Genomic DNA, 56,610 nt, shown 5'->3' on the forward strand with positions numbered 1-56,610 from the left:
TGTCGTCCGCGCCGTCTGGCGTCCCGTTGTGCGCCTCAGCGCCGCCGGTGAAGTGGGTTCTAAGGTTATCACCCACTACCCGCAACCCCTTTTTTCTCAAAAATACAGATTTTTGCGATGTTTTTAAAAAATCACATAATATCAATGATTTGCGATGGTTAAACATTGCCTAATTTCGCCTATCAATTTGGAAAGACGACCTTAGCGCCGTCAAAATGCCCCCATAGGATGTGCTTTGCCCCCGACTCTCGGGGTTTCATCGTTTGATTCATGCAGGAGAACCCGAAATTTGGGCGAGTCAGCATCCGATTCACCCCTGATTTTTCCAAAATAAAGTTCCGGGTGATTCATTTTTCGGGAATCTGTCATGAGATTCGACCGAAAAACCTGCGACCGTAGAGAATCTCGTCAAGATTCTATCGTGGAGTCGACAAAGCCCCGCCCAAATCACTTAGGCGGGGCTTTTTCATGTCTTATGCACGCTTCCAGGCACGCAACATTGGGAAGGTGTAGATCACCAGTGCCAGCCAGATCAGAGGAAAGGCGTAAACGCGCATTCCGCCGAACGGTTCGTTAAAGACGAAGACCGCAATCAAGAAGATCATCGAGGGGGCGATATACTGTAAGATGCCCACCGTGCTCATCCGCACGCCCTTCGCCCCATTTGCATAGAGCATGAGGGGAACCGAGGTGACCACACCCGCGCAAAGCAACAAGACGGTGGTGCCCGGCATTGTCAGAAAGACAGCCTGCCCAGTGACAGACAGATACACCATATAGGCCAAGGCAAATGGCGACAGGATCAGGACCTCTAGCAGGAACCCCTGATTGGGGCCGATGGGCAGTGACTTTTTGAAGTACGCGTAAAAGCCCCAGGTGAACATCAACGCCAGCGCAACCAGTGGAAGGCGCCCGGCGTCAAAGGTCAGGATGACCACGGCGGCGGCGGCAAATCCGATTGCAAGCATCTGGGTGCGGTTCAAACGCTCGCCCAGCAACACCGCCCCCAACGCAATTGAGAAGAGCGGGTTGATGTAATAGCCCAATGCGGCCTCAAGCGCCTGACCATTGCCGATGGCCCAGATATAGATGCCCCAGTTGACCGAGATCAGCGCAGCGGTCAGGCCCGCCTGCGCCAGCATCCGCGGATTGCCCAGCGCCTCGCGCAGTTCTTTGGTGCGCTTCAGCGCAATCAACACCAAAGCGGCGACCGGCACGGACCATACCACCCGGTGCGCCACCACCTCGGCGGCGGGAACATGGGACAAGGCTTTCATATAAAGCGGCAGGAACCCCCACAGAAAATAGGCGGCGATCACAAATGCCAATCCTTGGGGGGTGTCGATGTTGTCGGGTTTTTGGGTCATAGCGCGCTCCTTACTGAACATGTATGGCAAATCAATTGCCCGCACGCGATGGGATAAATGTGCGACGGTTCATCACGATCTTTGATGAGACCCGATCCTTGTTTTCCACGCCCCCTCCCCCAGCCGCCACACATATATATGTCATCAGTTTTTGGCGCCGGTCCCGCACTGGTCGCGCGGCTGGGAATAGGCTATTTCGGTGTGGAACTTTTCGGAACCCAACATGACACAGACCCCCACCGTAAGCGTGATCATCCCCACCTATAACGCCGAAGCCTTTCTGCGTGACACGGTGGCCTCGGTTCAGGCGCAAAGCTTTACCGATTGGGAGCTGATCTTGTCTGATGATGCATCACAAGATGGGACCCTTCCGTTGGCGCAGGAATTGGCGCGACAAGACCCACGGATCAAGATCGTACAGGCCGCGCAAAACGGTGGGGCGGCAAAGGCCCGCAACCGCGCCCTTCAGGCAGCAACCGGGCGCTATATGGCCTTTTTGGATGCGGATGATAAATGGCGCCCTGAAAAGCTGTCTCGGCAACTTGCCTTTATGGCCCAAACCGGCGCCGCGCTCAGCTATACCGAGTTTATGCGCCATTTTGAAAGCGAAACTCGTCACGTAGCCTTACCAGCCACCGTGGATCGCAAGACCCTGCTGCGCGGCAACCTGATTGCCTGCTCGACCGCCATCTATGACCGTGCGCAATTGGGGCTGGTGGAAATGCCCGACGTGCGGATGCGGCAGGACTTTGGATTGTGGCTGCGTATTTTGGATCAGATACCCATGGCGCATGGGCTGCAAGAACCGCTGATGGATTACACAGTGCGCAGCGATTCACTCTCGTCCAATAAGGTCAAAGCCCTCGCCGCGACCTGGCGGTTGTTTCATCAGGTCGAAGGGTTTGGCGTGCTGAAATCGACCTGGCTGCTGGCCCATGTGATCGCGGGTCGATTGCGGCGCGGATGAAAAAGGCGCACCCCGGATGGGATGCGCCGACTTTATGTTTAGCTCACACTATATATAGCTCGCGTTTGAAGCACCCCTTTTGGGGTCAAACCTTCACCCGTTCTGACTTCGGATCATACATGGGTTTCAACGATGCTTCGGCCTTTACCTTCACGCCGCACACGTCAATTTCATAGGATGAGGCCAGAACATCCGCGGGTTTCTCACCCTCGCAAGGCACATAGCCCAGACCGACGGCCGCGCCCAACGTGTGACCATAGTTGCCCGACGACAGATACCCCACATATTCGCCGTCCCGGATGATCGGTTCATTGTGAAAGAGCAGCGGTTCCGCATCGGTCAGCTTAAACTGAACCATGCGCATCTTGGGACCCGTTTCTTTGCGGGCAATCACCGCCTCGCGACCGATGAAATCACAACCTTTGTCGACTTTGACGGCAAAGCCCAGCCCGGCATCCACAACGTGATCTTCGCAGGTGATGTCATGGCCAAAATGGCGATAGCCTTTTTCGATCCGACAGCTGTCCATCATATGCATGCCGCAAAGCTTTAACCCCATGTCCTGCCCTGCTTCGTGCAGCGTCTCAAACACATGGCCCGCCATGTCGGTGCTGGCATAGATCTCCCATCCGAGCTCACCCACATAGGTGACGCGGTGCGCGCGGGCGAGGCCCATGCCCAACTCGATCTCTTGCGCGGTGCCAAACGGATTGGTCGCATTTGAGAAATCATTGGGCGACACTTTTTCAAGCAGCGCACGCGCATTTGGACCCATGATCGCCAGCACACCTTCGCCCGCGGTCACATCGGTGATCACCACGTTGAACGCGCCCTTATGTCGCATCATCCACGTTTGATCCGCCAAACGGGTCGCCGCCGGGGTCACCACCAGATATGCGGTCTCAGACAGCCGGGTCACGGTCACATCCGCCTCAATCCCACCTGTCCGGTTGAGAAATTGCGTATAGACGATCTTGCCGTTGGGCACGGAATAATCGCCGCCACCCACATAGTTCAAAAACGCCTCGGCGTCCGGGCCTTCAACACGGATTTTCCCAAAAGACGACATGTCATACATGCCAACATTTTCCCGCACCGCGCGATGTTCTGCGGCTGAGTTTTCAAACCAGTTCTGGCGCTTCCACGTATAGTGATAGTCCCGTTCCTGGCCTTCATTGGCAAACCAGTTGGCGCGCTCCCAACCAGCGATTTCCCCCATGACCGCCCCTTGTTCCAGCAGGTGATGGTGGAACGGTGTGCGCCGCACGCCCCGTGCGGTGGCCTTTTGGCGATAGGGGTAGTGGTCGGCATAAAGCAGGCCCAGCGTTTCTTTCGACCGCTGAAAGAGATATTCCTTGTTGCCCTGAAACGGTTGCATCCGGGATACGTCAACATCCCCCAGATCAAACGGTTTTTCCCCGCTGTCCATCCATTCGGCCAAGGCCATGCCCGCGCCGCCCGCAGATTGAATGCCGATCGAGTTAAAGCCCGCCGCGACCCAGACATTGTCCATTTCAGGCGCAAGCCCCAGATGATAGGCATCATCCGGCGTGAAGCTTTCCGGCCCATTAAAGAACGTATGGATGCCCGCCTCTGCCAACATCGGCATCCGGTCACAGGCTTGTTCCAAGATCGGTTCAAAGTGGTCAAAATCTTCGGGCAGCTGATCAAATTCAAACGTGTCGGGGATGCCCTTCATCGCCCAGGGTTTTGCGTTGGGTTCAAACGCACCGAGCAACATCTTGCCCGCATCTTCTTTGTAATAGGCGCATTCGTCCGGTACGCGCAGCACCGGCAATTGCTTCAGCCCTTCGATGGCCTCGGTCACGATATAGAAATGCTCACAGGCATGCAGCGGCACATTCACCCCCGCCATGCGGCCAACTTCGTGCCCCCACATACCGGCGCAGTTCACCACCATGTCACATTCGATATGACCACTGTCGGACCCATCATCCGCCACCCAATCCACACCCGTGACCTTGCGACCCTCTTTGACGATTTCGGTGACTTTGATGCGCTCTTTGACGATGCCGCCACGTTGGCGCGCGCCTTTGGCCAAAGCCAGCGCAATATTGGCCGGATCGCCCTGTCCGTCGAGCGGCAGATGCACGGCACCGACCACGCCTTCAAGGTTGATATGCGGGTAAAGCTCTTGCACGCGTTCGTTGGAAATCTCTTCGACCTCCACCCCAAACGCGCGGGCCATCGCCGCCTGACGGTAAATCTCTTCGCGACGCTCTTCGGTCAGCGCCACGGTGATCGACCCACAGCGTTTAAACCCGGTGGCAACCCCGGTTTCTTCCTCAAGCGCGCCGTAGAGTTCTTGAGAGTATTTCGCGAGCTTGGTCATATTGGCGGTGGCGCGCAATTGCGCAATCAGCCCAGCCGCATGCCAAGTCGTGCCGGATGTCAGTTGTTTGCGTTCCAGCAACACAACATCGTTCCAGCCTTTTTTCGTCAGGTGATAGGCCACGGAACAGCCGATGACACCGCCACCAATGATGACCACACGCGCGCGCTTAGGAAGGCTCATCATCATACTCCTTGTTGGATTTGCTCTGGTTTTGACTCTTTCATTCGCATGGCATCGCGCGCAGAGATGTATCATAATCGCCATAATTGGCGTGTTTCACACATCGCCGACCGATCTGGTTCTTATCATGCTTGCGCAGATCCGTTGGCGTGACCCCGAAATGACGGCGGAACAGTGACGAAAACCCATTTGGAAAACCGCACGCCAGACCAACATCCCGCACGCTAAGCTTGGTTCTTAACAGCAACGTGTTGGCTTGGTTCAGGCGCAGCTCGCGATAGTACCCATTTGGGGTCACATCAAAATGCGACCGGAAATGACGCTCAAGCGAGCGTTCGGAAATTCCAAGAAACCCGACCAATTCGGAAATCAGCAGCGGTTCTTCCAGGTTGGCCTGCATCAATTCAATGCATTGATCCAACGCCCGGTTGCCCGTCACGGACAGTTCTTTGCCACCAAAAGGTTGCAAGCTGGACAACGCGCGGATGTTTTCATGAAGCATAATGTCGCCAACTGTCGCAACAGACGCCGCCGAAATATGCGCACCCAGCAAGGACAACATCAGATCATAGGTGGCCGCCATGCCAGCGCTGGTCGTGATCCGACCGTCATCCACCGCCAAAGCATAAGACCCTGCGCCCGGCGTGCCGCGTTCGTTCAAAACCGCACGATTTTCCCAATGCGTCGTATGACCCGGCCCTTGTTCACCGCTTTCCGCAATAAACCGACTGGCTGCTTCGGACAGCAACACCACCTTTGCCCCATGCCACATATAGGCGGAAGCAATTGGTTTTACCGATAACTCTGGGTGCTCTGGATTGGAATTCCCCAAGACAAAAAGATAGTCGGCTTTGGGGCGTTCGGGGATCGGACTTGTCGCAACCATCGCTTCGGACCGGCATCCAATTGGGCCCCCGGATTTCGAGCGAAACGCCCAATCAAACACCCTTCGAGCCGTGACACGATTGGCGATGCGCAGGATTTCCACAACGGCAGAAAACTCTGTCAGAACAAATCCTTCAGCGACATACAGATCGACCGTTACAGGTGTATTTTTTGCTGGATCAGACATGTACAAACCTCCTGATGGAGCGCCCCTTCCACATACATTCACGCGGAAGGGGCCGTTTTATCAAGCCCGGATACGGGCGTTTTCCGGATCCCAAAGCGGCTGATCTTCCTGCACCACCGCACGGAAGCTTTCGCCGTAGATGTCGATGGACACTTCGGTACCCGGCACCGCCAGATCCGACCGGATCATGCCATAGGCGATCGACTTGTTCACGCGATAGCCCCAGCCACCAGACGTGGTTTCCCCAACAACCTCGCCGCCATGTGAAACGCAGGACATATAAGGCGCATCACAGTCGCCGGCATCCACGACCATGGTCACAAAACGCTTGGCAATGCCCCGCTGTTTTTCGACCAAAAGGGCGGCTTTGCCTGGGAAATCCTGCGGTTTATCAAGTTTGACAAAACGCTCAAGCCCCCCCTCAAGCACCGAATAATCGGTGGACAATTCGCCTTTCCAGGTGCGGTATCCTTTTTCAAGACGCAGCGAATCCAGCGCATACATGCCAAACGGCACGGCGCCCGCTTTGGTGATCGCGTCATAAAGCGCGGGTTGGTTGGCATTGGTGCAATGCACCTCCCAGCCCAATTCGCCGGCAAAGCTGACACGGACCAGACGGCAGGGGGTGCCGGCCACGGTGGCGTCCTGATGGGTCAACCACCCGGTCGACAAATCAGCCTCGGTGCCCAAGCTTTCAAACAAGGCACGCGTTTTGGGGCCGGTCACGATCATGGTGCCAAATTCGGTGGAGTGGTCGGTCAGGGAAATCCCCGCGGGCAGATCCTTTTTCAGCACTTCGAAATCATGCCATTGTGCCGCCGCCGCGGTGATCATGGTGAAATGATCCTCGGCGTGACGCATACAGGACATTTCGGTCAGGATCCGGCCGCGATCATCAGCGAAATACACAAGGTTCATCCGACCCGCTTTGGGCAGACCCCCGGTGACTTTTCCGCGCAGATATTCCGCGGCACCCTCGCCTTCCAGATTGAACCGCGTGAACCCCGGCAAATCCAGCACGCCAACACCGTCACGCACCGCTTCGCATTCTTCCTGAACACGCACCTGCCACGGACCAGAGCGGCCCCAGGTGTGGGTGGCCTCAAGCGATGTATCATCGCCGTCTTTGGCGAACCAATTGGCGCGCTCCCATCCATTATAGGCACCCATTACGCCACCTTTGGCGATCACGGCATCATGGGCCGGCGACAGTTTCTTGCCGCGCCCGGCGGGCCATTCGTGATGCGGGAAATGCATGGCATATTCGTTGCCATAGGTTTCCATGCCTTTTTGCACGCAATAATCGTGATCGGTGTAATCGGTATAGCGGCGCGGATCGACGGCCCACATGTCCCATTCGGTGGCCCCATCGACAATCCACTCGGCCATCACCTTGCCGGCGCCACCACCCTGAGCAATACCAAAGGTAAAGACGCAGGCCTCAAAGGCGTTTTTCACGCCGGGCATTGGGCCGATCAGCGGCAGACCATCCGGCGCATAGGGAATCGGCCCGTTGATCACACGCGACACACCCGAGGTTTGCATCAGCGGCACCCGTTCCATCGCGTCAGTCACGATCTCTTCGATCCGGTCAAGGTCGTCATTCCAAAGCTGGAAGCTGAAATCCTCTGGCATCGGGTCTGCGTCGTCTTCCCAATGCGCCTTACAGTTGGGTTCATAGGGCCCAAGGTTATAGCCGTGTTTTTCCTGACGCAGGTAATAAGAGACATCCACATCGCGGATCAAAGGCAGTTTTTTGCCGCCATTTGCCTTGGACCAGGCCTCAACTTCGGGGATTTCATCCGTCAGCAAATATTGGTGGCTCATCACCATCATCGGCACGCTGCGACCGCCGTAGGGTTTGAACCATTCGCCCACGCGCTGCGCATAATATCCAGCGGCATTGACCACTTTCTCACAGGCGATGTCACCCTTTTCGGTGTGCACCGTCCATGTGCCATCCTCATGTTGGGTCACGCCGGTGGCGGGGCAAAAGCGGATGATCTTTTGACCCATGTCGCGTGCGCCTTTCGCGAGAGCCTGGGTCAGCTGCGCGGGGTCGATATCGCCATCTGTAGGGTCATACAACACCCCTTCCAGATCATGGGTTTCAAGGAACGGGTAATGTTCTTTGGTCTCTTCCGGCGTCCACATCTCCATCTCGATGCCCTGATAATGCCCCATGGATTTGGCACGCTCAAATTCCTGCATACGCTCTTTGGTGTGGGCCAGACGGATCGAACCCGACTGGTGGTAATTCATCGGGTAATCAACCTCTTCACCCAAACGCGCATAAAGCTCGGTTGAATAGCGTTGCATGTTCATGATCGCCCAAGAGGTCGAAAAGGTCGGCACATTCCCGGCCGCATGCCATGTCGACCCTGCGGTCAGTTCGTTCTTTTCAAGCAGAACACAATCGGTCCAGCCTTTCTTGGCCAGATGATACAGCGTTGAGGTGCCAATAACGCCGCCGCCAATAATGACAACGCGGGCTTTGGTGGGGAAATCAGACATTTGGGGCTCCCAGTGAGTAGATGTTCAGTTTAGGTGTTCAATTCCAGGCCAGACGCGCGGCAAGAGCGCCAAAAATCACGGCTGCGACCTTATTCATAATGTGTGTAGACCGACGCACACGGTCGGCAGCCAAACCGGCAAAGGTGCCAATCAAAGCATCCGAGATGAAGCCGCCAAACGCCAGCAATCCCCCAAGAAGGACAATTTGGTGCCATTCTGGTCCAACCTCTGGCCGAATGAACTGCGGCAGGAATGCAAGGATAAACAGGATGACTTTGGCGTTCAGGATGTTGGTCAAAAAACCGCGCCGAAACGCGCGCCACAGGTCTGCGCGCCCTTCACGTTCGTCGGTTCGGCTTTCGGCGCGCCAGGAATGCCAGGCAAGCCACGCCAGGTAAGCCGCCCCCGCATAACGGATCACATCCAGCGCAACCGGCGTCGATGCGATCAACACCGCCAGTCCTGCCGCCGCCAACGTCACATGGCACAGCACCCCCAGAATGATGCCAGCGGTGGCTGCAACGCCCGCTTTCGGTCCACCTTTTACGCCCGAGGCGATGACAAACATCATGTCGGCACCGGGGGTCAGATAAAGGACAACTGATGCGCCGACAAAGGTGGTGATCAGCCAAGGGTCCATATTCAGTAGCGTTTCGATCATACTATTGCTCCTTTTGCGGAAGGCCGTCGGCGATTTGATAGTAATCGCCCTTGTCAGCCACAAAGATATGTTTTTCGAGCGTCAAGCCCGTGGGCCCGTCGATGGCCCCCAGAGAGAAGCTGATTGTGTCCTCAGCATGTGCTTTCCAAAACAGGAAGGATCCGCATGTGGGGCAACTGCCGCGCTTGGCAATGGGGCTGGCCTCGTACCACGCGACCGGGCCAGTTACGGTCAGATCTGTTTCAGCGACAAAGGCAGACGACCAGATGCCGCCTGATTGTTTACGGCACTGACCGCAATGGCACATCGAGACCCCTTTGGGGGTCGCATCCGTTTCAAACGTGATCCTTTTGCACAGGCAACTTCCACGCAACATGCTGTTATCCTTAATAAACTGGAGGGGCGATAACCCAGATGGCCACCGCGGGTTCATCGTAGGGGTTGGCCCATTCATAAACGGCGTATTTGATGCGAAAGCTGTCGCCCGGGCCCACGGTAAATGCCCGCCCGTTGATGATCAGATCCAGCTTTCCCGACACCAGATACCCGACCTCTTGTGTGGGCCGATCGGCGGGTCTTTCCATTCTGGAGCGTGGCGCAAACGTGGAATGCACCATTTCAAAATCATCGGTAAGATCAGGCGATAGAAGCTCTTCTCGTAACCCTTCTTCCCCCGATCCCATTGGTCGGCGCGCGCCAGAACGCACCACAAAACCGTTTTCTTCGACGGGGGCTGAGGAATGGGCAAACAACAGCGACATTGGCACATCCAGCGCTTTTGCAATGGCGCGCAGATCGGAAATCGACGGTTCTGACATGTCACGCTCGACCTGGCTTAACCAGCCAACGGACCGGCCCAGCGCCTCGGCGAGATCAGACAAAGTCAACCCGCGGGACTTACGCAACGCACGAAGGTCTGCCCCTAGGCTTTGGGATTTTGTCGGGTCTATTTGCAGCACGCTTGGCTCTCCCTGCTGACCAGATTCGGTCTTATGACAGGTTGATCATGAACTAATTCATGAAATTTTCACGTCTTTTTTCACGAAGAATGCAAGAAATCTGCAAAACCGTTTAATAACAACCGGTTATATCAAAAGCCCATTCACCGGACACATCTCTCTCGGCAAGGTGCGCTGCCCCTCGCGCGAAAAGCCCCCCAGGCTTTTCAAAATTACCCTCGACCCCCGAGGTATTTTTGGCAAGAAAAAGAGCGCGCGGTCAGCGGGCGAAGGTGGTGTCGAGAATTTGCGTCAATTCGGTTGCGTCCTCTTGGGTAAACGCATCGGGCAAATCACTGTCGATGTCAAAAACAGCGATGACCTGTCCAGTCGCGTTCTTGACCGGCAGAACCAGTTCAGACCGGGTGGAGCTGGCACAGGCGATGTGGCCGGGAAAGGCATCAACATCCGCCACCAATTGCACCGCCCCCGTGCGCGCGGCCGCCCCACAAACGCCCCGAGAAAACGGAATTTTCAGACAGCCATGCCCGCCCTGATAGGGGCCGATCTTCAACAGCTCTGGTTCGGTGACGCGGTAAAACCCGGTCCAGTGAAAGCGGTCATCGGAATGATGCACTTCGCAGGTCACGGTGGCCATCAAAGCGACCTCATCCGTCTCGCCCTCGGTCAGGGACGCGATGGTTTTTGATAGATCCAAGTAATTGACGCGCATGACATCCCCAAACGAAAAAGGGCGCAGGTGATCCGCGCCCTTCCCCCTATTTAATCGCGATTGTTACGCGCGTTCAATCGCAATGGCTGTACCTTCGCCACCACCAATGCAAATCGCCGCCACGCCGCGTTTCAAGCCACGCTTTTCAAGCGCGTTCAGCAGCGTCACGATGATCCGCGCACCAGAGGCGCCAATCGGATGGCCCAGCGCGCAGGCGCCGCCATTTACGTTCACCTTGTCGCGCGCAATGCCCATTTCATGCATGAACACCATGGGAACCACGGCAAATGCCTCGTTCACCTCCCACAGGTCCACGTCATCCACAGCCCAGCCCAAACGGTCGAGCAGTTTTTGCGCCGCGGGCACAGGTGCCGTGGTGAACCAATTGGGTTCTTGGGCGTGGCTGGCGTGGCCCATAATGCGCGCGCGCACCTTAAGACCGGCGGCCTCAGCGGCCTCTTCCGACGCAACAACCAAGGCGGCCGCCCCGTCCGAGATGGACGACGCATTGGCCGCCGTCACGGTGCCGTCTTTTTTGAACGCAGGCTTCAGGCTTGGGATTTTTTCCGGGCGGGCGTTGCCGGGCTGTTCATCTTCGCCAACCACAACATCCCCTTTGCGGGTCTTGATGGTGACGGCGGCAATCTCGCCTTCGAACGCGCCCGTTTTCTGGGCTTCAAGCGCGTTGGACAAAGATTTCAGCGCGTATTCATCCTGGGCTTCGCGGGTGAACTGAAATTTCTCGGCGCATTCCTCGGCAAAAGCGCCCATCAGGCGGCCTTTGTCATAGGCATCTTCCAGACCATCCAGAAACATGTGATCCACAACGGTGCCATGGCCAATCCGCGCACCGCCGCGCATTTTGGGCAAGAGATAGGGCGCTTCCGTCATGCTTTCCATGCCGCCGGCAACCATGATATCCGCACCGCCCAGCGCCACTTGGTCATAGGCAACCATAGTGGTTTTCATGCCTGATCCACACATTTTGTTCAGCGTGGTCGCGGGAACCTCTTGGCCTAAACCCGCTGCAAACCCTGATTGACGCGCCGGGGCCTGACCTTGGCCTGCGGGCAATACACAGCCCATCAACAGCTCTTCGATCTGCGAAGGCTTGGCGCCTGCATCGTCCAAAGCCGCCTTGATCGCAGCCCCGCCGAGTTCTGACGCAGTCACACCAGAAAACGTTCCTTGAAATCCACCCATAGGCGTGCGTGCCGCACCTGCAATCACAACGTTCTTCATATCAGGCTCCATCATCTGTAATTTTCTACCTTCCGCTTACCGAATGGTAACGATCGCCGTCTAGTCTCATTCCAAAGTGACCCACCGTAACACCGCAAACTCAACGGTTTTCGGGGTGGGAACCGGGGAAATTGCTGCGAGGAGAACCATTGTGCAACTGAGTTTTGAAGATATCGACGCCGTCCGTGTTATCACCATCGGCGAAAGCCGGATTGATGCGGCCATCGCCATTAGCTTTAAAGATAACATGCGGGAACTGACCGATACCGGCCCGGATCGCGTGGTCTTAGACATGACAACTGTCGACTTTATCGACTCCAGTGGCCTTGGTGCCGTTGTTGCCGCGATGAAACAAGTTGATGCCGGGAAAAAGCTTGAATTGGCTTGCTTGTCACCAACCGTTGCCAAAGTGTTTCGGTTGACCCGGATGGACACCGTCTTCGCCATCCACGCGAATATGCAAGCTGCCCTAGGTGGCGGTTTGGCCAACGCATCCTGAGATCACTGGATCTATGGGCGAAGCACATAATCATATATCAGAGATGGCATCCGCCAATCGGAACGGCATCCACATTGTCTTTCCCGGCGACAATCTTGCTGTACGCAAAGCTCTTCGGTCTGTCTTGGATGGGTTAAAACATCTTGAGCTTCCGGGCGAGGTTTTGTCCGTCGTTGAGATTGTCGTCGCTGAATGTCTGAACAATGTTGTCGAACACGCCTATGCTGATGACACCCAAGGCATGATCGAAATCAACGCCCGGCTGCGTGAAAATGCGCTGTGGTTCAGAATTGTGGACGACGGTTTCCCCATGCCAGCTGAAACCTTGCCAGACGGACACCCACATGATCTGGACGCGATGCAAGATGATCTTCCTGAAGGCGGGTTTGGATGGTTCCTCATCAGACAACTGACAAATGATCTGCAATATGTCCGCGATGAAGACCAAAACCGCCTGACATTTTCAATCTCAACGGTTGAACATAAGCCTCACTAGATTATTTCTACGCATGAAAATTCAGCATGATCGGGCGACGTCCTAGATCATCAATAGCCATGCATTGTGCACTGACAGATACCCATCATCCAGCCCCCATCATCGGGCTTACAATCCCTCCCTTACCTTACGTCACCAAATGGCCCAACTTCCTCCCTGATACGGCCCTAAATCATTGTCAGGTTAGGGGAGTAGCGTAAAGCTTGCCCTGATGCCGTATTGAACAGCCCCCACCCAGTTTGCGGCATCAGGGATAATTTCTCTTCCACCAAACCTCTCCGCAGTCTCTTGTACAATTGTCCCCTGCAAAAACTTGTCCTAATGTTCATTTGACAACAAATAGGTGGGCAATGCGTAACTTTCATCTTCCTGGCCGCTCCCCGGCATTTGCCACCAATGGAATGTGCGCCACATCTCATCCGCTCGCCGCGCAAACGGCTCTGGAAATTCTCAAATCTGGCGGGAACGCCGTGGACGCCGCCCTTTCTGCCGCCGTTTTGCTGGGGTTTTGCGAACCGCAAATGACGGGTCTTGGCGGTGATTGCTTCGTGTTGCTCTCCCCGCCCGGAACCGAAGACGTCATTGCTCTGAATGGGTCAGGTCGTGCGCCCGCCGCATTGAATCCCGACCGATTGCGCGCCTCGGGGCATTCAATAATGCCACTGCATGACGCCGTTTCGGTTACCACCCCCGGGGCCATAGATGCCTTTTGCCGTTTGGCAAAAGACTGGGGCCGGCTAAGCCTTGCGGAGATTTTGGCTCCGGCGATCCACTATGCCGAGGACGGAATACCCGTTGCACCGCGCACGGCGTTTGACTGGAAAATTGCGGCACGAGCCGGTGTGTTATCTGGCGTTTCCACGGGGTACTACTTGCGCAACGGTCAAGCCCCATTACCGGGGGACTTGTTTCGGGCGCCTAAACAAGCAGAGGTCTTGCGGCGCATTGCTCTTGCCGGGCGCGACGGGTTTTATCTGGGCGACGTCGCGGAAGATATGGTCACGAGCTTGCAGGCTGCGGGCGGATGCCACAGTTTACGCGATTTCGCCGAGACAGAAAGCTTCTACACCAAACCCATCGCTGGCCATTACAAAGGAATTGAGCTGGTTGAGCATCCACCAAACGGACAAGGAGCAACGGCGATTCTATTGGCTAAGATGCTGGAATGTTTTAATCTTCCTGAACTTCGCCCAAACGGCGCCGCGCGGGCCCATATTGAAGCCGAAGCCACCAAGCTGGCCTATGACGCGAGAAACCGATTTATTGCTGACCCCGATTCAACCAAACGGCTCGACCATATGTTATCGCCGGAAACGGCCGAACGGCTGGCCGCGCGTATTCATCCGACCCGCGCCATGGTCAATCCTGTGGAAATCAGCGAGTCCGTACATAAAGACACTGTCTACATCACCGTTGTTGACCGCGACCGCATGTCGGTGTCGTTGATTTACTCGATTTTCCACGCCTTTGGGTCAGGGATTTCCTCAAACAAGTTTGGCATTCTGTTTCAAAACCGCGGCGCTGGATTTAACCTGACACCGGGTCATCCGAATGAAGCGGGTGGGGGCAAGCGCCCGATGCACACCATCATTCCGGGGATGATTCGGGAACGTGGAAAAGTGATTTTGCCGTTTGGTGTGATGGGCGGCGCCTATCAACCCTGTGGGCATGCGCGTTTTCTCACCAATCTTGTGGATTATGGCATGGATATCCAGACCGCCATCGACGCCCCCCGCAGTTTTGCCGATGGGGGGCTGTTGAAGGTTGAACAGGGCTATGAGGACAGCGTGTTGGCGAGACTCGCTGAAATCGGTCACACATTGAACACCCCCGAAGGGCCGATTGGTGGTGCGCAGGCCATTCGTATTGACCATGATCGGGGCGTGCTGATGGGCGGGTCTGATCCACGCAAGGACGGATGCGCGATCGGTTACTAATTGAATTTAAACGATTTTTAGTTCAGCTGAAAATGCAGCGGGTACAGGCCATCTTCGAATTCACCAAACAGATCCGGCAAATCTGGGTGGCTGACCGGCTCGCCTGAATAATCCGCAATCAGGTTTTGCTCGGACACATAGGCCACGTAGTAGCTTTGGTCATTTTCAGCGAGCAGGTGGTAAAAGGGCTGTTCTTTAGATGGGCGACTTTCCTCGGGAATAGCCTCGTACCAATCTTCAGTGTTCGAAAACATAGCATCCACGTCAAAAACCACACCCCGAAAAGGGTGTTTGCGGTGGCGCACAATTTGGCCAAGGTGGTACTTTGCGTGTGTCTTCAACATGATTTCAGCCCTTAGAACTTGTTACTACCTTGTTCGTTTCAGGCTTGTCCATGCAGTCAGGGTGATTTTCTAGGAAACAAATTGTCACTCGTTGACTGAAGGAACCAATCATACCCCGCGTCGGCGCAGATGTGATCATGTTCGACATTTTCAAATGCGCCAAAAGCCGGTATAATTAGCGCAATAACGTATAACAATGCGAGTGAGGCACATGAGCAGGTTTCTTCGCGCAGCCATTATTCTGATGTTCGTCGCGTCTTGCGGGGGGGGATCCTCCAAGGCGCCGCGAAACTTGGACAATGCCTGTAGCATCATTAAGCAGCGGCCCAAGATTTATCGGGCCATGAAAAAAACCCAACGAAAATGGGGGGTTCCGGTACATGTGCAAATGGCCGTGATCCATCAGGAATCAAAATTTATCCCCGACGCGCGCACCCCTGTGCAATATGTTTTGGGTGTTTTACCGATGGGTCGTCAAAGCTCGGCCTATGGGTATGCCCAAGCCCTTGATGCCACATGGAAAGAATACCAACGCGCCGAGGGCGGACGCAGCGCCAAACGCACGGATATCAAAGATGCCACCGACTTTATGGGTTGGTATATGAATGGAACCCGCGACGTCACCGGAATCCCATTGTCGGATGCGCGCGGACAGTATCTGGCCTATCATGAGGGGCGCACCGGCTATCTTCGCGGCACCTATAAAGGCAAGTCCTGGTTGATGCGCGTTTCTAGTGAAGTCGCTTCAAGATCAAATACTTATCGGTCTCAACTTGCAAGTTGCCGACGCTAATCGTCTGATTTTGGATCACCTGAATCGCCTGGTGCAGCCGAACATCAATAACTGTGATGCATAGAAAGGCCGCCTAAAAAGGTGGCCTTTTTTATATGGTCTACTGCCCTCGGTTGCGCTTTCTGAGTTCGACATTTATCGAAAACAATCCAGAACCCAATGCGCCGCCGGTTTTCAATTCCCCCAAAATCACCGTTGTTTCGCCACCCGCATTGTCCGTGATCACCCATTGGCGCAGCTCGGTCGGGTTTGATGTGAACATCATTTTGATGCTGCCATATTCCGGGTGTGTCGGGTCCTGCGCCACCACGGACGTCGACGTTCCATCATAGCTGTGGCCCACCACCATCCGTTCCTGACCAAGATTCACATTCTTCGCCAAAATCACCGAAAGTGGCGTTTTCTTCAGCGGATATTGCGTAGGGCCAGCGTTAGATTTTCCATCAAAAATAGCAACTTGCGAGCCGCCAACCACCACAAGCGCGTCTTGGGGTGGGTTATACTCAAACCGCGCGCGCCCCGGGCGTTTGATGTAAATCGTGCCGGTCGAAATCGTCCCATCATCGTTGAGCTGCGTAAATTGCGCCTGTGCGGTTTTCAGCCCGTTCAGATATTTTGAAATCTCATTAAGAGATAATTTTTCGGCCCATGCAGGCCCTGCTGCGACCACAGCAACAGCGGCCAAGGTCATACGAATGACGTTCATAAATCCTACCTCATACTTCCGGGCCAGTTTGCCCGTTTTATGCGGTTGATTTAACCCCAAACCTGCAGTGATAGGCGATAACACGCCAGAAACGGATGAGATGGGCAGCGGCGAAAAAACTGTAAACTCTTTAAAGTTTCAAAACCGAAATCTTTAAACTCTTTACAGGTCACATGGGCAAAACTTTAAACTTTTGCACCCTGCCGCCGCCCAATCTTTAAACATTTTACACCCCGAAAAACCGGGTTATTCGCTGCACGCCGCCGTCACGATGATCTCAACCTTTAGGTCAGGGCTGGCCAAATGGGCCGAACCTGTGGCTCGGGCGGGGGCATGGCCTTTCGGCACCCAATTGTCCCAGACCTCATTCATCTCGGCGAAGTCTTTCATGTCATCCAACCAAATCACAGCCTGCAACATCTGTTCGGATGAAGAGCCAACCTCCAGCAACAGCTTTTCGATCCGCGCCAGACATTCGCGGGTCTGTTCTGCAACCGAAGTGCCGGGATTGCCGACTTGACCAGACAGGTAAACAACACCTTTGTGGGTCACGCTTTGGCTCATGCGGTCATTTGTGTAACGTCTTTGAATCATACTCTGCCTCGTGAGTAATGGCGCGGGGTCTCTTTGGACCCCCACGCTCGGTTCTTATGGTTAATTTTTGGTTGTTATTGCTGTTCAGGAATGAGAATTTCGCGCTTGCCCACATGGTTCGAGGCTGAAACCAAACCTTCATCCTCCATCTGCTCCACAAGACGGGCGGCTTTGTTGTAACCAATCGCCAGCTTGCGCTGAATGTAAGAGGTCGAACATTTGCGATCCTTGATCACAATCGCCACCGCCTGATCGTAAAGCGCATCTTCGCCATTGGTGTTGCCACCGGTGTTCAGACCAAGAACGGCATCGATATTGTCGACCTTGTCCTCATCCGGCCCCTCGACCACGCCGCCGATATAAGATGGGGGGCCATAGGATTTCAGATAGGTCACGATTTCCTCAACCTCTTCATCCGATACAAACGGCCCATGTACACGGGTGATGCGCGCACCGCCCGCCATGTAAAGCATGTCACCCATGCCCAACAATTGCTCGGCGCCCTGCTCGCCCAAAATGGTGCGGCTGTCGATTTTTGAGGTCACCTGGAACGAAATCCGCGTTGGGAAGTTCGCCTTGATGGTGCCGGTAATCACATCCACCGATGGGCGTTGTGTGGCCATGATGATGTGAATACCAGACGCCCGCGCCATTTGCGCAAGACGTTGAATACACGCCTCAATTTCCTTGCCCGCAACCATCATCAGGTCGGCCATTTCATCAACCACCACCACGATATAGGGGAGTTTTTCGGGGGTGATTTCTTCCGATTCGAAAATCGGCTCGCCGGTGTCATCGTCAAATCCGGTCTGAACCGTGCGTTCAAACATTTCGCCTTTGGCCAGCGTGTCTTTGACCCGACCGTTATAGCCCTCGATATTCCGCACGCCCATTTTGGACATTTTCCGGTAACGGTCTTCCATTTCACCCACCACCCATTTCAGGGCAACAACCGCCTTTTTCGGGTCGGTCACAACGGGCGACAGAAGGTGCGGGATGCCGTCATAAACCGACAGTTCCAACATCTTTGGGTCGATCATAATCATCCGGCAATCTTCTGGTGTCAGACGATACAAAAGCGACATGATCATCGTGTTGATGGCCACGGATTTACCGGACCCGGTGGTCCCCGCGATCAACAGGTGAGGCATCTTGGCAAGGTTTGCGACGATGGGATCACCCCCGATATCTTTGCCCAGCGCCAACGGCAGCCCGTGGTTGCCATCGCCAAAGTCGCGGGTCGAAAGGATTTCGCGGAACGAGACCATTTCGCGCTTTTCATTGGGCAGTTCGATGCCAATCACGCTGCGGCCCGGCACGGTGGACACACGGGCGGACAATGCGGACATGGAACGCGCGATATCATCCGCCAATCCGATCACACGGCTGGCTTTCAAACCCGGCGCGGGTTCAAGTTCGTACATGGTGACAACGGGGCCGGGGCGCACGGATACGATCTCGCCTTTTACGCCGTAATCATCGAGCACGGTTTCCAACATGCGCGCATTTTCCTCAAGCGCTTCATCCGACAGGTGGTGACGTTCGATGGTCGCCGGATCCGCAAGCAGGCCGAGCGGGGGCAGTTCAAATTTTGGGGCGTTTTCGTCGAACTTCAGGCTTGGTTGCGCCTCTGAACGGGCTTGGGTCGACGTCTGGACAGGCTTGCGGACTTTGTGTTCCACAACCTTTTTGGTCGACGGCACAAACCCTGCAGAGGGGGGCGTAAATACGCGCGGTGCTGTGGCCGTGGCGGGCGTGGCCATCAGGTCTTCGACCACCAGTTCGCCTTCGTCCATGCCCATGGCGGTGGCGAAATCGGGCGACATTTCATCTGGTTCATAGCCCGCATAGACGCTGTCATCAAAATCGGTGGCTTCGGCAAACGGGGCGACCACATCATTTGGCACGGCGGCTTCCAGGATCATCGGATCCGGGCTGCGGCGATGGCGTGCCACGGCCCGCGCCATTGGGGGTTCATCGCGCATTGCGCCTGGCGCAGGGGCGGTGGCCATGGTGCGCGAGCGGTTGCGAAGGGCCGTTGCCACTTTGGCTTTGATCCGGTCTTCGCCGCCTTCCGTTTCAGGGATCTCCCCTTCAAACGCGGGTTGTTCCACCAATTCAGGCTGCGGCGTTGCCCGACGCATCAGCGACGCCAAAAGGCCCTGTTTTTGAACGGGTTCTGGTTCCACATAAGCGCCGAAGTCATCATCGTAAACGGGGTGATCTTGTGCACTCACAGGGGGTTCCATGTGATAGTCCCGTGCGGTTGCGCCACGTTTGATCGCGGCGGTGCGAAGGGGGGGCGGTGATGAGAACACTTCATCCTCAAGCACATTTTCGGCGGCCTCTTCAGCCAAACGCAGCTCTTCTTCGCGCGCTTCGGCACGGGCCTCAGACCGGGCAGCGCGGCGTGCGCTGATGCCTTTGGCGGCCACAACAGTTCCAACAGCCGCACCCTTGGCGGCGCCCTTAACGCTTTTGCCCAAAAGCGCCATGATGCCCGCGTAGGTCATGATCAGACCGACCAGCAGGAAATGCCCAATGCGTTTCAGTTCAGCCATATTCAGGCCAAGTACAAAGCCCAGCGCCACGACGGTCGCAGCGCCCGCCACAACGGACATCAGCTTTAGGGAAAATGCGATGCCAAACGGAAGGGCGGCCAGAAATGCGCCCAAAACGGTGTCACCAAACAGCCCCCCCATGCCAAAGGAATGGGTCCAGGTCACGCTTGTCACCAGGGTCGAGGCATAGACCGCGGCAAGCGCCACGGCGATGGGCGCAAAGATCACCCGCGACACGGCACGCTCGCCGCCCATGTGAAAGGTAAACCGCAGGCCCCAGATGACCAGAATAAGCGGCAAGGCCCAGCTTCCGAGCCCCGAAATCACCGACAAAGGCGAGGCGATAAAGGCGCCGATGCGCCCCAATGCGTTTTGTGCGGGCGCTTCTGTGGCCGACATCCAACCGGGATCTTCTGGTGAGTAACTGCCCAAAATCAGCGCGATAACGATGCCGACGACAATCAAGCCGATGCCAATCAGCTCTTTCCCGCGCCGTTCAATCACCGCTTGGGTGCCACTGTCAAAGATCGGATCTCGTTGCTTCGCCTGAAACGCCATTCCGCCTACCCTCACGTATAGAGACAGTCACGGAGCTTGATCAGCCCGCGCTGCATTTCTTGTTTTGGGGCCACCATGGCGGCCCGAATATACCCCTTGCCGGGGTTAAAACCATCAACGTCCCGCGACAGATACGCGCCGGGCAACACCCGCACGCCGGTCTCGGTCCATAGCTTCACGGCCGCCGCTTCGCCGTCTTCCACCGGAAGCCACAGGAAAAACCCGGCCTCTGGCGACATGTATCCCGGCACGCCGGCAAACACCTCGTCCGCGATCTCGAATTTTTCCTGATACAGCGCACGGTTCTCGGCCACATGCACATCATCCGCCCAAGCGCGTTCTGAAACACGTTGCAGCGGCAGGGGGATCGGCGACCCCGCGTAATTTCGCAAACGCCGGATGCGCGCGATGCTTTCGGGGCCGGACGCCACAAAGCCCGACCGCAGCCCCGGCAGATTTGATCGTTTTGACAGCGAGTGGAAAATGGTCACACGCTCAGGATCTGCGCCGCCCTCATGCGCCACTTCCATTGCGCCCACGGGGGGCGTGTCGCGGTAAATCTCGCCGTAGCATTCATCAGCGAAGATTTTGAAATCAAACTTTTCCGCCAGCTGGATCAGATTGGCCCAGTAATCGCGGTCCGCCACAGCGCCCTGCGGGTTGGCGGGCGAACAGATATATGCCACTTCGACCCGGTTCAAAACCTTGGGCGACAGCGACATATAGTCGGGCAAATGACCGGTTTCGGCAGTGGCTGGCACAAACATCGGTTCGGCCCCAATGGTGCGCGCGGCCACGGCGTAAACTTGGTAAAACGGGTTTGGGATCAAAACGATAGGCTGTTCACCACGCGAGGTTTCCTCAGGACACAGCGCCAAAAGCGCGTTGTGCAACCCTTCGCGGGTGCCGTTTAGGGCCATGATCTGATCAACGGGCATATCCACCGAATAACGGCGTTTCAGATAGCCTGAAATCGCCGCCAGCAATTCGGGCGTGCCTTCATTGGTGGGATAGCGCCCAAATTCATGGGAATGCGCGGCGATGACATCCATCACCCAGTCCGGAAAGGCGTGTTTCGGTTCGCCGATTGTCATATGCACAGGATCGCCGCCCGGATCCAAATGATCCAGGAGCGCGCGCAAACGCGGAAATGCATAGGCTGGTAAGCCGGAATACCGCTCGGGAAACGTCATAGAACGTCTCTACCTCTATATCTGCCTCAGGTTTTATCGGGATCATGTCGCCCCGTATTCGTTCACAATAGACAGCGATTTTCGGTTGGTCCAGAAAAACCCCGATATTTTCGTACGTTGTGGATTGGGGGTGTGGTTTTTGGGTCATGTGGGGGGGTATAACTTTGGCGCAATGACGGCTGTGCGGACAATATTGCCGTTGATATGCGGTCAACGAATGTAAACTTCATGGATTGGCGGAACGCCTATGCTTGCCGCTCAAACATGTAGCTCGACGAGCTGAATGAGGTTTCCGCAGGTGTCATCAAAGACAGCCATCGTCGCACCGCCAGCCTTCACAGGGGGTTGTGTGAACTCGACACCGATTTTCTCTAGTCTGGCAACCTCCGCCTCGATGTCGTCAACGCTGAATGCTGAAACGGGAATACCGTCAGCCATAAGCGCTTCCTGATAGGCACGCGATGCTGGATGCGCGTTCGGTTCCAGACCCAATTCCACGCCTTCGGTCTCTTCCTTCGAAACCACTGTCAGCCAACGGTGTTCGCCTAGTGGGATATCGTGCTTGACGACAAACCCAAGTTTACTCGTGTAGAAATCGAGTGCTTTAGATTGATCATCGACAGCGATGTTCTTCATGTACATTTTCATATGGTGTCTCCTTGAGAATATAGTTCCACCCAGGGGTTGATCGCATCCGAAATTGGCGCAGAGAGCAGGGTGTGAATCTTTGTGCGCCCTCGCCAAGTCGTGGTGATCAGACCAGCCTGCTCCAATGTATTCAGATGCCTTGTGATGCCTTGTCTGGATATTGTGATTGAATGCTCTTCGAACAATCTTGCGCAAAGTTCGAAAAGCGTCTGGTGTTCACGTTTTCTCAACTCATCAAGGATCAACAACCGCGTTGTGTCACCAAGGGCGCTGAAAAGAGTGCTTAGCTGTGGGTCAAATTGAATGCTCATGCCTCATAATGCAACAATATTGTTGCATGTCAAATTGAACCTGCCATTCGTGAAATTTGCAGCATTCGGCAATAATGGGCTCACAGCCGACATTTACGCCAGCACCTTTTCCGCCGCTGCGCCCAGCCGCAACAACCGCTCCTCTGCCATCGGCGCGCCCAGCATCATGAGGCCAGTCGACGGCAATCCCGTTGGTAAAGACAGCCCACAGCTGCCCATCAAATTGCCCATGCGCGTGTTTCTCAGCGCCCAGAGGTTTTCCTCGACGTAATAGTCATGGTCGGACATGAGCCGTTCGACATTGGGCGGCATGATGGTGGAAGTCGGCAGGATCACCGCGTCAAATCCTGCGGTTTGGGCGTGGAAACTGGCGCGCATCTGAGCCAAAGCTTGCCACGCGCGGACAAATTCGACGCCGGTGAACTGCCCCCCGGCCCTGAAACGCTCTAGGATTTCGGGGAACATCAGGTCAGGCTGGGCCTCGATCTCGTCATACCATGTGGCGTAGGCCTCGGTGGTGAACAGCACGCCAGACAGCGCCAGCGCATCCTCAATCACCGGCAATGTGGCGCGGGTCACCTCGGCCCCATTGTCCATCAACCGCCCCACCGCGCTTTCAAATCCGGCGCGTGGTTCATCGCGCGCATCATTCACGCCGTTTTCCAACACCAAAAGCCGGGTGCCTTTCAGGGTGGCACCCCGCAGATCAGCGGCGGTTCCACCCTCAAGCACCGCAAGCATCAGGGCGGCATCTTCCACCGTGCGACAGAGCGGCCCGACGGTATCAAAGCTCGCGACCAAGGGCACAACGCCTTTGGCGGACACGCGGCCCGCGGTGGTTTTCAGCCCAACCAAATCGTTCCACGCGGAGGGAATGCGCACCGAGCCACCGGTGTCCGACCCAATGCCACAAGGGGCCAGATCGAAGGCAACGGACGTGGCCGCACCAGATGATGACCCCCCCGACACCGCATCATGATCGTTCACGCAAGGGGGCGTGGCGGTCACGGGGTTAAGGCCGAGACCAGAAAAGGCAAGCTCGCTCATATGGGTTTTGCCAAGGCAAATCATCCCTTGGGCGGTGGCGTTTTTCAGCACTTCGGCGTCTTCATCCGGCACACGGTCTTTCAGCAAAGCAGACCCCGCCTCGGTCGCCACCCCCGCCGTATCAAACAGGTCTTTCCAGGACGCTGGCACCCCGTCGACCAGCCCCAAACGCTGTCCTGATTTGGCGCGGATGCTGGCGGCTTTCGCCTCGGCCATCGCGCGATCTTCGGTCAGGCGGGCATAAATGCGGTCCGCAAACGGGTGGGCTTTGATCGCGTCAAAAAACGCGGTGGTCAGATCCACCGGGTCAATCTTTCCCGCGCCAATACCGCGCCCCAAATCCCCCACACTCATCTTCAACCACTCATTTGCCATGACGCCCTCCGGTACACTCTTTGGTGACGGTAGCGGCAGGATCGCACATGGACAATCCCCCCCGTTTCGCGCAACAAAGAGCGTATGAAACTGGACGCTGATATTCTGATTGTGGGCGGCGGGCTGAATGGTCCGGCGCTGGGGCTGGCGCTTGCGGACACGGGCTTTGACGTCACGATTGTGGACGCGATGCCGAAGGGCGCGCGCGGAACCGATGGGTTTGACGGGCGCGGCTATGCGCTGGCGCTTGCCTCGACCCGGTTGTTGGGCGCCATTGGTGTGTGGCCCAAAGTGGCCCCCAATGCGCAGGCTTTACTGGACATTCGCATTTCCGACGGGCGGGCCGGCGAAGGGCCGGGGCCGTTTGTGTTGGAGTTTGATCACGCGGAAATTGACGAAGGCCCGATGGGGTTCATGGTCGAAGACCGGTTCCTGTCGCGCGCGTTTCTGGACGCGGTAGAGGCGCACCCGCGCATCACATTGATCGATCAGGAAACCGTGGTCGCGCAAGAGGTGGATACCGCCAGTGTCACGCTGACGCTTGGGTCGGGCAAGGTCCTTACCGGCCGGATGGTTGTGGGCTGTGATGGGCGCCGCTCTGGCACCTGCGAACGCGCAGGCATCACCCGGCGCGGCCATGATTACGGGCAGACCTCTTTGGTCTGCGCGGTGGATCACGAGCTTCCACATCAAGGCGCTGCGCATCAGTTTTTCATGCCCCCCGGCCCGCTGGCGATCTTGCCGCTTCCGGGCAATCAAAGTTCAATTGTCTGGACCGAAAGCCACGCAGAGGCCGCGCGCATTCAGGCGCTGGAGGACGACGGATATCTGGCCGAATTGCGCCCGCGCTTTGGGTCGTTTCTGGGTGAAATCAGCCTTGCGGGCAAACGGTTCACCTATCCTTTGAACCTGACCGTGGCAGAGCATTATGTCACCGACCGCGTGGCGTTGGTGGGCGATGCGGCCCACGGGATGCACCCGATTGCGGGGCAAGGGTTAAACGCCGGGCTGAAAGATGTCGCCGCCTTGGCCGAAGTGCTGGCGCTCGCGCGGCGACGCGGTGAAGACATCGGGCGGATTGACGTGCTGGAACGCTATCAACAATGGCGGCGTTTTGACGTGATGCAGATGGTTGGCACCACCGAGCTGACCAACCGGTTGTTTTCCAACGACAACCCCATCCTGCGCACCACGCGCGATCTGGGGCTTGGGCTGGTCAACGCGTTTCCGTCGTTGCGTCGGACATTTATCCGAGAAGCCGCCGGGTTGACTGGAGATTTGCCGAAGCTGTTGCAGGGGCGGCAGATTTAGGGGGGTGATGTCAGCAATGTGCCGATCAAGCTCTCTTAACTTGATATTCAAGATTCGATGCGTATATAGTGGACAAAAGGTTCCCCTCCGATGATAAGAACCCAAGGGGTTCTCCAGGTCGGTAGTTGGAGGGGTCACATTCCTCAGTAGTAATAGCGAGTTCCGCTTCTAAAGATGTCGAATTCGCTTCGTATTTGAGATTCAATTACGGTGTACGATGTGTCGTCCCCATGCTCCCATTTTCGAAATACCGCCCAGTTAAAATAGTCAGCAATTTGTAAGCCGTAGTGCGCTCGCGAAGAATGATGCATTACTCTGTATGGTATCCCTGCAGGAAGCATACCAGCCAGTACCGTCTTTACCGCCTTTTCAACGCTTCTTCTTTTCTTCGCTACTGGCAAACTGTCTGTAATGACAACAACCTCACCAACACCATGCGCTGCCTTTTCAACAGAATACCTCAATAGATACCCAAGCATCTTAGGATAGAATTTCTCTGGTGGTTGCAAGGCTGGACCGGTTTTCCGCTTCTCAATAATTACCGAGTCCACAGACTCATGCGGAACCGATCCAGAAAGCATGGAAAATACTTTGCTACGAACGTGCTTGTTGTCATCGGCGCAATGGAAATATTCCATCTCAATGCGCGGCTTAATACGATGTTCAATCAGGTCATATTTGTACGTATCTAAACCTGTGTGCAGCGTGAATGGCCGATACATGCTAGTGCAAGTTAAAGTGAAGTATTTTGTGCCTTTGGACGAGAAGTCAAAATTTCCTCCTTCATCAAGAAATATGTACAAAGTAGGAGGAGTGGCAGAGAGAAGCATTTGGGTCATTTAATAGATTAGGTTTCTTTAGTTAATTTTCTCACATCATCCAAACCGAACGCGAGCGCAGAAGCGGGGAAGAACCGCACGATACACCATACGGCGGTAACGAATACCCCCTCACTCCTCCAGCTTCCTTGCCTCATCCACCAGCATCACCGGAATACCATCGCGAATAGGAAAGGCGATTTTGGCGGATTTTGACACCAGTTCTTGCGCCTCTGCGTCATAAGACAGGGTGGTTTGGGTGACCGGGCAGACGAGGGCTTCGATCATGCGGCGGTCGGTTTTGGCGGTGGTTTTATCGGCGTTTGTGGGGGCAGTTGTCATTGTAATTTCTCATCTCCATTCCTGCTGCGCAGGGCAAATTCCATCAAGGTCACAAGCGTTTCGCGCCGGGTGGTCAGCGAAGGCGCCTCGAGCAACGCTTGTTTGTCTTCGGCATCAAAGGGGCACAGGGTTGAAAGCGCATTGATCAGCAATTCATCCTCTGCGTCTTTCAGATGTTCCCAGTCGGATTGCAATTCCTCAAGCTCAAAAAACCGCGCGAGGATCGATAAAAACCGGGGGCGGTCCATGTGGCGATCATGTTCGGGTTGGCCAAGGTCGCGGTCAAATCCGGCCCAGTCGGCGCGCAGGCGTTTATAGGGGGTGAACCCCTCCTCCACCTCGCCCATGCGAAAGCGCGACACGCCGGTCAGGGTGATCATATAGCGCCCGTCTTCGGTTTCGGTGAAGGATGTGATGCGCCCGGCACAGCCGATGGAGTGCAAGCGGTCACTGTCACCGATGGGTTGGATCATGCCAACCAGCCGCCCGGGGGATTTCAGCGCGTCATCCACCATCGCCAGATATCTGGGTTCAAACACATGCAGGGGCAAGCGTCCGCGCGGCAGCAAAAGCGCACCGGATAAGGGGAAAAGCGGGATCGTATCGGGCAGGTCTGCGGGTGTGATCATGCCTCACCCTAACCTGCCCAACCGAAGTGTCAAAGCCTTGATGCGGCTTTAGATCAGGATCATCGAGGCCAGTTTGCGGCGGCCATTCAGGGCGACCGGATCATTGGCCGCAAGCGCGTCAAAGATGGTGAACAGCTGGGCTTTGGCGGCGCCATCGTTCCATTCACGATCCCGGCGGAACAGTTCCAACAGCTCGTCCACAGCGCCCTGCGCATCACCACTGGCATTCAGCGCGATGGCAAGGTCAAAGCGCGATTGGTGATCATCGGCGTTGGCGTCCACAGCGGCGCGAAGGTCGTTCACGGGGCCCGCGGTTTCCGCTTGCCGCGCCAGTTCGATCTGCGCGCGGGCCGCTTCCAATTCTGGGGCTTCTGAAATCTCGGCCGGGGCGCCATTCAACACGGCTTCCGCCTCATCCAACTGACCCAAGGTGATTTGCGCGCGGGCCAGACCACCAAAAGCGGCGGCGCTGTTTGGGTCTTCTTCCAAGATCGCGGCAAAGGTCTGTGCGGCGTCTTCCGCCTCGCCCGCCTCTAGCATTTCTTCCGCGGCGGCCAATGCATCAGCCAAACCGCCGTCACCGCCCAGTTCCGCCACACGGTCCACAAAGGTTTTGATCTCGCTGGGGGGCAGCGCGCCTTGGAAACCATCCACGGGTTTGCCTTGGTGAAACGCATAAACCGTTGGGATCGATTGCACCTGCATCTGGCCCGCGATGCCTTGGTTTTCGTCGACGTTGATCTTGACCATCTTCACGCGACCACCGGCCGCAGTCACAGCCGCCTCAAGCGCCGGTCCAAGCGTCTTGCATGGGCCGCACCATGGCGCCCAGAAATCGACAATCACCGGCACCTCGTTTGAGGCCTCAATGACCTCTTGCATGAAATTCGCCTCAGAGACGTCTTTAATCAACTCGCCCGCTGGGGCCGCTTGTCCGAGTTCCATCAGGAAACTCCCATCTTGTTTGCTTGCTCCCTAGATGGCCCATGGCCACGCCCCTTGCAAGACGCACAGCCAACGCGCGCCCCTTTTTCTTGCCAAAAATACCTCGGGGTGAGGACACGCCCAACGGGCGGGGCCGAGGGGCAGCGCCCCTCAGACAGCCAGACTACAGATCAAAGCTCGCAAAAACCGGCGCGTGATCGGACGGTTTTTCCCAGCCGCGCGCATCGCGATACACCCGCGAACCATGCGCGGCGTTCGAGATATCCGGCGTGGCCCAAACATGATCCAATCGCCGACCTTTGTCCGCCGCGTCCCAATCTTTGGCGCGGTACGACCACCAGCTGTAAAGCTGTCCTTCGGGGATATCCTGACGGGTCACATCAACCCATTTGGCGGCGTCTTGCACCTGGGCCAAAGCCTCCACCTCGACCGGGGTGTGGCTGACCACTTTCAAAAGCTTCTTGTGTGACCAAACATCATCCTCACGCGGGGCAATATTCAGATCCCCCACCAGAATGGATTTCTTGGTGTCCTTCGCAAAATAATCGCGCATTTCAGTGAGATAATCGAGCTTTTGACCGAACTTCACATTCACTTCGCGGTCCGGCACATCACCGCCTGCGGGCACATAGAAATTGTGAATGGTGACACCGTTTTCAAGCTGCCCCGCGATGTGGCGCGCGTGATCAAGACCGGCGAAATCTTCGCTGCCCGCCTCAACCATCGGGATGCGCGACAGGATGGCGACGCCGTTGTACCCTTTTTGACCCCGCGCCACCATGTGGGTATAGCCAAGCGCGCGGAACCCATCCAAAGGTATTTTATCAACCGGGCTTTTGCATTCCTGAAGGCACAGCACGTCAGGCGCTTGTTCTTCCAGCAATTTCAGCACGATAGGCTCGCGCAGCCGGACCGAGTTGATGTTCCAGGTGGCAAGCGTAAAGGACATGGGTCTCTCCGATATTGGGGTGTGCGTGCAGGATGATCGCATTTTGTTCTCAGATGCAAGGCCCTTTTGGCGACCGCACCGGGCGGATAAAACCCCGCCCGATACATGGCGCATCAGTGGTTAAGCATAGCTGATCACCTCCCATTCCACCCCATCCTGATCGTCGAAATAGAACCGCGTTCCGGGCTCGTAATCGCCGTGATTATGGGGGTGAAATCCGGCGGCTTTCACCTTCGCCTCCACCGCTGTCAGATCGTCAACCACAACGCCCACATGGTTCAACCCCGCCCGCGTGGAATAGCTGTCTTGCGGGGCGTTGGTGGGTTTTGCGGGGGCATAAAGCGCGACATAGCTGTCGTCATCCCCCACATGCGCGGTGTGCCCGCCGGACATCGCATCGCCTTGCCAGCGGATCCGCCACCCAAACACATCACCCAACCACGCGGCGGTGGCTAAGGGGTCGGTTACGGTGACGTTTACATGTTCCAGAACTGCCATTTTGGCCTCCTTGATTTGCTTCTGGACCCGTGATAATTCCTAAACCTAACTTTAGCTCAAGCTTTATTTTCGCGAGGTGCCATGCCCCAAAACCCAACCCAACGCCGCAACGAAATCTCGATCGGAACACTGGCAGGGCGCACCGGATTGGCCGTGTCGGCCATTCGCTATTACGAAACGCAAGGGTTGGTCGCCCCGGAACGCAACGCGGGCGGGCAGCGGCGATTTTTACGGTCGGACATTCGGCGGTTAAGCTTTGTGATGATCGCGCAGAAGTTCGGGTTCACCTTGGACCGCATCCGCGAAGTGCTGGGGCGGTTGCCCGAAAAACGCACCCCAAATGCCGCCGATTGGGCCGAAATCTCCCATGATTTTCGCGCAGAGCTGGACGAGCAGATCGCCACCCTCACCCGGTTGCGTGACAAACTTGACGGCTGCATCGGCTGCGGTTGTCTGTCGCTGGATCGCTGCGCGCTGTACAACCCCGATGATGCGGCAGGGGAAAAAGGCGCAGGGCCACGGTATTTGCTCGGGGATGAGGTGGTGAAGGCACAGAGCAGAGCCCGCGAATTGCCCTAGTAATTGAAATATGATTTGTCGCGCATGCTAACCTATGGCGGCACCCCACATCATCTTCGAAAGATGTGTTGAGTGTTCAAAGTCTCGACATATCCAATTTTGACGGCCGCTTGAAAACCGCGCCTTTTTTCTTGCCAAAAATATCTCGGGGTGAGGCTGCAAGCCGAGGGGCAGCGCCCCTCCCTCACAACACCAGCTTCATGTGAATGACCCGTTTGTCATCGCCTCCAAAAGCCTGCGCGTCGGTGAAATACTCAAACCCCAGACTTTCATAAAGCGGCAGCGCCTCGACGTGGCGATAAAGCGCATCAAGCCAGACAGCGCCGCGCCGTTGTGCCCGCGCCTCATCCACCAACGCTTGCCCCAATGCACGCCCAATTCCGTGGCCGCGCGCAGTGTCGCGCACATACATCCGGTTCATTTCCACATCGTTGTCGCCATGCGGTTTCATCATCACAATCCCCGCCGGTTGGTCGTTGTGGAAGGCCAAAAAGCATTCGCCATGGGGCGGCAGAAAGTATTGACCAAAGGCGGCCAGCTCGCCTTTCACGTTCTGCTCTTTCAGATAGTCATCAATCATTTCAAGCATTTCGGGATAGCGCAGGCGCAGGAAATCAAAGAACTCCCAGACCAAAACCCGGACATGATCAATCTCGTCTTCCGTGCGCACGGAGATCACTTTGACGCGTGCCTGACGGGCCATGATCTATCCTTTGACCGGATAGCGGTCCGGTTCCTCAAAGACATCAATGACGCGGCTTCCGGCTTTGATCTTCCCGCCATGCTCAACCCCTGACGGGATGGAATAGCTGTCACCGGGGCCGTACACGCGGGTTTTTCCGCCAATTGTCAGCTCAATTTCGCCCTCAAGCACCGTGCCCCACTGGGCTTTATGCGAATGGGCGGGCAGCACCAGATCCTGTAAGAAAGTGAAAAACACCACCAATCCGGCGTCAGACCTTATGGCTTTGGTTTGAACAATCTCTGTGGGAAACGGCACGTCGAGCGCGGGAAACTCTGCTATGAAATCAGGGAAATCCATGGGGGGCCTTTCGGATTGGTCAAATGTGATGTGGCGGGCTTTTGGATGAACCCACCGGTTTCGCGCGCCTGAGACCCCTGAAAATAGCACAAATGCGATCAATCACCAAATTTGCACCCGACCAGAGCCAGCCGACGCCCGGAAATACCGCACAAAAAAAACCCGGGCACAAAGGCCCGGGCAGTCTAACAGGGAGGATGTGCCATTACCCCGGCACCCAGGGATTCTTGTGCGTAGGTTCAGCCGTTCAACCGATACCCACCGCTTTCCGTGACCAAAATCCGCGCGTTTGAGGGATCGGGTTCGATCTTTTGGCGCAGGCGGTAAATATGCGTTTCCAGCGTGTGCGTGGTCACGCCAGCGTTGTAACCCCAAACCTCGTGCAACAGCACATCGCGGGCCACCACACCATCTGTGGCACGGTAGAGGAACTTCAGAATATTGGTCTCTTTTTCGGTCAAACGCACCTTGCGGTCGTCCTCGGTGATCAACATCTTCATCGCGGGTTTAAAGGTGTATGGCCCAAGCTGGAACACGGCGTCCTCAGACTGTTCATGCTGGCGCAATTGCGCGCGAATACGGGCCAGAAGCACCGGGAATTTAAACGGTTTTGCCACGTAATCATTGGCACCCGCATCCAACCCCAAAATCGTGTCTGCGTCGGTGTCATGGCCGGTCAGCATCAAGACAGGGCATTTCACACCCTGCTTGCGCATCACGCGGCACAGCTCGCGCCCATCGGTGTCAGGCAGCCCCACATCAAGGATCACAAGGTCATAGATCGCCTCTTTCGCCTTCACCAAAGCTTCCGATCCATTCCCGGCCTCAAACACATCAAAATCTTCGGTCATCAGAAGCTGTTCGGCCAAGGCCTCGCGCAGATCTTCGTCATCATCCACCAACAGGATTTTTTTCAGGTTCGACATGGGGCTCTCCCTTTTGGGTTTTTGTCTTGTTGGATCAGACATGTGACGCGCACACGGTTTTGGCAAGCTTTGCTACATTTGCCTCACGCCCTCGTGTCCGAACCGGTCCAAATACCCATGAAATGTTTCATTGAGTTTCATTTCGCCCTAGATCAGACCCCGCATTTCAGGCATCACTTTATGGTCTGAACCCTACAGTTTGGACACAAAGGAGACGCGGATGAGCCTGACCCCAGACCTGAAAGAACGCCTTGCCCGCGCCCGTGCCGATTTGCGCATGGGGGTGCCGGTGGTGTTGCAGGATGGGGCGCGATTTGCGGTGGCGGCAGCGGCAGAAACGCTCTCGTCCGGGCGGTTTCAGGATCTTGTGGAATTGGGCGCCAATGCCCCGGTCCTGGCCATCAGCCCACGCCGCGCCGAAACCCTAAAGGCCCGCGCCTATTCCGAAACCGTCGCGCGTGTTGAACTTCCAAAAGACGCCGACACGCGCTGGATCTTGGCCGTGGCCGACCCGGCAGATGACCTGAGCCACCCGATGAAAGGCCCGCTGAAAACCCGGCGTGACGGATCCGACCTCTTGGAAACGCAGGCCGTTCAGCTGTGTAAATCGGCGCAATTGTTGCCCGCTGCCGTGGTGGTTGAGGTGCCAGATGGCGCAGCACTTGCCCGCGCCCATGACCTGACCATCCTTGAAATCGACACCGCGCTGGCGGATGAATTGACCCTTGCCCCCGTGGTGCACGCGCGCCTTCCGATGGCTGTGAGTGAGGCGGGGCGCCTGCATATCTTCCGCCCCGAAGATGGCCGGGAAGAGCATTACGCGGTTGAAATCGGCCGCCCTGCGCGTGACAAACCCGTGCTTGCGCGCCTGCATTCCGCCTGCTTCACCGGCGATGTTTTAGGCAGCCTGAAATGCGACTGTGGCCCGCAATTGCGCACCGCTTTGGCCCGCATGGGTGAAGAGGGCGCAGGGGTACTTTTGTACCTGAACCAAGAAGGGCGCGGGATTGGGCTGGCCAACAAAATGCGCGCCTATTCCCTGCAAGATCAAGGGTTTGACACGGTCGAGGCCAACCACCGCCTTGGGTTTGAGGATGACGAACGTGATTTTCGCATCGGCTCTGAAATCCTGAAAAACATGGGGTTCTCATCCGTTCGTCTGATGACAAACAATCCGCGCAAAGTGGACCGGATGAACGCCACCGGGGTTCATGTGGTTGAACGTGTGCCTTTAAAGGTGGGCGAAGGCGCGCATAATGCCGCCTACCTTGCCACCAAAGCCAAGAAATCCGGGCATATCCTGTGACCCTGCCCCCCCTTCCGCGACGGCACGATATGATCGTCACCCGCTGGGGCGCGCGATTTATGGGGCGACACATCCCCTGTGCAATCGGGCGTGGCGGTATGACTGGCAGCAAACACGAAGGCGACGGGGCCACCCCGCGCGGCGTCTGGATGCTGGCGGCGGGCATGTACCGCGCAGACCGCCGCGCAGCCCCCCACACAACGCTATCCCTGCGTCCCATCGGCCCGCCGGATCGTTGGTCGGATGATGTGGACGATCCCCAATACAACCAACATGTGCGCGGTTATTCCTATGGGTTTTCCCACGAAAAACTACGTATGGGCGCGCCATTATATGATGTGTTTCTGATCTCTGATTGGAATTGGCCGGTCGCAACGCCGGGGCAAGGATCGGCCATTTTTGTCCATAATTGGCGGCGACCGCGCTTTCCAACAGCGGGCTGCATCGCTTTTGCACCCAAAGATCTAAACTGGATCCTCGCCCGCTGGCAGATAAGAAACCGCATCATCGTGCGCTGACCTGCGCTTCCCCTTCTCTAAGTATCCTGGGGTGAGCGCGCAGCGCGAGGGGCAAAGCCCCTTCCCTTAACTGTAATCACGCTCGCCAAAGATCGCAGACCCCACACGCACATAAGTCGCCCCTTGGGCAATCGCGCGTTCAAAATCACTGCTCATCCCCATGGAAAGTTCCGGCAAATCGTTGCGTCTGGCCATTTTGGCCAGCAGCGCAAAGTGCAAGCTGGGTTCTTCGTCTGCGGGGGGGATGCACATCAGCCCTTCGACTGGCAGACCAAGATCGCGGCATTCCGCAACAAAGGCATCCACGTCAGCGGGCAGAACGCCCGCTTTTTGGTCTTCTTCGCCGGTGTTCACCTGGATCATCAGACGGGGGCAATGCCCCTCTTCTTGTGCAATGCGGGCGATGGTTTTGGCAAGTTTGGGACGGTCGACGGTATGGATCACATCAAACAAGCCCATCGCCTGACGGGCTTTGTTGGTTTGCAGCGGGCCGATCAAGTGCAGCTCGATGTCATCGTATTTGGATTTCAGGTCGGGCCATTTGCCCGCGGCCTCTTGCACCTTGTTTTCACCAAAGATGCGATAGCCCTGATCCAGCACAGCGACCACGCGGTCGAGCGGCTGAACTTTAGAGACGGCAATCAGATGGGTGGATCCTGCTGTGCGACCCACGCGGGTCTCTTCTTTACTGATGCGGGATTGAATATCTGAAAGCGGCATGAGGCACCTTAATTGTGTTTCGTTTTTTCAGGTGTCCCAAAAGAAAAGAGCGGGCACAAGGCCCGCTCTTCGCTTGTAATAATCCGTGAGGATTAGAACGACATGGTGATGCCGAGGTCAGCAACAGTGGTGCCGCCAACTTCGCCAACAGCGCCAGCCAAGGTAGCGCCGCCACCCAGGTCGTAGCCGAAGCCGATGCCGTAACCTTCAACATTTGCTACATCGTCTTTCGAGTAAGCAGCAGTGATGGTGGTTGCGCCCATGGTGTAAGCAGCGGTCAGACCGTATGATTCGCCAACATTCGAAGTGGTCATCAGAGCGTTAACCGAGATGTTCGAGATGGTTGCGCCAGCTTTGATCGAGAACGCATCGTTGGTGTCGTCGTAGCCGAGACCAAAGTTGTAGTCGCCCATGTTGTACAGAGCAGCAACGGAGAAAGTGTCACCGTTTGCTACAGCGTTGCTTTGCGACATGTCGTAAGAAGCAGCGATGGTGAAGTCACCAAATGTGCCTTTGTACATGATCGAACCAGCGTCTGCTGAGTTGATTTGTGCTTCTGCCAGGTCGTCGGTGCCGATGCCGTCAAAGCCAAGGTCGGACACACCCATGTTTGCGTCAACAGCCGAACCAACGTCACCAACAGAAAGCTTGCCGAAGCCGCCTTCGATGTATGCAACAACGTCACCAACACCACCAGCGGTGATGGTCATGTCTGCGCCGAAGGTCAGGCCGCCGTCTGTTTCGCCGGTCATGGCAACAGTCAGGGTGATTTCACGGTGGATCACCAGGTCTTCAACGTTGCCAGCAGCGTCGTTGTATTTCAGACCCAAGTTAGCACCACCCGAAAGGTTGATGTCAGCAGCTGCGAAGCCAGCGGTTGCTACCAGTGCGGTTGTAGCAAGAAAGATATTTTTCATGTCGGTTTCCCTCATGTGTTTTAAGAGTGCACCTCAAGTCGGGGAATCCGAATTGAGTATGAGCGTGTTTTTCCTTTTCCAGCGCTTCAATGCAAGTGTGCTGAACTGTAACAACGGATTGTGCCGGGCGTTGATGCTTCTTTGCCACAGTTCTGATCGCGGCGCTGAAACATCGCGAAACAAACCTCTTGGCTGAAAGGCGCGCGACATTTGGGAAAACGCTTGCCCGCCTTGGGGGGCTTATATACTAACAAAGAGACTTTTGGAAAACGGGGCTAATTGATGAACAGCTTGCGGAAAACGACACTTGGCCTTGCGGTAATTGCGACTTTGGTGCTGTCAGCCTGCGGTGGCGGCGGCGGATCAATTGGTTCGGGCAATATTTTCAAGGGCTCGGGTGGCAAACAAACCCAGAGATCCGGCCTGCGCCATACACCACAAACCGCAGAGCGCGAGACGATCTGGGATCTTTTCAACACCTCGGACGACCCGAATACAACCGTTGCCGTCAACCGGTACATTTGGAACGCATCACTGGATGTGTTGAATTTCATGCCGGTAAAAGCCGCCGATCCGTTTACTGGCATCATCGTGTTTGATTATGGGCGCCCGCCCGGCGGCGGCACCTTTAAGGCAACCGTTTATGTGCGTGACCCCGCACTTGATGCGCGGTCGCTGTCCGTCGCGCTTTATACGCGCTCTGGTCCCGCCAGCGCAGAGGCCGTGCGTAAGATCGAAGATGCTATTTTGACCCGCGCGCGTCAGTTGCGGGTTGCTGACGGCAAACTGTAACGCCGATCAAGATAGACAGTCTTTCAAACGCGCCTTTCGGGGCGCGTTTTTTGTTGTGCCGTCGATACACTTGCTGAAACGCTTTAGCGCGCCACAAACTCTGGGGGGTTAGGGGCGGCGTCCATCAGCTTTTTAACCCATTCCATCATCCGGGGCTGGCAGACAGTGTTCAGGTCATAATTCTCAACCACCACCTGACGGGCCGCAGCCCCAAGGCGGGCGCGCAGGGGGGAATCGTCCAAAAGCCCACAAATCTCATCCACCAGCGCCTCTTGGTCATAGAAATCCACCAGCCGCGCGGTTTCATCATGGGCGGCGACCTCTTCTACCGGTTCGGTTGCGCTGGCGACAATTGCGGCCCCAACGCTCATCGCCTCAAGAAACGACCAGCTGAGCACAAACGGGTAGGTCAGATAGACATGTACGCGGCTGACCTGAAGCATGCGCGTGAACTGATCATAAGGAATGCGGCCCATATAATGCACCCGCGCCCAGTCTTCGTCCGGGATCTGATCGCGCACTTCGTCGATATAGATCTGTTTCCAGGTCTGCCCGTCAGGGGGGCGCGCGCCATATGATGTCTCATCGCCGCCGGTGATCAGCACCTTGGCATTGGGCCGTTCGCGCAAAAGACGCGGCAGGGCGCGCATAAAGATGTGATAGCCGCGATAAGGTTCCAGGTTGCGGTTCACAAAGGTGATCACCTCATCTTTGCGGGTGAGCGTGCCGAAATCTTCGACCTCAAGCACCACATCTTCATTGCGCACCAGCTGATCGGTGCGGATGCCGTCATGAATCACCTCGATCTTATCCCTAAATTCCGGCGGAAAGCTGTCGGCCTGAAATTGGGTGGGGCTCAGCCCCGCGTCACCAATGGCGAAATGCATATGGTTGGTGATGTTCTTCATGCGCAGACGCAGGGCATCTTCGGGGGTCACGTCACCTTCGAATTTGGCTTGTTCGACGCCGTTATAAAATTCGCAAAACAATCCCAGCCGCGCGTTGGGCCAGACATCTTTTACAAACAGCGATTCCCCCCAACCGGGGTGGGCGATGATCACATCCGGCGTAAACCCATTTTCCCTGAGCGCCATCGCCGCGGTGAAAAAGCTGTGCGCGCGGATCAGATGCGTGTTGGTGTTGATCATCCACGGATGTGGATTGGTGCTGTTGGGCGGAATATCCAACGCATAGGGCAACACCTTTACCCCCTTCCACAACTGCGGTTCCTTGACCCGCAGCGTCAGCGCCACACATTCATGCCCAAGGGCGGCCAATTCGGGTGCCAAATGCACAAACTGACCCGGAAAGTTTTGGTGGATAAAAAGGACTTTCATGGCACTGCTCATAGGGTTTCTTCGTTAACATTTCCGGCAGCATTCTAGGCGGCCCTGTGTCTTTTGCCCAAGATTATCGCACCCACACCCGCCCGTATAGAGCAAGAAGGCTGGACGCGCCCGCCCGCGCCCCTTATCACCAAGCGCGAATTGAATTGAAAAGGTACGTGAAATGAGCCGTTACACCGCCGCTGATATCGAAGCAAAATGGCAGCAGGCCTGGGATGAAGCCGGGATTTTCACCGCCAAGCGGGATGAGAGCCGCCCGAAATACTATGTGCTAGAGATGTTCCCCTATCCAAGTGGGCGCATTCACATGGGGCATGTGCGCAATTACACCATGGGCGATGTGGTCTCGCGTTATAAATCGTCTTGCGGTTTTTCGGTGCTGCACCCGATGGGTTGGGACGCCTTTGGGATGCCGGCGGAAAACGCGGCGATGGCGCAGGGCGGCCACCCCGGCACATGGACCTATGACAATATCAAGACCATGAAAGGTCAGATGAAACCGCTGGGCCTGTCGATTGACTGGAGCCGCGAATTTGCCACTTGTGACCCGGAATATTACGGCCAACAACAGGCAATGTTCCTTGATTTCATGGACAAAGGCCTGGTTTACCGCAAGAACGCCACCGTGAACTGGGATCCGGTTGATATGACCGTTCTGGCCAATGAACAGGTGATTGATGGCTGCGGCTGGCGATCAGGTGCGCCGGTGGAACGTCGCGATCTGACCCAATGGTTCTTTAAGATCTCGGATTATTCCGGCGAGCTGTTGGACGCGCTGGACGGGCTGGAAAACTGGCCGGAAAAAGTGCGCACCATGCAGGCCAACTGGATTGGCAAATCAAAAGGTCTGCAATTTGCGTTTGAACGCACGGATGGTGGCGCGCCGATTGAAGTTTACACCACCCGCCCCGACACCCTGATGGGCGCGTCATTTGTGGGTATTTCCCCGGATCATCCGTTGGCGAAAGAGTTGGAGGCGAAAAACGCGGACATCGCGGCCTTTAACGCCGAATGTCGTCGCATGGGCACCTCGGCCGCCGAAATGGAAAAGGCCGAGAAGAAGGGCCTTGATACCGGGGTGTGCGTGAAGCATCCGCTGGATCCCAATTGGGAACTGCCGATCTGGATCGCCAACTTCATCTTGATGGATTACGGCACCGGCGCTGTGTTCGCCTGCCCGGCGCACGACCAGCGCGACCTTGATTTTGCGCGGAAATACGACCTGCCGGTGCGCGATACCTTTGTGGCGTTGGACGATCCCAAGCCCGTTGAAAACACCGCCTTTGTGCCGATGAAATCGGAAAAGGTGAAATGGCTGGATCACTTTGCGGGACTGGATGAGGCCACCGGTGATGACGCCGTCGCCGCCACCATTTCCTTTGTTGAGGCCGCCGGTTGGGGCAAAGGGGTCGAACAATTCCGCCTGCGCGATTGGGGGCTAAGCCGCCAACGCTATTGGGGTTGCCCGATCCCGGTTGTGCATTGTGATGACTGCGGCGTGGTGCCGGAAAAGAAAGAAAACCTGCCGATCAAATTGCCGTTTGACGAAGGTGGCAAGCCGATTGATTTCTCGATCCCCGGCAACCCGCTGGACCGCAACCCAGAGTGGCGCAATTGTGCCTGTCCTAGCTGTGGCAAACCCGCCCAGCGCGAGACAGACACGATGGACACCTTTGTCGACAGTTCGTGGTATTACGCGCGCTTCACCTCGCCCGGTGCGGCCACGCCCACCGATCTGGCCGAGGCGGAGTATTGGATGAACGTCGATCAGTATATCGGCGGCATCGAACACGCGATTCTGCACCTTTTGTACTCGCGCTTCTTTGCCCGCGCGATGAACATCACCGGCCATCTGCCCGACAAAGCGACCGAGCCATTCAACGCGCTGTTCACCCAAGGCATGGTGACCCACGCGATTTACAAAAACGCGGAACGCACCGATGAACATGGTCGCGCGATTTATCATTACCCGGAAGAGGTCGAGGACCGCGACGGAGTGATGATTGTCACCGCAACGGGCGAAAAAGTCACCGTGATTCCATCCGCCAAAATGTCGAAATCGAAAAACAACGTGGTCGACCCAGTCAATATCATCAACGCCTTTGGCGCCGACACCGCGCGCTGGTTTGTGCTGTCTGACAGCCCCCCTGAACGGGACGTGGAATGGACCGCTTCGGGGGCCGAGGCCGCGCATAAACACCTGTCGCGCGTCTGGATGCTGTGTGACCGCATTGGTGAAATGGACGACACGGCGGGTCAAGGCCCCACCCAAGCTGATGACGAATTGCTGCGTGAAATGCACAAGGCAATCCACGATGTGACCATGGGCATTGAAAGCTTTGGCTTTAACGCCGCCATCGCCAAGCTTTACGGCTTCACCAATACGCTCGCGAAATCCAAAGCGGGCAAAGCGGCGAAACGTCAGGCGATCATGACGCTGGCGCAATTGATGTCACCGATGACGCCGCATCTGGCCGAGGATATCTGGGCCCATCAAGGCGGCGAAGGTCTGGTGGCACAGGCCCCTTGGCCCAAAGCGGATGAGGCGATGTTGGTCGACGACACCGTGACCCTGCCAATCCAAGTCAACGGCAAACGCCGCGCGGAAATCAGCGTGCCGAAAGATATGGACAAAGCCGAGGTTGAAAAACTCGCGCTTTCCCAAGAAGCTGTGCTTAAGGTGTTGGACGGAAACACGCCGAAAAAAGTCATTGTAGTCCCGGGACGTATTGTGAATGTGGTTGTCTGATCGCCGAACCTTTCTTGCTTTTCTTGCCGCGGGCACCCTTGGCGCCTGCGGGTTCACCCCCGTTTATGGCCCTGGTGGCACCGGCGAGGGGCTTCGCGGCGCAATCACCATTGCGGCACCTGATGATCGCGAAGGGTTTGAACTGGTCAAACAGCTCGAATCACGGCTTGGGCGCAACCTGTCCGCGCCGTACCGTCTGAGCTATAAAATCACCACCCGCACCCAAGGCATGGGCGTGACCCCATCGCAGGAAATCACCCGGACCCAGGTGCTTGGCGCGATTGAATATCAGGTCGTGCATGCGGCAAGCGGGGATGTGGTGCATGAGGGGTCTGTGTCGAACTTCACCTCCTACTCCTCCGAAGGGTCCACCGTGTCGACCGCGTCGGTAGAACGTGACGCTTATCGCCGCTTGATGATCTCGCTGGCGGATCTGATCACCACCCGCCTGATGGGTGGGTATTCGAGCTGGGCACGATGAAACTGTCGCCGCGCGACGCCGCGCGATATTTTGCAAAACCCGAAGCACAGCGCACAGGCGTGCTGATCTATGGCACCGATCCTATGCGCGTGGCGCTGAAACGTCAGGAATTGATCGCCGCCCTCATTGGTCCCGAAGGCGAAGAGGAAATGCGCCTGACGCGTATGCCCGCCGGTGATTTGCGCAAAGATCCCGCGATGCTGTCGGATGCCATAAAAGCCATCAGCTTTTTCCCCGGCCCCCGCGTGGCTTTTGTCGAAGACGCCACTGAATTGACAGGGGACATCGTCGCCAAAGCGCTGGAAGACTGGCAAGAAGGCGACGCACAGGTTGTGATCACCGGTGGGTCGCTGAAACCCAAAGGCAAACTGCGCAAACTCTTTGAAACCCACCCCAACGCCTATGCGGTTGGCATCTATGATGACCCCCCTTCGCGCGAAGAAATTGAGGCCGATTTCAAGAAGGCCGGCATTCAACAGATTGACCCCGAAGCAATGACGGACCTGATCGCCCTATCCCGCGATCTGGACCCCGGTGATTTTCGCCAAACCGTTGAAAAACTAGCCCTTTATAAGCTGTCTGATGACACGCCGGTCAGCCCGGATGATGTGCTGGCGATGGCGCCCGCCTCCACCGAAGCGGGGCTGGATGACCTCTTGCATATCGTCGCCGAAGGGCGCGCTGGCGAGATCGGCCCGGTGCTGACCAAATTGCAAGCCCAAGGCACCCAAGCGGTGGCGCTGTGCATCGCCGCCACCCGCCATTTTCGCGCCTTACACGGGGCATCCTCGGACCCCGGCGGCCCGGCGCAAGGCATCAACCGATTGCGCCCGCCCGTGCATTTCAAAAACCGCGACCGCATGGTGCGCCAAGCCCAGAAATGGGGGGTGCATCGGTTGGAACAGGCGCTGGAAGTGCTCATTGAAACCGATCTGAAACTACGCTCAACCCAAAAGGCGCCGCAATTGGCCTTGGTCGAGCGGACCTTGATCCGACTGGCGATGCTGGGCGGACGGCGATAGACCCTATCTGGCATGTCGCGTTCCATCAGATACGGGCATTCATCCTAAAAGCCGAGGCCGCGTTTACGACAGAAAATGCGTTCGGCTGGCTGGATGAATTCAATTCAACGCGGCACACTTTAGTGCAAGAAAAAGGCAGAGGCCCCCTTTTCCTCTTTCTATAAATATCCCGGGGGTCTGGGGGGGACCCCCAGTTGATAATGCGTCTGGGGGGACCCCCAGTTGGTGACGCGTCTGGGGCCTTGGCTAGCGATCAAGCCATGCCGCCGCCGCGCGCCCTGCACGCCGCCCCGTGGCAAGGCAACCGGTGATCAGATAGCCACCGGTTGGCGCTTCCCAATCCAGCATTTCACCACAGGCAAACACGCCCGGCATTGGGTTTAGCATCAGCCCTGCGTCCAGACCCTCAAAGGACACACCACCCGCAACCGAAATCGCCTCGTCCGTGGGGCGCAGGCCCGCGTGCCGAATGGGCAGCGCTTTGACCAAGGCCGCCAGGTCTTTGGCGTCTTGCGGCAGGGGGCGCGCGAATTCTTGCAGCAACGCGATCTGCGCAGGACCAAGTTTCAACACTTTACGCAGGTGATTGGTGAGCGAGGTTTTCCCGCGGGGTTTACCAAGGCGCGTTGCCACATCGTCGGCCGTGCGCCCGGGCACCAGATCCACAAACAGATCCGCGCCTTCGCGCAGGGCTTTGGACACGGCGTAAATCGCGCTCCCTTCCAGCCCACGGTGGGAAATGACAAATTCGCCCTGAACATCTGTGGCCCCGGCGGTCAGTCGCGCGGGTTTGATCGGCGCGCCGAAATGTTTGGTCATGTGGTCGGACCATGCCACGGTAAGCCCGGCGTTTGTCGGTTGAAACGGCGAGGTTTTCACACCGCGCTCTTCCAACCACGGCACCCAAGCAGCATCAGACCCAAGGCGCGCCCAACTGGCCCCGCCCAGCGCAAGGATTGTGGCATTTGGCGTGATGTTTTTCACACCATCTGGCGTATCGAATTTCAGCACATCTTCTTGCCACCCCTGCCAACGCCAGCGGGTGTTAAATGTCACGCCCAAATCAGCCAATTCGCGCAACCAAGCGCGCAGCAAAGGCGAGGCTTTCATCGCCTTTGGGAACACCCGGCCCGATGACCCGGTGAACACCTCTTGCCCCAGCGCGCGGGCCCATTCCATGACCGCTTCCGGGCCAAACTCTCGGGTGATTTCGCGGATCTGCACCCCCCCCGAATAGGCCGCCAAAAAGCGATCCAAAGGTTCGTCTTTGGTTAGGTTCAACCCCGACTTTCCCGCCATCAAAAACTTGCGCGCGGGTGAGGGTTTCGCCTCGGCCACGGTGACGGTGACGCCCGCACGCGCAAGCTCCTGCGCGGCCATCAACCCGGCGGGTCCAGCCCCAATGACAAGTGCCGTTTTCATGTTGTGGGCTCGGCGTTTTTCAATTCCACCACACGGTGCGGGAACGGAATTTCGATGTCATTGGCTTTCAGCGTCTTCCAGATTTGCATCATGACGCGAGGGGTGAATTTGTTGCGCCCGTCATCAATGCCTTCGACCCAAAACTCCAACGCAAAATCCACACCGCTGTCACCAAAGGCGCGCAATTCACAATCGGGCATGTGTTCGGGCGTATCGGTCAGCACAAAGTCCAATTCCGCGACCGCTGCCTCAACCAATTCCGCAACCTGTTCCAAGTCGCTGTTGTAGCTGACGGAAAACGGCGCCTCATAGCGGTTTGCGCTGCCCGCGTCGGAGTAATTGATCACGCGGGTTGTGATGAAATGCTCATTCGGGACCACAATCCAGCGGCCATCAAAGGTTTCCAAAATCGCGGCGCGGGCGGTCATTTTCACGATGGTGCCAGCCTCGCCGCCGTCCAGTTCAACATAATCGCCAACGGTGGCCTGCCCTTCGATCAACAGGATCACGCCAGAAATGAAGTTCGATGCGATTTGTTGCAGACCAAAACCAAGCCCAACACCAATGGCACCACCCAAAACCGCCAAGGACGTCAGGTTGATGCCCATGATGTTCATCAGCACCAGAAACGCCGCGCCGAAGATTGCAATCTCCGCCGCCTTCACCGCCAGCTCGCGGGTGGCGGGGCGCATTTCCTCTTGTTGTTTGATCAGGTTGGCGGATTGATCATTGGACCAACGGCCAAACCAGAAAATGATCCCGCCGACCACAGCAAAGCGAATGGCAAAGAGCAGCGAAAAGCTCATGTTTCCAAGGGGGACAACGGTTTCATCAAGCCGGGTCATCACCGGGTCAAGCAGCCCAAGCGTATACAGCGCGGCCATCGGGATCAGGATGTATTTGCCCAAAAGCTTCAAGAACGGGTCCGATATAATCTCGCGTGCGAAGGCCCGAACCGCGAGGAACAAAAACACCCGCTTCCCAAACGCAATCACCGCGCCCGACCCAAAGATCGAGCGTGTGACCTGCTCGCCAATGCCGGTCAACGCAAAGGCCAAAAGTGGCATCAGCAAAGGCAGGAACAACAGCGAAAAACGCATCGCCATCGCAAGGTAATCTTTGCGCCCTTTGCTGGGGGTCAGATACTTAAGGATCAGCGGTTCCAGCCGTGCATTGGCATAACGGGCGGCAAAAAACGCCACCAGCAACAGACCAAATTGCGACCACGCCGCGGGGGACAAAAGCCACCCTTGGGCCACGTCCCAAGCGGGCTCCACGTAGCCCCATAATTTCACGACGATCTCTGGCTGCCCTTCCATCATCCACCCTCCCACTTTTACACACACAGAAAGGCGAGAATCCCCGCCTTTTCCTCTTTCCAAAAATATCCCCGCCGGAGGCATCCGCCCCCCATCTCATTTAGCAATGATGCGAACTGGGGATCATCGCCTTCATCACCGCCACATGATCCGGGCTTTGGGCGCGGGCATGATCAGCCAGTTCCAGCGCCGTGTCGATCAGCACCTCACCCTCGACCACGCGGTCAATCAGACCCCAAGAAAACGCCTCCTCCGCCACGATCTTTTGGCCCGCCATCAAAATCATCTTGGTGCGTGCGGGACCAATCAGGGCGCTCATGCGGGCCGGATCTGAGGGTTGCGGCAGAAAGCCCAGCTTCATCACCGGGTAAAAGAACTTGGCCGTTGGCACCGCGATGCGAATGTCACAGGCCAGCGCCATGCCCATTGCCCCGCCCGCAAGCGTGCCGTTCAGTGCAGCGATGGTCAGGCAGGGCGCGCGCGCAATCGCGCCAGACAGGCGTTCCCACACATCATCGGTGGCAAGGCCTGCGCGTGCTTCGTCCAGATCAGCACCCGCCGAGAACACTTTGCCCGCACCGGTCAGCACCAAGACCTGCGCGTTGCCCGCGGCGTCGCTTGCGATTTGCGCCAGCTCTTCCAGCATTGCTTTGGTCAGTGAATTCGCTTTGTCGGGGCGGTTCAAGGTCACCGTCCAGACGCCCGCGTCTTTTGTCAGGTCAATCATCCAAACACACTCGCTCGTTTACGGATTTCTACATCGCGCAGCGACACCTCTTCGCCCAGAAAATCATCCGCGTCCTGCGAACACATCCACAACAACGTGCGCGCCACCCATTCTGGCGGGATATGATCATCCCAGTTCAGTTTCGACACGGCGTTGATGCCAGAGGATTTGATCTCGCGTTGCATTTGCGTCGCCACAGTGCCCGGTGACAGACCGATGGCGCGAATGCCTTGTCCCGCGGCTTCCTGATGCAAAGCTTCCGTCATCATTTTGGCCCCGGCTTTTGACGCGCAGTAATGTGCCCAGCCTTCGATTGCGCGGTGTGCGGCCCCAGAACTGATGGTCAGAACAGTCCCGCCCCCTTGTGCCACCATCAGCGGCATCACGGCGCGCATTCCGTAATAGACGCCCTTCAGGTTCACGTCGATCACATGGCCCCATTCGTCTGGATCGCTTTCAATCAGCGGACCGATGGGTTCAATCACGCCCGCGTTGTTGATCAGCACATCCACGCTGCCAAACTTGGCGACAGCGGCATCAATCACCGCTTTGACATCCGCAAATCGGGACACATCACAGGTCACCGCCAAGGCGTTGTCACCAATCGCATCCGCAATCGCGCCAATCTGCCCGGCACTGCGCGCGGTCAGCACCACATTTGCACCGGCGGCGGCAAAAATATGCGCGGCGGCCTCTCCGATCCCACGGCTTGCGCCGGTGATTACTACGGTTTTTCCTGTCATATCCAGCATGTTGCGGCCCTCCTGCTTTCTGTCCTAACCCATGCGACGGGACGAGGCCAGAGCGCACGCAGACTTGCAGGCGGGGCTTTGGCAGTTTACCTGAAAGGGGAACAGATAAAGGAACCACCATGACCGCGCTCGACACCCTGACCCAAAAGCTTCTGGATGCTGCTCGCAATGCGGGGGCCGATCAGGCGGACGCTTTGGCGGTGGATGGCACGTCGCTCTCGATCGACGTGTTGAATGGCAAGCTTGAGCACGCTGAACGCTCTGAAGGTGTCGACATTGGGTTGCGCGTGTTGGTTGGGCAACGGCAAGCCTGTGTGTCGGCCTCGGATATTTCCGACATGACGATGCAAGCGATGGCGGAACGTGCCGTGGCGATGGCCAAAGAAGCGCCCGAGGATCCGCATATTCGCTTGGCCACCGCTGATGAGCTGGCCAACCGCTGGGATTTGGCCGGGCTTGAACTGGCAGATCCGTCAGAAGAACCAGACCCCGCCGCACTTGAACGTGACGCAGCCGAGGCCGAAGCCGCCGCGCTGGCCGTATCCGGTGTCAGCCAAGTGTCCTCCGCATCCGCAGGCTATGGCCGCCACCAGTTTCACCTTGCCACCTCTAACGGGTTTTCAGGCGGCTACGGCCGCACCAACCGCGCCACGTCTGTCGTTGCGATCACCGGCGAAGGTGCTGCGATGGAGCGCGATTACGCGGGCGAAATGCGGGTGTTTCAGGCCGATATGCCCAGCCCGGTTGAGATTGGCACCAAAGCAGGCGAACGCACCGTCGCAATGGCGGGCGCCAAGCAACCGCCCACCGGCGCCTTTCCGGTGCTTTATGATGAACGCGTGTCGGCGTCCCTGATCGGTCACCTTTTGGGGGCCGCAAATGGGTCGATGATTGCGCGCGGCAGCTCGTGGTTGCGGGATCATTTGGGCGACGAAATCCTGCCTGCGGGATTGGATTTGATCGAAGATCCCCTGCGCACCCGCGTGATGGGATCGCGCCCATTTGACGGCGAAGGGCTGGCGACCTCTGCGCGCAAAATCATTGACGCGGGTGTCTTGACGGGCTGGACGCTCGACCTTGCGACAGCTGCGCAACTGGGCCTGCAAAGCACGGCAAGTGCCTCGCGGGGAACGTCCTCGCCGCCCTCGCCCTCTATCTCAAACGTGGCGCTGACAATGGGCGACGCATCCCGCGAGGATTTGATCCGCGATATGGGCACCGGGCTGATTGTCACCTCGATGATCGGGTCCACCATCAACCCCACCACCGGCGATTATTCGCGCGGGGCGTCCGGGTTTTGGGTCGAAAACGGCGAGATCGCCTATCCGGTGAATGAATGCACCATTGCGGGAAATCTGATCGCCATGCTGAAAACCATCATCCCCGCCAATGACGCCGAGCCGCATCTGAGTCGCCTTGTGCCAAGCCTGTTGGTGGACGGCATGACGCTGGCCGGAGCGTAACAAGTGAGCGCAGCCGTGGGTGATCTTGACCTTTTGGTGGATGCGGCAAAAGCGGCGGGTGACATTGCGCGCGGCTTTTTCAAAGCGGACCCAGAGGTGTGGGACAAAGAGGGCGGCCAAGGCCCGGTAACCGAGGCGGATTTGGCCGTGGACCGGATGCTGCGCGAAGAGCTGACCCGCGCGCGGCCTTATGCGTGGCTGTCTGAAGAAACCGACGACGATCTGGCGCGATTGGACGCCGATGAGGTGTTCATCGTTGACCCCATTGATGGCACCCGCGCTTTTATCCAAGGCTCGGAACATTGGGCACATTCGCTGGCCATTGCGCGCGGTGGCGTTGTGGATACGGCAGTGGTCTATTTACCAGTGGCCGGTAAGCTTTACGCCGCCCAGCGCGGACAGGGTGCGACGCTGAACGGTGCCGCAATTTCAGTCAGCGGCAGAGAAGGGATTGAGGGGGCCACGGTGTTGGCCTCCAAACCCAATTTCGACGCGACCCATTGGATCGACGCGAAGGTGCCGCCGGTGGAACGCAAATTCCGATCGTCATTGGCCTATCGTCTGTCGTTGGTGGGCGAAGGTCGGTTTGACGCCATGATGACCTTGCGCGCAACTTGGGAATGGGACGTGGCCGCCGGAAGCCTGATTGTCGAAGAGGCGGGCGGGCATGTGTCCGACCGCCGCGCGGGGCTTGCACGCTATAACAACCGCGATCCGATGTTGAACGGAATGGTGGCCGCCAGCCCAAAAGTGCATGACGCCTTGGTGGCGCGGCTCTTGTAAGGTTTTGTTAGAACTAACATTCAATGAAAATTAGGCTTTGCGAACAAGATTTCTGGCGCTAACACTATAGGCACTGAATTTGAAAGAGGTGCCGCCTTTGACCAATACGCCGACGACCCCCGCCCGCCGCCCGTTGACGCTTCGTGATGTTTCCGAGGCCTCTGGTGTCAGTGAAATGACCGTAAGCCGCGTGTTGCGCAATCGGGGGGATGTCAGTCAGGCGACGCGCGAGAAGGTTTTGGCCGCGGCCAAAGAGCTTGGGTATGTGCCAAATAAAATCGCGGGGGCTTTGGCGTCACAGCGGGTGAATTTGGTCGCGGTGGTGATCCCGTCACTGTCCAACATGGTGTTTCCAGAGGTTCTGACCGGCATCAATGAAGTGTTGGACGAAACCCCGTTGCAGCCGGTGTTTGGCGTGACCAATTACAAACCGGAACGCGAGGAAAAAGTGCTGTATGAAATGCTCAGCTGGCGTCCATCCGGGGTGATTGTGGCCGGGCTTGAGCACAGCGAAAACGCCAAGGCGATGTTGCGGGCGGCGGGCATTCCTGTGGTGGAAATCATGGACACCGACGGGCCAGCGATTGACGCCTGCGTGGGGATTTCGCATCGCCGCGCGGGGCGCAAAATGGCCAAAGCAATCTTAAAAGCGGGCTATCGCAATATCGGCTTTTTAGGCACCAAAATGCCGCTGGATCACCGCGCCCGGAAACGGTTTGAAGGGTTCACCGAGGCGCTGGCCAAAGAAGGCGTCGAGATTGTGGATAAGGAATTTTACGAAGGTGGATCCGCGCTGGCCAAAGGTCGCGAGATGACCGAGGCAATGCTGAAACGATCCCCGGAACTCGATTTTCTATATTATTCCAATGACATGATTGGGGCCGGTGGGCTTTTGTATTGTCTTGATCAAGGCATTGATGTGCCGGGCAAAGTTGGGCTCGCGGGGTTTAATGGTGTTGAATTGTTGGACGGCCTGCCGCGGAAATTGGCCACGATGGATGCCTGCCGGATAGAAATCGGTCGCGCCGCTGCGCGCATCATTGCCGAACGCGCGGCAGGGGATGGTCTGGCCGGTGGGGAACGGGTAGAACTTGCCCCCAAAATCACGCCGGGCGACACGCTTAAGCGGCGCTAGACAAGCGCGCATCAGCGAATTACAGAAACAACATGGCCCCGTGGCTCAACTGGATAGAGCAGCCCCCTCCTAAGGGGCAGGTTGGTGGTTCGAATCCACCCGGGGTCACCATTTTCAGTCTTAGCAAGTCAACCGCGCCCGGAAGCTCCAAGCGCGGTTGCGGATTTTTTTCCAAGACATCACAGCGACAGGCCTGTTTTTGCGGCCAAGTAGCTTTCCATTTGGTCAAGGTCTGTGCCTGCGACGATGCTGTCACTGATCGCCATTTGGTAAACGCGACCTGAAAACGGCAACGAATCACCCCCGCGGGATCCCAGGTACAGAGGGTGGTTCCCAAAGGTCCCCGCCCCGAGTGATCCGGCGCTTTGGCTGGTCACGCTGCCATTCGCACGCAAGGTCGAACTGGGGGCTGCGATGTCGACCAAGCCTGTCAGCACGTTGTCAATTGGTGCGGAAAAACCAGATACGTTCAGGTCAACTGTGCTGCTGCCGCGTGCGCGCCAAAAATAATTGTCGGCGGTTGAGACAGGGGCAAACAGCGCAAAAGTGCCGTTATACGCGCTGGACGAGCTGCTCAGTTCGGCACAACAGGCCGCGGCCGCATCACTGGCTTTTCGGATCGCCATGAAGACGCTGACTTTGTCGGTATGCACCAAGCTGATCGCATTGGTGTGCATCGCGTCATCGACGCCGTCAAAGTCCAGCCAGTGCAGCGTTCCATCGGTTCGATAGGTTGGCCGCTCGCCCGCAACAGTTTGGATACAGTGATGACCGTTACCGGACTTATCCTGAATCAGCCCAACGGGCTGACCATCTGCTGTGACGGGTAGCGTACCGGCGCTGTCTTGAAACATCGAGGAGAGATCCGACGGATCTATCCAAAACGATGGGGACACCGCTGCGGGGGAAAAGGGGGGAGCCAATTCTCCTTTTGCGGCATCCATAAAGATACCAAGCCCTACTTGCATTACCACAGCACCACGATGTTGGTTGCGGTGGTCCCTGTCGCATGCACGCGCTTGACGCGGATGGCATGGGCGACGCCAGCGGCCAGGGTCAGGGTCGCGGTATCGCCGCCCAATGTGGTCACGGTTACATCACCTGCGCCACCCAGCAGAATGCCACGGCTGACATTGGCAAGGATCAAGTAAAGCACAATCAGCATCAGCCCGGTGCGCGCCGCAAGAAACGCCCCGACGCACGACAGCAGAACCAACCCCAGGGCCGACAGACGAAAGGCGCGGAACTGGCGGGCGAACTCGTTGAAAAACACCCCGGTCAGCACGAAGAAAAGCGAGGTCGTGTCATAGCCATTAAAAGGCCCGCGCGCGCGGTACCCCAAGTCGCGCAACCGATCGACGGATGCCACGGGATAATAACGAAAACTCCAGTCGCGAAACGCCGGAAACGTCAGTTCAAGCAGCTGCATCGCCAGGATCATCAGCACCAAGACGGCAAGCATACGATAAAGATCAAACGCCCCGGCCTTGAGCAAAACAAAGACAAACCAAACGCCCACCGCCCATAAGAACACCTTCATCGGCCAGCTTGCATATTTCACACCGGACATGAAGTTGGACCCCGCCCCAAGACGCATCACCATCAGCACAGAGCAGAGCACATAAATGAGCAAGATCAGTGTGGTTGCCTGCCGCCAGACCAGGGCATGCGGCTGCGGGTTTTGCGCTGATGACACCGCAAAACTCAGCAAAACGTAAAGGATCACAAGGTAATCCCAACGCAGGAAAATCACCCCAAGATTGATCACTTCAGGCGCGACAAACAGCAGCGGCAAGGCCAGATGCAAAATCACAAAGCGTTGGGTTTGGGACTGATCGTGCATCTAGCCCCCTTTGGCCCGAAAGGCGCGCAATACACGCGCGGGCGACATGCGTGCGCCCGCCAAACGCAGCCATGCCCCGATTGGAGAAATACCAAATTCGCGCTTCAGATAGGGTGCAAACCGGCGCAAAAACACGAAGTTATTTCGCAAAACCCAAATCTCAAACCACAAACGCCCCCCGCGGCGCTGCCCCCCTTTTTTGGCATAGGCCACACTGGGCGAAAGGTGAAAACAGGTGGCTTGCGGCACCAGAAAAACCTTGGCCCCGAACGTCATCGATGCCTGCAACTGAGGATCGCTTTCTTCGCGGTAGCCATTCCCGCCATAGGCTTCGTGGAACCGCAAACCGTCGCGAAACAAAGACGCGGGCCAAAGGGCAACCGCTGTTACAAACGGAAATTGCGTGACCTGACCGGGGTCGGCCCAGGCGCAAAGCAACAGCCGAGACAGGTCAAAATAGCGCTGCGTTTCGCGATCAGATCGCGCCAAGGCGTCGGAATTGGATTCACCATCACGCAGGTAAATAACCCGCGGCCCGACCAGCACCGGATGGGGGGCTTCAGGGCGATGCTCACGGCAAATCCGCACCATGTCATCCGGCAGGATAATGTCATCATCCGTGGTCAGCACTTCGTCGCCGGTACAGCGTGCCAACCCAGCATTTTTCGCGGCAGGTGCGCCAAGTCGGGTCGGCGTTGTCACGATAGTCAAGCGGATATCGCGATTTTGACAAGCCACAGCAAGGGCCGCAAAGACCGCGTCATAAGGGTCCGTGCTGCCGTCATTCACAATCACAATTTCCGCCAATCCATCTTGTGCCAGCCACGATGGCCAGACCTGCGCCAAAACGTCGGGGCGGTTATGGGTGGGGGCAAGGATGGTTAGCTTCGGTGCCATGAGAACTCCGGGAAAAGACGCGAAAGCTCGGCCTGCCAATGGCGTTGAACTGCCTCGTATGACACATGGGTTTCGGCGTATTGGCGATGGGTGTGGCGTGCGGCGGAACCGGCGACGAACACCTGTTCCAGCCCAGATATCCAACCTTCAGCGGCCTCGGGGTCAGCAATCACCGATGCCCGAACACCCGCCTCCTTTGCCTGTAAATAATGCGCGGCCTGCCCCACCGGGCTGGTCAAAACCGGGCAGCCACAGGCCTGCGCCTCGCTTGCCACAAGACTATAGCCTTCAAAGCGCGACGGTTGAATCAAAGCATCCGCTGCCTGATAGGCCGTGACCATTTGCGCGGTGTTAAGCCCGATGCAAGTGGTGACATTTGGCCCCGTCGGCACGGGCCAGCTGTGCCCCGGTGGTGTCGCGATCAGCACATGCCAGTCGCGCGGCATTTGGGCGACAATTTTGGCGACGCGATCCGCCCCTTTCGCATATTCCCACCGACCGGCAAACAGGATCACACGGCCAGATGGCGGCAAACCCAACAGCGCACGAGCAGCCGCCTGATCCCCCGGCTGGAACAAGTCGCAATCCGTCGGCGGTAAAAGGATCGTTTGGTTCACCGGGATCCCTTGCGAGATCAGAACATCGCGCAACCCTTGTGAATTTGCGATGGCGCCAGATCTTGATTGAGTGTGACATTCCAGCCGGCGCGCCAAAGCCGTCTTCGCCACTTTCACCCACGCCCGAAGGCCCGAGGCGGGGCGCAAAGCCATGCTGCGAAATCCGGCGTAACTTCCAAAGAACAAGTGCAGATGACGCGGGTGGGACAGGCCCACCCCCATTAGCTCAATGCTCATCACCACATCGGCCTCCGGCAAGCCGCTTCGTGTCAATCGCCTGACCGCAAGCGGCGAGGCGAGCATTGGCTCGATCCGGGTCAAAAGCCGCGCAAAGAGCCCCGGCGCAGGCGCATCCTGGTGCGACAGGAACGTCACCTTTTGACAAATCGGTGCCAGGACGTTGGCCAGATCCTGCAAATGCCGCTCCGCTCCGCCCAATCCCTGCCCGGGGGCCTTTGGGGCCAGGATCAAAACGCGTGCTTGCGGGGGCGGATGCATCGGCTGGCTCATTGCAACAACGCCTCGCTCAATGCTTCATTGGCGAGATTTCGGTCAAACCTCTTTGCAAACACCGCCCGTTTTTCCGCGCTTTGCCGAAGTGTGCGAACGTCATCAGCAAGTGTCAAAGCCTGCGACGAACACGCCGCCCACGACAGGCAGGAAGACGCCAGTTCATCCCCCTCAAACAAAGCCAGAACAGCACTGTTTTCTCCGACAATATTCATCGGATGCACACCGCAGGCGAGATATTCAAAGGTCTTAACCGGCAGGCAATAATTGCGATGAAATGGCAGTGGATTCAGGCCAATATCGCAGGCGTTCAAATGTCGTGCGACCTCAGTCGGGGACAGATTGTTGCGCCAGAGAATCTGATCGTTGACGCCCAAGTCCTTGGCCTGCGCCTTAAGGTCGATCATGATAGGGCGCGAGAAATCATCCTCGACCGCGATCATCAACAACTGCGCGCCCTTGCGCAACGCAGGTGCCAATGCCGGCAAGGCAAGCTCCAACGACTTGCCCCCCAAAATACCAGCATAGACAAACACGGCGCCCGACCCCAAACCCAGCTCTTTTCGGGTCGCATCACGGGTGTTTTCCGCCAGAGAAAACACATCGCGATCAATGCCATTTGGCGCGATGATTTGCGGAATACCGGGTGTGCCAAAACTGTCATCCATTTGTGCGCGCAACGCGTCCGACACATAGGCCACCTGATGGGCTGCGGAAAACAAAGAGCGCTCCAGCCAGAGCTTGATCCGGGTTTTGATCCCCGGCGCAATATCCCCATTGCCCAACGCCTCGCTGACAAATGGATCGCGAATGTCGGCCACAACGTGATAGCCCAAGATCCGCGCAATCCATGCCACTTCTGCGGTGGGTGTGGCGGGCGGCGAGGTCACAAAAATCGGGCAACGCTTGTGCGCAAGCAACGCTTTGAACAGCCCAAAGCGCCCGGTGCATCGCTTGATCATGAACCCTTCATGACGGTCTGGGCCGGGCTTGCTGGTCAGAAAAGACACCTCCACACCGCGGGCGCGCAGGTGCCGCGCAAGCGATGAAACACGCGTTGCGCAAGCCGAGGGGTGCGGCGGGGCGTGATGGGCGTAAATTAACACCCGGCTGGGGCGCGCAGGCGTCATTGGTGCCCCTCTAACGGTGGGTTCGTGTCCGCGAGCGAAACAAAATTGCGATCAAACCGAACCCGAAGCGCAAATTCCGGCAAAGCCGAGATCTGACGCCGCAACCGACGCGGGTTTTGCATCAGGCGAAACGCCCACTCCAACCCGGATTTCCGCATCCATTTTGGCGCACGACGCACGTCGCCCGACAGAAAATCGACCGTCCCCCCCAAACCTGACGCGATCGACACCCCGCATTGCTGCAACAGGGCGCGGTTCTGCGCGATCCACATTTCTTGCCGGGGGGCGCCAAGGCAGACGGCCAAAACGCCAGGACGTGTTCGGCGCAAATCCGCAATGATCTCATCATGGTCGGGAAGCGACAGGGTGGTGGAGAAATCGGGGGCGCGCCCATGGATTTTCAGGTCGGGATATAGCCCGCGCAATGTGGCTTTTGCCTTGACCAGCCGATCGGGCGCGCCGCCCAGAATATACATGCTGCGATGCGCGGTCTGGGCCAGTTCTGCCAGATCATAGATCAGGTCAGATCCGCAAATCCTGTCGACATCCCGCCCCGTTTTGCCCTGCACCGCGCGTTGCAATCCAACGCCATCCACCACATTCAAATCCCCTTTGTTCAGGGTCGCGCGATAAGCGGGGTTGCGATGGGCGTTCATGCAGATTTCCGGGTTGAGGGTATGGACCACATGCAAGGCACCCTGATCGCCCAGTGCGACCCGCAATTGCGTCAGAACATCCGCGCGGCAGGTCAGATCCACGCGGGTACCGGCCACATAAACTGGGGGCGGGTTGGCGGTACGAAGCGGGAAGAAACCGGCGTTCATTGTCCCACCTCACCGGCCCAATGCGCCCATTTCTGCCCTTGGAAATGGGTGTTGAAATAGCGCAGCGCCGCTTGGCTGGCGCTGTGCCAGAACACACCATCTGACATCAACCTCTGAACCGACGCAGCAAACGCCTGTGGCGAATCCTGCACCAGAATGGCCGGGCCAAATCCCAAGGGAAACCCTTCGATGCCGCATGAGGTGGTCACGACGGGCAGTCCGCGCGCCAATGCATTTATGATTTTGATCTTGATGCCAGATCCCGACAAAAGCGGCGCCACAAGGCATTTGGCCGATTGGTAAAATGGTTCGAGATCATCGACATACCCATGTGCGCTGAGGTGGTTTGTGGCGCGCAGCTTTCGCGACAATGCCGCAGAGGCCCCTCCCCCGACGATCTGATGGTGTAACGGTCTGGGCAAATTGCGCAGCACCTCATCGATATACCATGACAGCCCCTCTTGGTTGGCGTACCAGCTGAGCGTTCCCACGAAAAGAGCGTCATCCTTGCGGTCATCAAACCCGTTGATGGCCCGATCAAACCCCGCGACACTTGGCAGAAAAACGCGCGTCGTCGGGTGGGAAATCCCGCGTGCTTCCAGCGCGGTTTCGTCCTCGGCGGACAACAAATGTAGCTCATCAAACTGGCGCATCGCCGCCCGCAAATAGGTCGCGGCTCGGCGACCTTCTTCTTGCATCACCCAGCGCGCACCCAGCGAAGCACGTTCAGAGGCGCGGAAAAAAACCTCCGGTTCAGCATTGTGCAAATGAAGGATACGGCGGGTGGCGGGCACCAGATTGGCCGCTTCGATCATCAACCAGTGATCTACGTATACTAGATCAAATCCGTTGCCTTTCAGTTCTTTAGCGCGATTTAAAAGGGCACCATCACTGTTGCGCCAGACGCTCAGGGGGAGGCGCTTTTGGTGAGACTTCGCAAGTGACCACACGTTACGCGGCCGCAGATCACCCGCAATGTGCCAGGTCACGTCCGGAAACCGCGCGCGCGCCGCATCGTCAACAAACATGGTCAGAACGCTGACGGAATGGTGTCGGGTCAGTGCGTCGAGGCGCTCGGCTGTGACCAGCATTCCACCGCTGGAGGTGTCAACTGTGACAGCGGGTGTGAGAAACAGAATGGAGTGGCGGCGGGGGCCTTTCTGGGATGCAGGCACAACAGAAAAACAGCGTGACGCGCGCCCTACA

56 protein-coding genes and 1 tRNA gene (1 of these 57 only partly in view) are annotated in these 56,610 nt (G+C 57.1%); 17 read left to right on the plus strand and 40 right to left on the minus strand.

All coding sequences use genetic code 11. The annotated features are described in order from the left end of the window. Positions 1-473: 473 nt before the first annotated feature. A complete protein-coding gene (rarD, locus tag KKW20_RS11165; RefSeq protein ID WP_214567976.1) occupies positions 474-1,367 on the minus strand; it encodes an EamA family transporter RarD in 894 nt (297 codons plus the stop codon). A 223-nt stretch (positions 1,368-1,590) separates the two neighbouring features. Here rarD and KKW20_RS11170 point away from each other — a divergent pair, with 223 nt between their 5' ends. After that, positions 1,591-2,334: a glycosyltransferase family 2 protein gene (locus KKW20_RS11170; RefSeq protein WP_214567977.1), complete on the plus strand. Its 744-nt coding sequence runs from the start codon at positions 1,591-1,593 to the stop codon at positions 2,332-2,334. Positions 2,335-2,419: 85 nt separating this feature from the next. Here the strand turns inward: KKW20_RS11170 and KKW20_RS11175 are convergent, their stop codons facing one another. The 8 genes from KKW20_RS11175 to KKW20_RS11210 all read right to left on the minus strand — a co-directional run bounded on the left by KKW20_RS11175 (position 2,420) and on the right by KKW20_RS11210 (position 12,030). Further along, the gene (locus KKW20_RS11175) at positions 2,420-4,873 is read right to left on the minus strand and encodes a GcvT family protein (protein WP_214567978.1); all 2,454 of its coding nucleotides are present in this window, start codon (positions 4,871-4,873) and stop codon (positions 2,420-2,422) included. A gap of 37 nt (positions 4,874-4,910) precedes the next feature. Beyond that, positions 4,911-5,942 carry a GlxA family transcriptional regulator gene (locus KKW20_RS11180; protein ID WP_214567979.1) on the minus strand — a complete coding sequence of 344 codons (1,032 nt, stop codon included), beginning with the start codon at positions 5,940-5,942 and terminating at the stop codon, positions 4,911-4,913. A 60-nt stretch (positions 5,943-6,002) separates the two neighbouring features. Beyond that, complete coding sequence (locus KKW20_RS11185) at positions 6,003-8,456, minus strand: GcvT family protein (protein ID WP_214567980.1); 2,454 nt, start codon at positions 8,454-8,456, stop codon at positions 6,003-6,005. Positions 8,457-8,493: 37 nt separating this feature from the next. After that, positions 8,494-9,117 (minus strand): LysE family translocator, encoded by a 624-nt coding sequence (locus KKW20_RS11190; protein WP_214567981.1) that lies wholly within the window; start codon positions 9,115-9,117, stop codon positions 8,494-8,496. A 1-nt stretch (position 9,118) separates the two neighbouring features. Next, positions 9,119-9,493, minus strand: coding sequence for a GFA family protein (locus KKW20_RS11195; protein WP_214567982.1), 375 nt, complete (start codon positions 9,491-9,493; stop codon positions 9,119-9,121). Between the two features lie 10 nt (positions 9,494-9,503). Further along, positions 9,504-10,073 (minus strand): helix-turn-helix domain-containing protein, encoded by a 570-nt coding sequence (locus tag KKW20_RS11200; protein ID WP_214568233.1) that lies wholly within the window; start codon positions 10,071-10,073, stop codon positions 9,504-9,506. A 262-nt stretch (positions 10,074-10,335) separates the two neighbouring features. Continuing rightward, positions 10,336-10,788, minus strand: a complete 453-nt coding sequence (locus KKW20_RS11205) for a GAF domain-containing protein (protein ID WP_214567983.1) — start codon at positions 10,786-10,788, stop codon at positions 10,336-10,338. Positions 10,789-10,851: 63 nt separating this feature from the next. Further along, on the minus strand, positions 10,852-12,030 hold the full coding sequence (locus tag KKW20_RS11210) for an acetyl-CoA C-acyltransferase (RefSeq protein WP_214567984.1): 1,179 nt from the start codon (positions 12,028-12,030) through the stop codon (positions 10,852-10,854). Between the two features lie 151 nt (positions 12,031-12,181). On the opposite strand from KKW20_RS11210, the gene KKW20_RS11215 reads away from it, so the two are divergent. From KKW20_RS11215 to KKW20_RS11225, 3 genes are all read left to right on the plus strand, one after another. Continuing rightward, on the plus strand, positions 12,182-12,529 hold the full coding sequence (locus KKW20_RS11215) for an STAS domain-containing protein (protein ID WP_214567985.1): 348 nt from the start codon (positions 12,182-12,184) through the stop codon (positions 12,527-12,529). A gap of 43 nt (positions 12,530-12,572) precedes the next feature. Continuing rightward, entirely contained in the window at positions 12,573-13,025 is a 453-nt protein-coding gene (locus KKW20_RS11220) for an ATP-binding protein (protein WP_214567986.1), read from the plus strand. A 350-nt stretch (positions 13,026-13,375) separates the two neighbouring features. Then, positions 13,376-14,962: a gamma-glutamyltransferase family protein gene (locus tag KKW20_RS11225; RefSeq protein WP_214567987.1), complete on the plus strand. Its 1,587-nt coding sequence runs from the start codon at positions 13,376-13,378 to the stop codon at positions 14,960-14,962. A gap of 17 nt (positions 14,963-14,979) precedes the next feature. Here the strand turns inward: KKW20_RS11225 and hspQ are convergent, their stop codons facing one another. Continuing rightward, on the minus strand, positions 14,980-15,306 hold the full coding sequence (gene hspQ, locus KKW20_RS11230; protein WP_214567988.1) for a heat shock protein HspQ: 327 nt from the start codon (positions 15,304-15,306) through the stop codon (positions 14,980-14,982). Between the two features lie 211 nt (positions 15,307-15,517). Between hspQ and KKW20_RS11235 the strand changes: the two genes are divergently transcribed. Next, positions 15,518-16,099: a transglycosylase SLT domain-containing protein gene (locus tag KKW20_RS11235; RefSeq protein WP_214567989.1), complete on the plus strand. Its 582-nt coding sequence runs from the start codon at positions 15,518-15,520 to the stop codon at positions 16,097-16,099. Between the two features lie 100 nt (positions 16,100-16,199). Here KKW20_RS11235 and KKW20_RS11240 read toward each other — a convergent pair whose 3' ends face one another. From KKW20_RS11240 to KKW20_RS11270, 7 genes are all read right to left on the minus strand, one after another. Further along, a complete protein-coding gene (locus KKW20_RS11240) occupies positions 16,200-16,805 on the minus strand; it encodes a LolA family protein (protein ID WP_214567990.1) in 606 nt (201 codons plus the stop codon). 246 nt (positions 16,806-17,051) lie between these two features. Continuing rightward, complete coding sequence (locus KKW20_RS11245; RefSeq protein ID WP_214567991.1) at positions 17,052-17,399, minus strand: RidA family protein; 348 nt, start codon at positions 17,397-17,399, stop codon at positions 17,052-17,054. 74 nt (positions 17,400-17,473) lie between these two features. Beyond that, positions 17,474-20,518 (minus strand): DNA translocase FtsK, encoded by a 3,045-nt coding sequence (locus KKW20_RS11250; protein WP_214567992.1) that lies wholly within the window; start codon positions 20,516-20,518, stop codon positions 17,474-17,476. 11 nt (positions 20,519-20,529) lie between these two features. Then, entirely contained in the window at positions 20,530-21,711 is a 1,182-nt protein-coding gene (locus KKW20_RS11255) for an aminotransferase class I/II-fold pyridoxal phosphate-dependent enzyme (RefSeq protein WP_214567993.1), read from the minus strand. A 258-nt stretch (positions 21,712-21,969) separates the two neighbouring features. Then, the gene (locus KKW20_RS11260; protein WP_214567994.1) at positions 21,970-22,359 is read right to left on the minus strand and encodes a VOC family protein; all 390 of its coding nucleotides are present in this window, start codon (positions 22,357-22,359) and stop codon (positions 21,970-21,972) included. Further along, a complete protein-coding gene (locus KKW20_RS11265; protein ID WP_214567995.1) occupies positions 22,356-22,670 on the minus strand; it encodes an ArsR/SmtB family transcription factor in 315 nt (104 codons plus the stop codon). Before KKW20_RS11265 ends, KKW20_RS11260 begins: the two co-directional genes overlap by 4 nt. A gap of 93 nt (positions 22,671-22,763) precedes the next feature. Further along, on the minus strand, positions 22,764-24,092 hold the full coding sequence (locus tag KKW20_RS11270) for an amidase (RefSeq protein ID WP_214567996.1): 1,329 nt from the start codon (positions 24,090-24,092) through the stop codon (positions 22,764-22,766). An 84-nt stretch (positions 24,093-24,176) separates the two neighbouring features. On the opposite strand from KKW20_RS11270, the gene KKW20_RS11275 reads away from it, so the two are divergent. Next, positions 24,177-25,403 carry an FAD-dependent monooxygenase gene (locus KKW20_RS11275; RefSeq protein ID WP_214567997.1) on the plus strand — a complete coding sequence of 409 codons (1,227 nt, stop codon included), beginning with the start codon at positions 24,177-24,179 and terminating at the stop codon, positions 25,401-25,403. A gap of 143 nt (positions 25,404-25,546) precedes the next feature. Here KKW20_RS11275 and KKW20_RS11280 read toward each other — a convergent pair whose 3' ends face one another. From KKW20_RS11280 to KKW20_RS11305, 6 genes are all read right to left on the minus strand, one after another. Then, entirely contained in the window at positions 25,547-26,242 is a 696-nt protein-coding gene (locus tag KKW20_RS11280) for a DUF3800 domain-containing protein (RefSeq protein WP_246534580.1), read from the minus strand. A 111-nt stretch (positions 26,243-26,353) separates the two neighbouring features. Beyond that, positions 26,354-26,563, minus strand: coding sequence for a Trm112 family protein (locus KKW20_RS11285; RefSeq protein WP_214567998.1), 210 nt, complete (start codon positions 26,561-26,563; stop codon positions 26,354-26,356). Then, positions 26,560-27,192: an LON peptidase substrate-binding domain-containing protein gene (locus KKW20_RS11290; protein ID WP_214567999.1), complete on the minus strand. Its 633-nt coding sequence runs from the start codon at positions 27,190-27,192 to the stop codon at positions 26,560-26,562. Before KKW20_RS11290 ends, KKW20_RS11285 begins: the two co-directional genes overlap by 4 nt. A gap of 48 nt (positions 27,193-27,240) precedes the next feature. Then, positions 27,241-28,140 (minus strand): thioredoxin, encoded by a 900-nt coding sequence (gene trxA, locus KKW20_RS11295; RefSeq protein WP_425514275.1) that lies wholly within the window; start codon positions 28,138-28,140, stop codon positions 27,241-27,243. A gap of 160 nt (positions 28,141-28,300) precedes the next feature. After that, a complete protein-coding gene (locus KKW20_RS11300) occupies positions 28,301-29,086 on the minus strand; it encodes an exodeoxyribonuclease III (RefSeq protein ID WP_214568001.1) in 786 nt (261 codons plus the stop codon). Between the two features lie 120 nt (positions 29,087-29,206). Further along, entirely contained in the window at positions 29,207-29,584 is a 378-nt protein-coding gene (locus KKW20_RS11305) for a VOC family protein (RefSeq protein ID WP_214568002.1), read from the minus strand. Between the two features lie 81 nt (positions 29,585-29,665). On the opposite strand from KKW20_RS11305, the gene soxR reads away from it, so the two are divergent. Beyond that, the gene (gene soxR, locus KKW20_RS11310) at positions 29,666-30,163 is read left to right on the plus strand and encodes a redox-sensitive transcriptional activator SoxR (RefSeq protein WP_214568003.1); all 498 of its coding nucleotides are present in this window, start codon (positions 29,666-29,668) and stop codon (positions 30,161-30,163) included. Between the two features lie 184 nt (positions 30,164-30,347). Here soxR and KKW20_RS11315 read toward each other — a convergent pair whose 3' ends face one another. From KKW20_RS11315 to KKW20_RS11325, 3 genes are all read right to left on the minus strand, one after another. Beyond that, on the minus strand, positions 30,348-30,866 hold the full coding sequence (locus KKW20_RS11315; RefSeq protein ID WP_214568004.1) for a GNAT family N-acetyltransferase: 519 nt from the start codon (positions 30,864-30,866) through the stop codon (positions 30,348-30,350). A gap of 3 nt (positions 30,867-30,869) precedes the next feature. After that, complete coding sequence (locus KKW20_RS11320; protein WP_214568005.1) at positions 30,870-31,205, minus strand: cupin domain-containing protein; 336 nt, start codon at positions 31,203-31,205, stop codon at positions 30,870-30,872. 239 nt (positions 31,206-31,444) lie between these two features. Next, entirely contained in the window at positions 31,445-32,131 is a 687-nt protein-coding gene (locus tag KKW20_RS11325; RefSeq protein ID WP_214568006.1) for a response regulator transcription factor, read from the minus strand. Positions 32,132-32,351: 220 nt separating this feature from the next. On the opposite strand from KKW20_RS11325, the gene ribA reads away from it, so the two are divergent. Then, positions 32,352-33,437 carry a GTP cyclohydrolase II gene (ribA, locus tag KKW20_RS11330; protein ID WP_214568007.1) on the plus strand — a complete coding sequence of 362 codons (1,086 nt, stop codon included), beginning with the start codon at positions 32,352-32,354 and terminating at the stop codon, positions 33,435-33,437. A 29-nt stretch (positions 33,438-33,466) separates the two neighbouring features. Continuing rightward, positions 33,467-33,955, plus strand: coding sequence for a L,D-transpeptidase family protein (locus tag KKW20_RS11335; protein WP_214568235.1), 489 nt, complete (start codon positions 33,467-33,469; stop codon positions 33,953-33,955). A gap of 66 nt (positions 33,956-34,021) precedes the next feature. Here the strand turns inward: KKW20_RS11335 and KKW20_RS11340 are convergent, their stop codons facing one another. Continuing rightward, positions 34,022-34,675: a YggS family pyridoxal phosphate-dependent enzyme gene (locus KKW20_RS11340; RefSeq protein WP_214568008.1), complete on the minus strand. Its 654-nt coding sequence runs from the start codon at positions 34,673-34,675 to the stop codon at positions 34,022-34,024. A 92-nt stretch (positions 34,676-34,767) separates the two neighbouring features. After that, on the minus strand, positions 34,768-35,592 hold the full coding sequence (locus tag KKW20_RS11345) for a porin (protein ID WP_214568009.1): 825 nt from the start codon (positions 35,590-35,592) through the stop codon (positions 34,768-34,770). A gap of 282 nt (positions 35,593-35,874) precedes the next feature. Here KKW20_RS11345 and KKW20_RS11350 point away from each other — a divergent pair, with 282 nt between their 5' ends. Continuing rightward, positions 35,875-36,384, plus strand: a complete 510-nt coding sequence (locus KKW20_RS11350; protein ID WP_214568010.1) for a DUF3576 domain-containing protein — start codon at positions 35,875-35,877, stop codon at positions 36,382-36,384. Positions 36,385-36,467: 83 nt separating this feature from the next. Here the strand turns inward: KKW20_RS11350 and KKW20_RS11355 are convergent, their stop codons facing one another. Continuing rightward, the gene (locus KKW20_RS11355; RefSeq protein WP_214568011.1) at positions 36,468-37,721 is read right to left on the minus strand and encodes a glycosyltransferase; all 1,254 of its coding nucleotides are present in this window, start codon (positions 37,719-37,721) and stop codon (positions 36,468-36,470) included. A 172-nt stretch (positions 37,722-37,893) separates the two neighbouring features. Here KKW20_RS11355 and leuS point away from each other — a divergent pair, with 172 nt between their 5' ends. From leuS to holA, 3 genes are read left to right on the plus strand one after another with little or no spacing between them, the layout of a single operon-like run. Beyond that, positions 37,894-40,479, plus strand: coding sequence for a leucine--tRNA ligase (leuS, locus tag KKW20_RS11360; protein ID WP_214568012.1), 2,586 nt, complete (start codon positions 37,894-37,896; stop codon positions 40,477-40,479). Next, a complete protein-coding gene (gene lptE, locus KKW20_RS11365) occupies positions 40,466-40,960 on the plus strand; it encodes an LPS assembly lipoprotein LptE (RefSeq protein WP_214568013.1) in 495 nt (164 codons plus the stop codon). Before leuS ends, lptE begins: the two co-directional genes overlap by 14 nt. After that, positions 40,957-41,982, plus strand: a complete 1,026-nt coding sequence (holA, locus tag KKW20_RS11370; protein ID WP_214568014.1) for a DNA polymerase III subunit delta — start codon at positions 40,957-40,959, stop codon at positions 41,980-41,982. The genes lptE and holA overlap by 4 nt, the downstream gene beginning before the upstream one ends. A 246-nt stretch (positions 41,983-42,228) precedes the next feature. On the opposite strand, the gene KKW20_RS11375 is transcribed toward holA, so the two are convergent. From KKW20_RS11375 to KKW20_RS11390, 4 genes are all read right to left on the minus strand, one after another. Continuing rightward, positions 42,229-43,404, minus strand: a complete 1,176-nt coding sequence (locus KKW20_RS11375) for a TIGR03862 family flavoprotein (protein ID WP_214568015.1) — start codon at positions 43,402-43,404, stop codon at positions 42,229-42,231. Continuing rightward, positions 43,401-44,723, minus strand: coding sequence for a mechanosensitive ion channel family protein (locus KKW20_RS11380; protein ID WP_214568236.1), 1,323 nt, complete (start codon positions 44,721-44,723; stop codon positions 43,401-43,403). The genes KKW20_RS11375 and KKW20_RS11380 overlap by 4 nt, the downstream gene beginning before the upstream one ends. 100 nt (positions 44,724-44,823) lie before the next feature. After that, positions 44,824-45,450, minus strand: coding sequence for an enoyl-CoA hydratase/isomerase family protein (locus tag KKW20_RS11385; protein ID WP_214568016.1), 627 nt, complete (start codon positions 45,448-45,450; stop codon positions 44,824-44,826). Continuing rightward, positions 45,447-46,202, minus strand: coding sequence for an SDR family oxidoreductase (locus KKW20_RS11390; protein ID WP_214568017.1), 756 nt, complete (start codon positions 46,200-46,202; stop codon positions 45,447-45,449). Before KKW20_RS11390 ends, KKW20_RS11385 begins: the two co-directional genes overlap by 4 nt. A gap of 119 nt (positions 46,203-46,321) precedes the next feature. Here KKW20_RS11390 and KKW20_RS11395 point away from each other — a divergent pair, with 119 nt between their 5' ends. From KKW20_RS11395 to KKW20_RS11410, 4 genes are all read left to right on the plus strand, one after another. Then, on the plus strand, positions 46,322-47,665 hold the full coding sequence (locus tag KKW20_RS11395) for a TldD/PmbA family protein (RefSeq protein WP_214568018.1): 1,344 nt from the start codon (positions 46,322-46,324) through the stop codon (positions 47,663-47,665). A gap of 3 nt (positions 47,666-47,668) precedes the next feature. Then, positions 47,669-48,448 carry an inositol monophosphatase family protein gene (locus tag KKW20_RS11400; RefSeq protein WP_343207586.1) on the plus strand — a complete coding sequence of 260 codons (780 nt, stop codon included), beginning with the start codon at positions 47,669-47,671 and terminating at the stop codon, positions 48,446-48,448. A 97-nt stretch (positions 48,449-48,545) separates the two neighbouring features. Continuing rightward, positions 48,546-49,583: a LacI family DNA-binding transcriptional regulator gene (locus tag KKW20_RS11405; RefSeq protein ID WP_214568019.1), complete on the plus strand. Its 1,038-nt coding sequence runs from the start codon at positions 48,546-48,548 to the stop codon at positions 49,581-49,583. Between the two features lie 34 nt (positions 49,584-49,617). Further along, positions 49,618-49,694 (plus strand) — tRNA-Arg (locus KKW20_RS11410). Positions 49,695-49,762: 68 nt separating this feature from the next. Here KKW20_RS11410 and KKW20_RS11415 read toward each other — a convergent pair. The 7 genes in view from KKW20_RS11415 to KKW20_RS11445 are tightly spaced (each overlapping or abutting the next) and all read right to left on the minus strand, a layout consistent with a single transcriptional unit that may run on beyond the window. Next, the gene (locus tag KKW20_RS11415) at positions 49,763-50,551 is read right to left on the minus strand and encodes a hypothetical protein (protein WP_214568020.1); all 789 of its coding nucleotides are present in this window, start codon (positions 50,549-50,551) and stop codon (positions 49,763-49,765) included. Next, positions 50,551-51,426, minus strand: a complete 876-nt coding sequence (locus KKW20_RS11420) for a spike base protein, RCAP_Rcc01079 family (RefSeq protein ID WP_214568021.1) — start codon at positions 51,424-51,426, stop codon at positions 50,551-50,553. The genes KKW20_RS11415 and KKW20_RS11420 overlap by 1 nt, the downstream gene beginning before the upstream one ends. Then, the gene (locus KKW20_RS11425) at positions 51,427-52,323 is read right to left on the minus strand and encodes a glycosyltransferase family 2 protein (RefSeq protein ID WP_214568022.1); all 897 of its coding nucleotides are present in this window, start codon (positions 52,321-52,323) and stop codon (positions 51,427-51,429) included. Further along, positions 52,308-53,450, minus strand: a complete 1,143-nt coding sequence (locus tag KKW20_RS11430) for a glycosyltransferase family 4 protein (RefSeq protein WP_214568023.1) — start codon at positions 53,448-53,450, stop codon at positions 52,308-52,310. The genes KKW20_RS11425 and KKW20_RS11430 overlap by 16 nt, the downstream gene beginning before the upstream one ends. Next, positions 53,447-54,580 (minus strand): glycosyltransferase, encoded by a 1,134-nt coding sequence (locus KKW20_RS11435; protein WP_214568024.1) that lies wholly within the window; start codon positions 54,578-54,580, stop codon positions 53,447-53,449. Before KKW20_RS11435 ends, KKW20_RS11430 begins: the two co-directional genes overlap by 4 nt. After that, entirely contained in the window at positions 54,577-55,404 is an 828-nt protein-coding gene (locus tag KKW20_RS11440; protein ID WP_214568025.1) for a WecB/TagA/CpsF family glycosyltransferase, read from the minus strand. Before KKW20_RS11440 ends, KKW20_RS11435 begins: the two co-directional genes overlap by 4 nt. Then, positions 55,401-56,610, minus strand: partial view of a glycosyltransferase gene (locus tag KKW20_RS11445; RefSeq protein WP_214568026.1) — the 3' portion only. 26 nt of this gene lie beyond the right edge of the window; 1,210 of the gene's 1,236 nt are visible here — the last part of the coding sequence; the start codon falls outside the window, past its right edge; the stop codon is at positions 55,401-55,403. Before KKW20_RS11445 ends, KKW20_RS11440 begins: the two co-directional genes overlap by 4 nt.

Source organism: Aliiroseovarius lamellibrachiae, assembly GCF_018599245.1.
GTDB lineage: Bacteria > Pseudomonadota > Alphaproteobacteria > Rhodobacterales > Rhodobacteraceae > Aliiroseovarius > Aliiroseovarius lamellibrachiae.

Bases quoted from the DNA above. Each gene is read 5' to 3' on its own strand.
- rarD (WP_214567976.1), bottom strand. From the start codon at position 1,367: ATGACCCAAAAACCCGACAACATCGACACCCCCCAAGGATTGGCATTT.
- KKW20_RS11170 (WP_214567977.1), top strand. From the start codon at position 1,591: ATGACACAGACCCCCACCGTAAGCGTGATCATCCCCACCTATAACGCC.
- KKW20_RS11175 (WP_214567978.1), bottom strand. From the start codon at position 4,873: ATGATGAGCCTTCCTAAGCGCGCGCGTGTGGTCATCATTGGTGGCGGT.
- KKW20_RS11180 (WP_214567979.1), bottom strand. From the start codon at position 5,942: ATGTCTGATCCAGCAAAAAATACACCTGTAACGGTCGATCTGTATGTC.
- KKW20_RS11185 (WP_214567980.1), bottom strand. From the start codon at position 8,456: ATGTCTGATTTCCCCACCAAAGCCCGCGTTGTCATTATTGGCGGCGGC.
- KKW20_RS11190 (WP_214567981.1), bottom strand. From the start codon at position 9,117: ATGATCGAAACGCTACTGAATATGGACCCTTGGCTGATCACCACCTTT.
- KKW20_RS11195 (WP_214567982.1), bottom strand. From the start codon at position 9,493: ATGTTGCGTGGAAGTTGCCTGTGCAAAAGGATCACGTTTGAAACGGAT.
- KKW20_RS11205 (WP_214567983.1), bottom strand. From the start codon at position 10,788: ATGCGCGTCAATTACTTGGATCTATCAAAAACCATCGCGTCCCTGACC.
- KKW20_RS11210 (WP_214567984.1), bottom strand. From the start codon at position 12,030: ATGAAGAACGTTGTGATTGCAGGTGCGGCACGCACGCCTATGGGTGGA.
- KKW20_RS11220 (WP_214567986.1), top strand. From the start codon at position 12,573: ATGGCATCCGCCAATCGGAACGGCATCCACATTGTCTTTCCCGGCGAC.
- KKW20_RS11225 (WP_214567987.1), top strand. From the start codon at position 13,376: ATGCGTAACTTTCATCTTCCTGGCCGCTCCCCGGCATTTGCCACCAAT.
- hspQ (WP_214567988.1), bottom strand. From the start codon at position 15,306: ATGTTGAAGACACACGCAAAGTACCACCTTGGCCAAATTGTGCGCCAC.
- KKW20_RS11235 (WP_214567989.1), top strand. From the start codon at position 15,518: ATGAGCAGGTTTCTTCGCGCAGCCATTATTCTGATGTTCGTCGCGTCT.
- KKW20_RS11240 (WP_214567990.1), bottom strand. From the start codon at position 16,805: ATGAACGTCATTCGTATGACCTTGGCCGCTGTTGCTGTGGTCGCAGCA.
- KKW20_RS11245 (WP_214567991.1), bottom strand. From the start codon at position 17,399: ATGATTCAAAGACGTTACACAAATGACCGCATGAGCCAAAGCGTGACC.
- KKW20_RS11250 (WP_214567992.1), bottom strand. From the start codon at position 20,518: ATGGCGTTTCAGGCGAAGCAACGAGATCCGATCTTTGACAGTGGCACC.
- KKW20_RS11255 (WP_214567993.1), bottom strand. From the start codon at position 21,711: ATGACGTTTCCCGAGCGGTATTCCGGCTTACCAGCCTATGCATTTCCG.
- KKW20_RS11260 (WP_214567994.1), bottom strand. From the start codon at position 22,359: ATGAAAATGTACATGAAGAACATCGCTGTCGATGATCAATCTAAAGCA.
- KKW20_RS11265 (WP_214567995.1), bottom strand. From the start codon at position 22,670: ATGAGCATTCAATTTGACCCACAGCTAAGCACTCTTTTCAGCGCCCTT.
- KKW20_RS11270 (WP_214567996.1), bottom strand. From the start codon at position 24,092: ATGGCAAATGAGTGGTTGAAGATGAGTGTGGGGGATTTGGGGCGCGGT.
- KKW20_RS11275 (WP_214567997.1), top strand. From the start codon at position 24,177: ATGAAACTGGACGCTGATATTCTGATTGTGGGCGGCGGGCTGAATGGT.
- KKW20_RS11280 (WP_246534580.1), bottom strand. From the start codon at position 26,242: ATGACCCAAATGCTTCTCTCTGCCACTCCTCCTACTTTGTACATATTT.
- KKW20_RS11285 (WP_214567998.1), bottom strand. From the start codon at position 26,563: ATGACAACTGCCCCCACAAACGCCGATAAAACCACCGCCAAAACCGAC.
- KKW20_RS11290 (WP_214567999.1), bottom strand. From the start codon at position 27,192: ATGATCACACCCGCAGACCTGCCCGATACGATCCCGCTTTTCCCCTTA.
- KKW20_RS11300 (WP_214568001.1), bottom strand. From the start codon at position 29,086: ATGTCCTTTACGCTTGCCACCTGGAACATCAACTCGGTCCGGCTGCGC.
- KKW20_RS11305 (WP_214568002.1), bottom strand. From the start codon at position 29,584: ATGGCAGTTCTGGAACATGTAAACGTCACCGTAACCGACCCCTTAGCC.
- soxR (WP_214568003.1), top strand. From the start codon at position 29,666: ATGCCCCAAAACCCAACCCAACGCCGCAACGAAATCTCGATCGGAACA.
- KKW20_RS11315 (WP_214568004.1), bottom strand. From the start codon at position 30,866: ATGGCCCGTCAGGCACGCGTCAAAGTGATCTCCGTGCGCACGGAAGAC.
- KKW20_RS11320 (WP_214568005.1), bottom strand. From the start codon at position 31,205: ATGGATTTCCCTGATTTCATAGCAGAGTTTCCCGCGCTCGACGTGCCG.
- KKW20_RS11325 (WP_214568006.1), bottom strand. From the start codon at position 32,131: ATGTCGAACCTGAAAAAAATCCTGTTGGTGGATGATGACGAAGATCTG.
- ribA (WP_214568007.1), top strand. From the start codon at position 32,352: ATGAGCCTGACCCCAGACCTGAAAGAACGCCTTGCCCGCGCCCGTGCC.
- KKW20_RS11335 (WP_214568235.1), top strand. From the start codon at position 33,467: ATGATCGTCACCCGCTGGGGCGCGCGATTTATGGGGCGACACATCCCC.
- KKW20_RS11340 (WP_214568008.1), bottom strand. From the start codon at position 34,675: ATGCCGCTTTCAGATATTCAATCCCGCATCAGTAAAGAAGAGACCCGC.
- KKW20_RS11345 (WP_214568009.1), bottom strand. From the start codon at position 35,592: ATGAAAAATATCTTTCTTGCTACAACCGCACTGGTAGCAACCGCTGGC.
- KKW20_RS11350 (WP_214568010.1), top strand. From the start codon at position 35,875: ATGAACAGCTTGCGGAAAACGACACTTGGCCTTGCGGTAATTGCGACT.
- KKW20_RS11355 (WP_214568011.1), bottom strand. From the start codon at position 37,721: ATGAAAGTCCTTTTTATCCACCAAAACTTTCCGGGTCAGTTTGTGCAT.
- leuS (WP_214568012.1), top strand. From the start codon at position 37,894: ATGAGCCGTTACACCGCCGCTGATATCGAAGCAAAATGGCAGCAGGCC.
- lptE (WP_214568013.1), top strand. From the start codon at position 40,466: ATGTGGTTGTCTGATCGCCGAACCTTTCTTGCTTTTCTTGCCGCGGGC.
- holA (WP_214568014.1), top strand. From the start codon at position 40,957: ATGAAACTGTCGCCGCGCGACGCCGCGCGATATTTTGCAAAACCCGAA.
- KKW20_RS11375 (WP_214568015.1), bottom strand. From the start codon at position 43,404: ATGAAAACGGCACTTGTCATTGGGGCTGGACCCGCCGGGTTGATGGCC.
- KKW20_RS11380 (WP_214568236.1), bottom strand. From the start codon at position 44,723: ATGGAAGGGCAGCCAGAGATCGTCGTGAAATTATGGGGCTACGTGGAG.
- KKW20_RS11385 (WP_214568016.1), bottom strand. From the start codon at position 45,450: ATGATTGACCTGACAAAAGACGCGGGCGTCTGGACGGTGACCTTGAAC.
- KKW20_RS11390 (WP_214568017.1), bottom strand. From the start codon at position 46,202: ATGCTGGATATGACAGGAAAAACCGTAGTAATCACCGGCGCAAGCCGT.
- KKW20_RS11395 (WP_214568018.1), top strand. From the start codon at position 46,322: ATGACCGCGCTCGACACCCTGACCCAAAAGCTTCTGGATGCTGCTCGC.
- KKW20_RS11415 (WP_214568020.1), bottom strand. From the start codon at position 50,551: ATGCAAGTAGGGCTTGGTATCTTTATGGATGCCGCAAAAGGAGAATTG.
- KKW20_RS11420 (WP_214568021.1), bottom strand. From the start codon at position 51,426: ATGCACGATCAGTCCCAAACCCAACGCTTTGTGATTTTGCATCTGGCC.
- KKW20_RS11425 (WP_214568022.1), bottom strand. From the start codon at position 52,323: ATGGCACCGAAGCTAACCATCCTTGCCCCCACCCATAACCGCCCCGAC.
- KKW20_RS11430 (WP_214568023.1), bottom strand. From the start codon at position 53,450: ATGAGCCAGCCGATGCATCCGCCCCCGCAAGCACGCGTTTTGATCCTG.
- KKW20_RS11435 (WP_214568024.1), bottom strand. From the start codon at position 54,580: ATGACGCCTGCGCGCCCCAGCCGGGTGTTAATTTACGCCCATCACGCC.
- KKW20_RS11440 (WP_214568025.1), bottom strand. From the start codon at position 55,404: ATGAACGCCGGTTTCTTCCCGCTTCGTACCGCCAACCCGCCCCCAGTT.